This is a genomic window from Mycobacterium sp. IS-1496 (genome assembly GCF_001499995.1).
Taxonomy (GTDB): Bacteria; Actinomycetota; Actinomycetes; order Mycobacteriales; family Mycobacteriaceae; genus Mycobacterium.
Genome location: NZ_LQIU01000035.1, coordinates 1 through 42,433, shown reverse-complemented (window position 1 = coordinate 42,433; position 42,433 = coordinate 1). Strand labels below are relative to the sequence as shown.

Here is a 42,433-nt window from a genome sequence, read left to right as displayed (position 1 = left end):
GCGCAGGCGGCGGCGGAGTCCCGCCCTCCCCGCTGCAGCCCGCCGTCGGCGCGGAGACCGTCGCACCCGGTCCGGCCGGCGCGGGCCGAGGTGCGGCCGCCGCGGCCGGGCCGGCCGGTGCCATGGGAGCGATGGGCGGGATGGGCGGGATGCCGATGGGCGGCCACGGGGTCGGCCGCGGTCAGGGCGGCGGTGAGAGGAAGCGCACACCCGGCCTGGCGCCCGACGAGGACCTCTACGTCGAGGATCGTCCGTTCACCGAATCCGTCATCGGCTACCAGCCCAAGCCGCCGAGGGATCGGAAGGACCCGCAGTGACCGGCGAGATGCACCCGCAGGTGGCGGCGGTCCTGGCCCAGGCGCAGCAGTTGCAGTCGATCATGGACGAGCAGCTGCACAAGATGAAGCATCAGACGTTCACCGCGTCCGACGAGACCGAGACCGTCGAGGTGACGCTCGACGGACATCAGCAGCTGACCAACGTGCACCTCGAGGAAGGGCTGCTGCGCCAGGGGGTGCACATCGTCGAGCACCGGTTGAACGAGGCGCTGCAGAATGCCGCCGAGGCGGCGGCCGCCGCGATCGACGCGGACCGGGAGCGGATCGACGCCCGGGTCGCCGAGCTGACCGAGTCGTGGAAGACCTGAACGCGTCACCCGCCGGGTAGCGCGACCTTCGCGATGGCGTCGCGCCCGGCACGGTCCCCTGCCTCGTAGCGCGCGGCGGCGCTGCGCAGGGTGCGGCCGTACTCCTCCGCCGCGGCGGCCGCCGCCGCCGTGAGCGCGCCGATGTCGGACTGCGCCCGCCGGCAGGCCGACGCGGTCTGCAGCACTGCGACCGCGCTCGCCGCCTCGCCCAGTGGCGCGTCGGCCTGCAGGCCGGCGACCCCGGCCGCGGCCTGCCCGAACGCCGCCGCGGCACCGGTCAGGGCGGAGGGATCCACCTGCAGCACATCACCGCTCACCGGTCCCCCTCTCAGAAGCGCAGGTTGCGCAGCACGTCGTACACGCTGGCGATCCACAGCAGCAGCGGGATGACCGCCGCGATCGCCGCGCCGTCGACCAGCTCGAGGATCCGCTTGGTCACCGGCGACACCCGGCGCACCCCGTCGGTGGCTCCGATGACCACCAGCGCCACCGCGCCCAGCGCGGTGTAGAACGCCAGCACCAGCCACGCGTCGTCGGGGTACCACTGGCACAGCCGCACCGTCACACCCGTCGGGACGATGACGGTGACCGCCAGCAGCGCCCACGCGCACCAGCGTTCCGCGTACAGCCGGGACCGGAAACCGCAGATCGCGGAGACCAGTCCGGCGACGATCAGGCTGTGGACGAAGAAGTGCCCCTGCACCACGACCGCGATCGCGCCGACCGCCAGGATCAGCGCGCCCGCGGTCAGGAAGCCGATCAACAGTTTCTTGGCCAGCACGCTGCGTTCCTGCAGCCGGGCGGCCGATTCGGGCACCGACGCGATGATCGCCTGCCAGGTCGGCGATTCCTCGTCGGCGCCTTCGCGCGACGTGACGGGGTCGAGCAGTTCGTCGTTGGTGACGGTCTCACCGGGGGCGGGGATCGGGGGCAGGGCGATCCGGGCGACCGCAACCGTCAGCTTCGCCGCGTTGGTGAGCACGATCAGGCCGAACGCCACCGCACCCGCGGGCACCCAGTATTGCCAGCCGTAGCCGTACGCCACCGCGGCCGCGGTCAGCGCCGCCGTGGCGACCGCCATGAACGCCGCGAACTCGGCGCGCTTGCGGGGTCCGCCTCTGGTCGCCAGGGTCAGCAGCAGCACCACCGCTCCCGCGCCCGCCAACTGCGGCGCGCCCAACGATCCGACGCCGTGGGGCAGCGGCACCGCCAGCGCCGCGGCACCGGCGAGCGCGGGCAGCGCGGCGATCAGCAGGCTCTCGGCCATGTCCAGGTTGGCGTAGCGGTTCTGCGCCAGCACGCTGCCGCCGAGCAGTCCGAGGCCGAGCACCGCCAGCGCCAGTGCCCACCACAGGCTCTGCCCGGTGCGGTCCCACGAGATCAGCGACAACAGTGTGATCGCCACCGACACAAGGGGAATCGAGACACCGACGAAGCGGTTCAGCGCGTTGCGGTCGAACTCGGGCGACTCGTCGAGCACCGCGATCGCGTCGATCACGTCCTCGACCAGCGGACGGTAGCGTTCCGTCCGGCTCACCGACACCAACGTCAGCAACGACCCGTCGACCACCCCGGCGTCGTCCAGGGATTCGTCGGCCTTCAGCGGCGGCGCGCCCGGGCGCGCGAACGCCCACACCCCCTGCGCGGTGAAGTCGAACCCCGCCAACACGTCTTTCGGGGTGTCCTCGAGGATCTCGGCGAGCACCGCGACGGTCTCGTCGATGTAGGTCTCGACGGGTGCCGCCGCAGGCAGTACGAGGTCCGTCATGCGCCGGCCGGTCAGGATCGTGACCCGGGTGGTCGACGGCCGCCCGGGCGTGACGCTCGAGGTGGCGGATGCCGCGGCGGTGGTGGTCAACGCCGTTCGAGCCTGTCGAAGTCGTCAGACAAGGCGGCCGCCAACTCGGTGATCCGTCGCTGGAAGACCTTGTCGAGCAGCTCCAGCTGGATCTCCGTGCCCGCCGCGATGTGCTTGTCCCACGGCAGCACGATGACACGGCCCGGCGCCACGTGTCGTTCGAATTGCTGAACAAGATCGTCGACATCGATATTGGGTTTGCCCGGCACCACGTGGTTGATGACGACGCAGGACCGGCCCAGCAGGTCCTGGTAGCCGTTCTGGCGCATCCAGTCCATCGTCACGGCGGCCTGCCGCGCACCGTCGATCGATGCGCTGGCGACGATCACCAACCCGGACACCGTCGACAGCACCGCGCGCGCGGCGGGCTGGAAAAGTCCGGCCCCGCAGTCCGCGAGCACCAGGTTGTAGTACCGCGACACCACCTCCGTCGCGCCCTTCCAGTCGTCGTCGTTGAACTCGCGGCGGGCCTGGCTGTACTCCTCCGACGACAGCACCTCGAGGTTGGCGCCGTTCATGCTCGTGTACGCACGGATGTCGTTGTAGCGGGCCAGTTCCTGATCCGAGAGCAGGTCGGCGATCGTTGCCGCGGACTGCCGGCCCGCCCGGTCGGCGAGGTTGCCCGCATCGGGGTCGGCGTCGATGGCCAGGATCCGGTCGCCGCGCACCTTGGCCAGCGTCGAGCCCAGCGCCACGGTGACGGCGGTCTTGCCCACGCCACCCTTGAGGCCGAGGACGCCGATCTGGTACGAGTCACGGGCGTTGCGGCGGATCCGCGCGTGCATGTCCATCTCGTAGAGCTCGTCCGGCGACAGGCCGAGGTTGATTCGGGTGAGCAGGTACAGCACGTGACGCCAACCGCGCTGCGACGGCATCTTGACCGCCGACTTCACGCCGACGTGCGACAGCGCGTCGATGGCGCGGTGGTTGCCCATCGCCGCGGCGGACGTCGGGGCCGGCTGCGCGGGCGGCTGTCCCTGCTGCCACGCCGCCTCGGCCGCAGCGGCGTCGGCGAAGTGCGCCGACGGCGGTGGCGCCGGTGCGGGCCGCGGGGCCGGTGCGGCCGCCTGCCGCGGCGCCTCGAAGCGGGCGCCACCCGGCAGGTTGGTCTGCGGTGTGCGCATCATGCCGTTCGGGGGCCGCTGCGGCGCCGGGCTGTGGGCGGGCGCCTGCGTGGTGGGTGGCATCTGGGTGGTGATCTCGGCGTGCCGCGGTGGCGGTGCGGGGGCGGCTTGGGTGCGCGGTGGGGTGATCGGCAGCGGCGGCGCAGCGCCGTCGGCGTGAGTCGATCCGCCGGCCGGTGCCGGCGCCGCGGCGTTGCCCTGCATCAGGGCGTCGCGGTCGACGTGCACGGTCGCCTCGTCAGGTGTCTGAGCGGCGTCTGGGGAGTGGAAGAGCCGGTCATAGTCGGCCGACATGGGGTGCCTCTCGATGGTGGGATCGCGCCGGGGCGCAGGAGGTGGGCGAGTTCGGCCGGTTCCGTGACGGCCGGCCGGTCCCGCCCACCTTCATGCGGCTGTCTGTCAGGCGAACATTCCGGTGACGCCGGCTTCGGTCTGAGCCATGGTCGAGCCGGCCTCGCTGATGGTCTGGGCGAGGTTCTGCAGGGCCGCGTTCAGCTCCGCCGAGGTGTTGTCCCAGCGGGCCTGGACGGCCTGGTAGGCCTCCGAACCCGAGCCGCCCCACACCGCCGCCAGCGCGCCGAGCGAGGCCTTGCCCTCGTCGAGCAAGCCCTGGGTGGTGCTGACCGCGCCGTTGATCTCGCCGGCGCCGCCCTCGATGCCCGCGAAGTTCCATACCTGTTCCGACATTGATATCTCCTTGAGTTGGTCTGTGGGTGGTCAGAGGTTCATGGACGACGCGAGCGTGCCGGCCTGATCCTCGTCGGTCGAGCCGTACTGGGTGCCCGAGGTGTGGATGTTGGAGGAGATCTCGGTCAGGGTCTGGATCTGCGCCGCAGCGGCCTCCTGGTAGCGCAGCAGCGCCGCCTGCGCCGCCTCGCCGGCCTGTCCGCGCCACTGCGGGATCAGGCTGTTGGCGGTGGCGTCCACCGACCGCATCACGCCCTGCAGCTCGCCCGAGATTCGCTCGAAGTTGCTGGCCTCCTTGGCGAGGACAGCAATATCGGTATTCATTGCCATTGTTGGATACATCCTTCTTTTCCTGTGTCCTCACCACGGGAAATGGCGAGTCTTCCGGTCAGGTGACCGGGAAGTCTGTGGTGTGGGCGACGACTCACCAGTCGTCGCCGTCGTCCTCGTCGAGGTCGTGGGCCAGTGGTGCGGGCGCGGTCAGTCCCGGCTTCGATCCGCCGCTCCTGCCCTGCTGTCCGGCCATCCCCATCGGGCCCATCCCGCCGCCCGCGGCGCCGACCGGCGCCAGCCCGCCCCCGGTCGCCCCGGCCGCTGCGCCGGCACCGACGGGAACCGGGGCGGCGCCCATCTTGTCGCCGACCAGGTTGGCCATCAGCGGAGTGCGCGCCGCGCTCCCTCCCGCACCGGGCAGCGAGGCCGCCCGCACCAGCCCGGCACCCGAACTCGCACCGGAGCCACCCGCCAGCGGATGGTTGGAGAACGGCGCGGCACCGATGAGACCGACCTGTGCCTTCTCGCCGCCGAGTCCGCCGCCCATCTGCCCGAAGATCGACGACACCTGCTGCAGCGGTTGGGTCAGCATCTGCATCGGGGTCTGCACCATCTGCCCGAACTGCTGCGGCACCTGGGCGATCATCGAGCCCGCCTGCCCGGCCATCTGCACCCCCATCTGCACGCCCTGCTGCAGCATCTGGTCCTGCGGCTGCTGCCCGGCCTGCTGGGCCGCGTTCTCCCCCTTCTGCACGGCGCCCTGGGCGCGCTGGGCGGCCATGTTCCCCTGGGCCATCGCCCTTCCGGCGTTGAGGCCGACGGATTCCATCTTGGCGGTGGCGCTGGCCTTGGCGATGAGCCCGTTGCGGGCCACCCCCATCGGTGCGCGTGCGGCCGCCTGGGCCGCCGCGGCGGCGCCGGTGGCCTCCCCGACACCCGGGATGACGATCGGTGTCATCGGCGGGATCGGTTCGAACAGCAGGTTCATCTGCGTCTCGGCCTGGTACACGTCCATCGCCCCTGCGGCCTGGTTCCACATCCGTACGAAGTAGTCGAACTCGTTGACCCCGATCGGCACGGTGTTGACGCCCAGGAAGTTCGTGGCCTCGAGCACTGCGTGCGTGATGTGGTTCTGTTCGATCTCCGGGATCGGCGGAGTAGTTGCCAATGCAAGGGAGTAGGAGTTTGCCTGGTTCGTCGCCTGGAGCGCCCGCTTCATGGCCTGTGCCGAAGTGGTCCGTAGCCACATGACCATCGGCATGGTCGCGGCCACGGCCCGTTCACTCGCGCCGCCCGTCCACACCGACGACAGGTTCGCCAGGCTGGCCGCGAGCTCGTCCGCCTGGGTCTCCAGCAGCAGGGCCAACGCCTCCCACCCGGCCGCGGCCTGGAGCATCGGCGCCGGACCGGCTCCGGCCATCAAGCGACCGGTGTTGACCTCGGGCGGCAGCGCCGTCCAGGTCGGTGGGAGGGGTATGCCCGTCAGTGCCATGGTGTGTGATCGGCTCCGCTAGGAGATCCGCCGCGCCCTGCTCAGAAGGTGCTGGCGTTGGCGGCGTCGACGGCGGCGTAGATACCGGAGATCTCCATGAACGCCGCACCGGCGCGGGAGAGCTCCTCCTGCGCGAAGGTGTTCAGCGCCAGGGTCTCGGCACCCTCGGCGGCGAAGGTGGCGGCGGCCATCGCCGACACCTCGTCGGCACCGGCGGGAACCAGCGCGGTCACCGCCGCGGTCGCCGCCGTACCACCCGCCAGACCCCGTGCACCATTTGCGACGACCTGGCCACCGATGCCCGCCGCGCCCGGATTGTGCTCGAGAGGTTGCATTTGCGCATCTCCTTTACTGATTCCAACTGAGCAGGACAAGCGATGGCGAACGGCTCGGGCACAGGTGCCTCGTCGTCTCCGGACTCATCCCCCGACTTATTTGCTGGCGGTTTACCACCAACGTTGCTGTGAAGCTCTCGGTAGATACTAACCGCCCTGTGGGGGTGGTGCTAACACTTCTTCTTCGGGGGGGTCCACGTAGGCCGCCTGGACCACCTCCTTACCGTCCGGCGACACCAGAAGCGCCTGGCCAGGCGGCCGTTTCCGCAGTTTGATCTCGCTCGACGGGAACTCGGTCTTCTCCCCCGACAGGAACAGCGTCGGGGTCCCCGCCCCGTAGGCCGCCCCCACGAACTTGTCCATCGTTGCGCGATGCGCCTGGCTCATCTGGCAGGTCACGATGATGTGCAGGCCGATATCGGCCGCCGCGGGAAGCAGCGGCGCGAGCGGCGCCATCGGCGGCACCATGCCGGACGCCGCCACGATCATGTGCCAGTCGTCGACGAGCAGCACGACGTCGGGTCCGCTCCACCACGACCGCGACCGCAGCTGGGCGGTGGTCAGGTCCGGCGGTGGCAGCCGTTTCTGCAGGTTGGTCGCCAGCGCCTTGATTGCCGCCTCCAGTGACGCGTGGTTGCGGTTGACCGCGCCGGCGTCGAGCAGGTGGCTCTGCGGCACCGCGTCCAGCAACGCCGACCGGTAATCGGCCAGCATGAACCGCACTTGCTGGGGGCTGTTGCGACGGCAGATCGCCTGGGCCACGGCGTGGGCGATGGTCGTTTTGCCGGACTTGGGTGCACCGAAGATCAACAGGTGCGGCGTCATCTGCATCTCGTTGTAGGCGACGCTGAGATCGGACTCCCGCACGCCGAGGGGGATGCGCCACCGGGTGCGGTAGTCGGACTCGGGTCCCGGCGGGGTGGGGTCGAGCTCGTCCAGATAGACCCGCTCCGGGAGCACCCGCACCTGCGGCGCCCGGACCGTGTGCTGGGCGGCGATCCGGGCGACCGCCGACGTGATCGCCGGGACCAGGTCGGCCGCGCTGTGCTGCCCGTCGAGGCGGGGCACCCCCATCATGAGGTGGTGCTTCTCCATGGAGATCGCCCGGCCCGGCCGGTTGGCCGGGATCTCGCGGGTGATGCGGTCTATCTGCGTCTCGTTCACATCGCCGAGCCGGAACTCGATCTTCGTGCCGAGGTAGTCGCGGACCCGTGACTTCAGCTCCGTCCAGCGCGGCGTCGAGATGATCACGTGCACCCCGAACGCCAGACCCTGGCCGGCGAGATCCTGGACGACCGGTTCGAGGTCGGGGAACTCCGCGACGAACGCCGGCCACCCGTCGATCACCAGGAACACGTCGCCGAACGGATCGGCGGACGCCGGGCTGTTCGGGTCCTCCCGCATCTGCCGGTAACCCGCGATGGACCCGACCCGCAACTCCTTGAAGGTCCGTTCGCGTTGCCGCTGAACGGCTTTGACCTCGGCGACCACGCGGTTGACGCGGTCGGGTTCGGCACGGGTGGCGACCCCGCCGACGTGCGGGAGGTCCTCGAGGTACATCAGCCCGCCGCCGCCGAGGTCGACACAGTAGAACTGCACGTCGCGCGGTGAATGGGTGGCCGCCGCCGACAGGATCAGCGTCTGCAGGAACGTCGACTTGCCGGTCTGCGGGGCGCCGCCGATCGCGATGTTGCCGCCGGCGGCCGACACGTCCACCCCCCAGATGTCCTGGCGGTGCCTGCGGGGTTCGTCCATGATGCCCAGCCCGAACCGCAGCGGCCGGCGTTGATGGTCACGTGAGACGAGTTCGTCGACCGGTGTCGGATCGGTCAGCGGCGGCAGCCACATCCGGTAGGCGCGGATCTCGCCCGTCGTCAGCTGATCGAGCACGACCTCGCGCAGGACCTTCTGTTCTGCGGCCTGCCTCGACGCCGTCACGACGACACCGCCGTATCGAAGATCGGTGTCGCGGTGAACTTGTGGATGCGCACCCGGTTGCGGTGGGGCTGGCGGGGTTTGACCTCCCCGTCCTCCTGCACCGCGGACGCCGGGACGTACGGGGTGCCGGTGTAGACGCTCTGGAACTTCACCGGGTCCTCCATACCGACCCGCAGGAAGCCGACACCGCTCTCCTTGTTGGTGATGTACTGCGCCTCCGGCGTCCCGATCACCGCCTTGGACTCCGCGGAGCTGGTGGTGCGCAACGCGATTCGATACGTCAGGTTCGGCTCGAGTTTGTCGATGCGCACACCGCCGGTGTTGAGCGACTGGGTGGCCAGCAGCAGATGCACCCGCAGTGAGCGGCCCACCCGGCAGATGCGGTCGAAGAGGGCGATGAAGTCGGGGTGGTTCTGCAGCAGTTCGGCGAACTCGTCGACGACGACGAACAGCGTCGGCAGCGCGGGCAGATCGGCGCCGCGTTCGCGGTGCTTCTCGTACTCCGCCACCCCGGACAGCGCGCCCGCCGCGCCGACCTGCATACCGGCCTGCCGCAGGATCGACTGGCGCCGGTCCAGCTCGCCGGTGAGCACCTCACCCATCCGGCTGACGAGTTCGGCCTCCTCCTCCATGTTCGTCACCACCGCCGCGGTGTGCGGCAGTTTCTCCATGCCGAGGAACGTCGAACCGCCCTTGAAGTCGGTCAACAGCAGGTTCACCTGGTCGGGGTGGTGGGTGGCGGCCAGCGAGAGGATCAGTGTGCGAAGGAATTCCGACTTACCCGATCCGGTGGTGCCGATCAGCATGCCGTGCGGGCCTGCGCCGAACTCGGCGCCCTCCTTGATGTCGAGGTACATGATGTCGCCGGTCCGCAACTCGTGGCCGAACGGGATCTTCAACCGGTCGCGGTCGGTGTCGGCGAACATCCGCCAGCGCGCCGGCGTCACCTCCTCGACGGTCTGGGCCCCGACGAGTTGATGCCATTCGGTGGCGACCTTCTTCTGCACCCGCACGTTCTTGTCGATGATCGCGCCGGTGATCGACCAGCCCGCCAGCTTGCGGGCGATGCGGCCGGCCTGACCAGGTGTCAGCCGGTCGCTGGCGTCGGTGACCAGGCGGAAGCTCTGATTCGGCAACCGGTCGTCTGCGGTGCCGTTGGCGGCCACCCGGATCCGGTAGGCCGAGCCGTTGTGATTGCCGAGCGTGAGCACCGTGACACCGGCGCGACCGTCGGCGGGGAACCCGGCGCGCCCGCCGGTGAGGTCGACCACGACGACGTACGGGCCGCTGGGCGACGAGTCGGCGGTGTGCGGTCCGCGGGCGGTCAGATCACTCAACCCGTCCGGACGGGTGAACACCATCCGAGTTGGTCCGGCGGCATCGACGTCGCTCTGGTGCTGCACGTGCGGAAGCCATTTGAGCCAGCTCCAGTTCGGGTCCTCGGGGTTGTCGGTGAGCACCCGCAGCTGCAACAGGTCCGGCGGATGGAACACCGCCAGATGGCAGATCATGGCCGCCAGCAGGGCGGCGGAACCGTCGGTGTCGCCACCGATCGCGATCGTCGGGAACGACCGCAGCTGAAGCAGTTTCGGGCAGTCGTGGATCAGGCCGTGGGTGCGCAGGAATTTGGTGACCCACATGTGGCTGACCGGTTCGAGATGCGGTTGCGGCGCGGCCTGCGGTCCGGCGAGCCCGTTGACGTCTCCGCCGATCGACGGTTTGAGCAGACGGTCGACCGCCGGTTCGGACCCCAGGCCGATCCGGGTGGCGGCGAAGAACTCGCTGTTGGACTGCCGGGACCACTGGCGGTTCGTGCCGATGATCGACAGCAGATCCTCGGGATGCGGGGCGTGGTAGTTGAAGAACGTCACCTGCGCTGCCGCCGACGAGGTGACGCGGGTGCGCAGCCCGGACAGGTACCGCAGGTACTCCTTGCGGTCGGCGTTGATCTCGGGCACCCGCTTGGCGCCCGATCCGCCACCGGCCATGAACCCCACCGTCGCCATCACCATCATCAGCGGCATCATCAGCATGTACGGCGACAACTGCCGGACACCGGTGAAGATCATGATCGAGATCATCCCGAGCATGCAGCCACCCATCACCCAGGGCAGCGCCCGCTGGATACCCGACGGCGGGATCTCGACGCCCAGATCGTCCGGCGGCGTCACGGTGATCTCGCCCGGGGTCAGCCGCGGCCCCCGCTTGATGATCGGGGTGAACTTCTTCGTGGTCATCCGCCGCCTCCGGTGCGTGATGTGGCCGGTTGCGCCGCACCGTCCTCGCCGACCCTGCGCGGGTTGGGGTTCGCGGGCAGCGTGTCGTGTTCGAGTAGCGCGGCCTGTTTGGACAGCACCGGACCGTCGACGAGCAGGCTGACCACCTGCCACGGGGCGGTCAACGGCCCCACCAGACCGATGTTCGCGGCGGTCTCCTCGTCGGGGATGCCGTAACGCACGCCCTGCGGGTCGATGTAGTAGAGGCTCTCGCCGTAGCGTGGGTCCGGGGATTGCAACCGGATGAACTGCCCCCCGTCGATGTACACCGTGGAGTCACCCGTGATCTGCCGGATGCCGGTGTTGAGGGCGGATGCGGCGACCGGCAGTCGCCGGCCGGCGATGACCGTCGTGCGGGGCGCCTGATCGCCCGCGACCCGCTGCCAGGACCAGCACAGCGTCGGATCCTCCTGGCGCAGCAGGATGTCGAGGGCCTTGTCGGGCAGCGGTGAGACGTAGACCTGCTCCGGGATCCGCGCCACCACACTGGCTTCCACCATCGGCGGCTCGATCAGCCCGTAGGAGTTGGTGGCGCGCAGCGCGGCTGCGGTGGGATCGTTGACACGGGCCACCCCGTCGGGGAGCACGACGTAGTGCTGCTGATCGTCGGCTTCGGTCACCGTCTCGAACACCGAGCCGATCACCAGGTTCGCCGGCAGCCCTACGGTGTTGGGCTCACCGGCCCGGGGCACCTGGGGCAGCTGCCACGGCCCGGCGTTCGGCAGGGCGTTGAACAGGCCCTCGGAGATCGGGGTCGCCCTGGCCGTCACCGGGATTCCCACCGCCGACGTCACCGCCCGGTCGGCCAGGTCGATCGAATGCCGGCCCCCTTCGGTGACCAGCCAGTTGGCCCCGCGGAACGAGACCAGCATGCCCTGGTCGGGACGCAGCGGCGCCACCGTCGAGTCGACCACCAGCGGACGCACCAGCACCGAGGTCTCCACTCGCGGCACCACGCTCTCCGGTTTGGTGACGGTGTCGCACAGGGTCCACATCGACTCGGCCGCACCGGAGACCGGCGTCGCATAGGGCGCGCCGGGGATACCGATCGGCTGGCCCTTCGACATCCGGTTCAGCTCTTCGGATTTCACCGCGACCGGGGTGCCGGGGTTGCCGAGCACGAGGCGGGCCGAGGTGAGGTTGTACACCGGCCGCAGTTCCCCGCCGCCCGGCATGACGACGTAGAGCTGGTTGGTGGTGCGATCGACGAGCAGCTGGTCACCGCCGCGCTTGCCGAGCGGCTTGAAATACGCCATCAGCGCCGCGCCCAGGCAGATCAGCACCGCGATGATGATGCCCGCGCTCACCGCGCGGCTGTAGAACTGCAGCGGATCGTCGAACATCCGGGTGTCGCGGCGCACGATCGCGTGCTCGACCCGGCGCAGCAGAAAACGCCATCCGCTGACCTGCACCTTGGTGGTAAGCCGGAAACTCGCCATACCTCACCCGTTGATGTTCAGGCGGGAGTGGACGGCGGCGATCGCCGACGCCATGTCCTCGCCGTTGATCTCGCTCAGCTGCTCGACGCCGAGACTGTCGAAGTCCAGGGAACGGGCCAGGCGCATGTCGCGGCTCTGCTCGCCGGCCTCCACCAACTGCCGGGCATAGCGGCCGTTGCCTGCGATGTCCAGCGCGGGCTTACCGTTCAGGGTGCGCTGCCCGAGCAGCGTCGCCGCCTCGAGCACGAGTTTGGCGGCATCCTCGTTGACCGCCGAATCATTGGCAACGGCAATCACTTTCGCTATCTCGACGATCTCGTCGGGAGAGTACGAATCGAATTCGATGCGGGTGGCGAAGCGCGACCGGAGGCCGTCGTTGCTCTCCAGGAGCCGGTCGATGTCGGCGCTGTACCCGGCGATGATCACCACCAGGCGGTCCCGGTCGTTCTCCATGCGCGCCAGCAGGGTGTCGAGCGCTTCGGTGCCGAACGGGTCCGCGCGGCCGTCGCGTTCCTGGACCAGCGTGTAGGCCTCGTCGATGAACAGCACCCCTCCGACGGCCCGGTCGATCGTGCGGGCCGTCTTGACCGCCGACTGGCCCTCGTACTCGGCGACGAAATCCTTGCGGGAGGTCTCGACGAGTTTGGGCTCGGAGATCACCCCGAGCCCGGCGAGGATGTTCGCCACCACCCGCGCGATCGTGGTCTTACCGGTGCCGGGCGGGCCGGCGAAGATCATGTGCTTCGACGTCTGCGCCACCTTCATCCCGCGGGCCGCCCGGATCTTGGCCATCTGGGTGGCGGCGCGGTAGGCCTCGATCTGCTCCTTGACCCGGCTCAACCCGATCTGCCGGTCGAGTTCGGCCTGCGCCTCGGCGAGCAGCCTCTCCCGCCCCGAGGTGTCGGCGACCGCGCTGGCCGGATCCCACGGATCGGTGCGGGCGGCGATCTTCTCCGCGGTGGTCGTCACCAGGCGGTACGACGGATCACGAAGCGCCGCAGTCACCTTCGGTTCCGGATGGGTGGCCTGCAGCCATTCCAGCAGTGCCCGGGCGCCGTCCTCGTTGCCCTGGCTGCGGTACGTCATCGCCAGATACCAGGCGATGGTGGGCGCGCAGGCCTGTCCCGCTGGTGAGGTGTTCATCTCCGTGAGCCGCCGTTCGGCCTCGGTGAACAGTCCGAGATTCGCGGCGGCCACACCGTGGGCGACCCCGGCGGCGGCGGCGAGGAACGTGTCCGGCCAGGCGCTGGCGCCGCGCACCTGGTCGATCACGTCGGTCCACCGTTCGGCCGCACCGTAGATCACGGTCTTCACCCAGGCGATCAGGTGGTCGGCGCCGCCGGGCGGCACGCTCTCCAGCGCCTCCATCGCGTCGGTGAAGTTGCCTTCCTTCGCCTCGTGCACGGCGAAGCCCATCGTGATCGCCAGCGGCGAGGTGATCGGGTAGGTGATCTCCCCGAACAGGCCGCCGATCGGGATGCGGGCGGCGAGGCTGTTCATCGAGATCTCGGCGGCGCCCGCGAGCTGCCCGAAGTTGCCGCGCGAGTACCACGCCCGGAACAGCGTCACCCGGTCCATGTCCCCGCAGCGGATACGTCCCACCCATGCGTCACAGGCGGTTTCGTCGTAGTTGGTGATGTCGGTGAACATCTCGTACGAGCGAGCGGGGGCGTTCGGCAGCATGCCGACCGCGCTGCCGAACAGGCTGGCCAGATGATCACTCATGGCTGCCCGCATACCTGGTGGCGAAGATTTCGGCGCGGCGTGCCCGCGCCTCCTCGGGTGACGGCAGTTCGAGGTCGCGCTGCAGGAAGTCGCGGGTCGCGGGGTCGTCGTGCCCCTGTTCCCGCATCCCGTCGAGCATGTACTCGTACTGCGCCGACTTGGCGTCCTGTGCGGCCAGTCCCGCGATCACCACGATCTCCTCCGCGAGTTCGGTTTCCGACATGTGCGCCACCCGCGGTGACAGGTCGATCCGCTGGACGCGACCGTCGAGGTGGCTGGTGACGGTGACGGTGCCGGGTGGGTTCGTCACCGAGAACAGCGGCTCCGGTTCGGGTTCCGGATCTGTCAGGGGCACCGGTGTGTACGGTTCGTCGCCGCCCTCCCCCGACGGGACATACGCGACGAAGGCGTCGAGCGCGGCGAGGTCGGACTCGTCGTCGGCGACGACGGGTCGATAGAAGCCGAGCGCCGAGAGGTTGTCGGCGTCGTCGTCGGGGTCGCGCGGCGAAATGTCACCCACCATGGAGGGTCCCGCTCACTCCCCGTGGAACGCGTCGGCGTCGCTGTGGTCGAACCACGTCCTCGACGGGAGGAAGTCCACCAGCCCATCGAGCGCCCGCTGCAGGTTCTCCTGCGTCCCGGGCAGGAAGCTGCCGTACAGCTCACCACTGACCCGGCGGGGAATCGAGACGATGCGGCCGTGTGGGGAGTCGAGCACCCCGGCGGCGACGTCCGCGGTGGTCTGGGTGCCGCCCGGGTGGCGTTCGGTCGCGGTGAGCTCCACCCAGCTCGACGGCTCGCTGATGATGTCGGCATAGGCGCGTGCCGACGGCAGCGGTATCCCGTAGGCCTGCAGTTCGTTCGGGGTGCGGCACTCGGCGAGCTTGCGGGCGACACCGGTCAGCGGTTCGACGTCGGCGGGCGCGGCACTGCCGAGCACCGTGGTGACCATGTTGGCCAGACCGATCTGCGGCGCGACGCGCTGCAGGACCAGCATCTCGTCGTCCCGGGCGGCGACGACGTGGCGGTCACCCTTGCGGCAGACGACGAAGCGGACCATCTTGCCGCCGACGTCGCGGCGCCACCAGCGCCCTTCGAGGATCCGATCGGGCCGGCTCAGGGTGTCCACCATCGCCGCGACCTCGGGGTGCGGATCACCGTAGAGGTTCAGCACGCCCTGCTCGGTGAGATCGCGGGCCACCTGCTCCCACACGATCTTGCGAAGATCGGGCTGCGGGATGTTCAGCCGGATACCCAGCGAGGGCGGGAAGTCCGTGGTGTTCATGCGGTCGGCGATGACGAGCATCCCGTCGATCGTGACCTCCACGGCGACCACGTCGTCGTAGTGGGTGCCGCTGGACGCGGCCGGTGCGCCGGCCATCATCGGACTCCCGCGACCCGCAGCTCACCCATCGGACCCCCAACTCTCATCGCGCGGTGTGCACGGTGGCTTCTGCCCTGGATTGTTCGGACCTTTGCCGCATCCCGCAACAGCGTCGGCGAAACACCACGTTCGGCGTCCCTTCGCCGCAAGTGAGCGTACCAGCGCACCACGCACCTCCAGCGCACGATTTTCCGCCCGGGGCCACCGTCCCGCCCAGCACATCCACCGACTGGTCAGCAATATACATTCGTGCATGCTTCTGCCGATCAACTCCGTGGAAAGCGTTCCTCAGCGAACGCGCAAGGCGCTCGCGCCGTCACCGATGCCGCGACGCGACCGTTCGGTGCGCAAAATCCGGCGGCACATGTGCGGTGCGCCGGGCCACCCGCACATCCGGGATGGCCACACCGCGGGGGTTCGGAGGCCGTAACTTTGCTGATGGCGCGTACCGGCCGGGGCCGCGCGAATCGTGGGGAACGTGGTCGATACTGGGCGACGTCCGTCTCGCCTGACCGCCGGAGGAGACCGTAGTGACCGACCGCGATGACGCCCTCCGTAGAGAGCTCGGCTGGACCGGCCCGGAGGACGAGAACTTCGAACCGGACACCGGCCCCTCGGGACGGCACGGTCCGCCCCCCGCGGTCCCCAACGTGCCGCCCCCGGCCGACGTGCCCACCGTGATCAGCGATCCGGAGCGGCGCGTCAGCTTCCGTGACACCCAGCAGATGCGGCCGGGGCCGCCACCCGCACCACACGATCCGCAATCCACCGGCTGGGGTCAGCCACCGGGCTGGCAGCCCGCCCGTGGGCCTCGGCCGCCTGCCGGACCGCCGGCGCCCCAGGGTCCGGCACCGATGGGGCAGGGCTGGCCGCAGGAGCAGTACGGGCCGGCCGGCCCGATGGGCGCTCCCCCGCCACACCCGGGTTCCTACACCGAGGGGATCCGCGTCGACCGGCTGGTGCCGCCGCGCCGCACGCCGCCGGGGCGCGGCTGGCGCCGGTGGGTCTACCGCCTGAGCTTCGGGCGGATCGATCCCGGTCAGTCACCCGACGAGCTACGTCGGCTCGAGCTGGAGAACAAGATCCGCGGTGTCTTGAGAGGGCACTACAAGGTCGGTGTGATGGGCAAGGGCGGCGTCGGCAAGACGACCGTCTCGGCCAGCATCGGCTCGGTCTTCGCCGAGCTCCGGCAGGACGACCGCGTGGTGGCGATCGACGCCGACACGGCGTTCGGCAAACTGGGCAGCCGGGTCGACCCCAACGCGCAGGGGTCCTACTGGGAACTCGCCTCCGATCAACACCTGGACTCGTTCGCCGATGTGCGAAGCCGGGTCGGCAACAACGCCGCCGGGTTGTTCGTCCTCGCCGGGGAGGGGTCGCCGGCACGTCGACGAGTGCTCGACCCGGCCATCTACCGCGAGGCCGCCTCACGGCTCGACAGGTACTTCTCCATCTCGATCGTCGACTGCAGTTCCACCATGGACTCCCCTGTGACCCAGGAGGTGCTGCGCGATCTCGACGCGTTGATCGTGGTCTCCTCACCCTGGGTGGACGGAGCGGCCGCGGCCGGGCAGACGCTGGACTGGCTGGCGGCCCGGGGCATGACCGGCCTCCTGCAGCGAACCGTGGTGGTGCTCAACGACTCCGACGGCCATGCCGACAAGCGCACCCGGTCCATCCTGGCGCAGCAGTTCGCGGGCCACGGTCAGCGGGTGATCGAGATCCCGTTCGACGGGCACCTGCGTCCCGGCGGAGTCATCGACGGGACGCGGGAGATGTCCCCCGCGGCGCGGCGGAAGTTCCTCGAACTCGCGGCGGCGCTGGCCGATCACTTCCCGGTCACCGACGACCGTTCCCGGGAACGCGGCTGAGGCCTGCGACCTGCCGCCCGGGGGTGCCCAGCAACGTCATCATTTGCTAGGTTCGCTTGCGGGACCGCCTCCATGAACGGGGGAGTCGGCCGTAGGACGACTCAGGGAGTGAAGCGCGTTGAAGATCACCACAGTATTGGCAGCAACCGTCGCGACCGCCGGTGCGGTCATGGCCGCACCGATCGCCGGGGCGGAGTCGGGTGCGCCGGCGGGCCCCGCCGTCCACGAGATCGGCCAGCAGGCCGATCTGGTCAACGGATCGGTGGTGCAGGGCTGGACCGTCACCGGTCTGAAGGCCAGCACCGACACGATCCCCTACGCCGTACGCGGAACACTGTGGGAGGCCACCGCCACCGACCAGGCGATCCAGGGCGCGGCGACGCCGATCGTGTCGAACTTCAACGCCCGGGCTAAGGACGGTCAGACCTACCGCGCGCTGTGGCAGGTCGCCACGGCGCAGGGCGTCAACCCCGCGACCCTCGGCCAGGGCCAGGAGACCACCGGAAAGCTGTACTTCGACGTCACCGGCGCCCAGCCCGACAGCGTCGTCTACAACGACGGCGGCCAGGATCTGCTGCTGTGGGTGCAGCCGGCTCCGTCGAGCACGCCGTCCTCCACCCCGCGGTCGGCCTCCTCGCCGTCCGGAAGCGCCACGTCGTCGGCGCCGCAGGCCGCGCAGTCGACTCCGCCGGCCGACGCCGAGGCCGTCGAACCGGCCACCCCCGGCGAACCCGCTCCCGCCGGCGCCGAACTGGTCCCGGCCCCCGCAGGCAGCTCGGGCACCCCGCTCCCCGCGGGCAGCTCCGGCACGCCGCTTCCGGCCACCAGCTCGGGCACCCCACTGCCCGCCACCAGCTCGGGCACCCCGTTGCCCGCGGGCAGTTCCGGCACCCCACTGCCGGCCGGCGCGCAGGGCACCCCGCTGCCCGCGGGTAGCCAGGGCAGCCCGGCTCCGGCCCCGGCCGCACCTGCGCCCGCTCCGGCGGCTCCGGCCCCCGCGGCTCCGGCCCCGGCGGCTCCGGCCCAGCCCGCGCCTCAGCCGGCGGGCAGCGGTCCTGCGCCGATCCCGGTGAGCACCGGCGATCAGGCACCCGTGCCGCACGGCCAGGGCGCACCGCTCCCGACGCCCACCCCCGTGCCGGTGCCCTGACGCACCGTCTCCGCGCGAACACCTCGGCGGGGCTGCTGCGGCACGAGCCGCGGTCAGCCCCGCCGGTGCGTTTCGGCCACGATCAGGAGTGCGACGTCCACCAGGTGTAGAGCTGGTCGAGACCCGGGCCCTGCGGGCCGGACTTGACGACCGCGACGAGCGACTCCTCGGTGTTGGTCCACGCCAACACCGGGCTGTTGGACTGCAGCCCACAGAACAACACGCCGCTGACCTTCTCCGGTGTGGCGTTGCGCCGCCACGGCCCCGGCGACTGGATGTTGCCCGGGCAGGTGACGATCGAGGACGCCTCGATGACGTCGTTGAACGTGGCGTCCAGCGCGGTGTCGTCGGCCGTGATCGTGTAGGTCGCCGACGGCGGGCCCCCGGGGTCGGTGTTCGCACCGCAGGACGCCTCGGCGAGCGCACCGGTGGGCGGGGTCTGCATCCCGCACGCGTCGGCGGCGTAGCCACGCGGGAGCGCCGCGCGCAGATCGGCCTCGGCTCGTGGGTCGGCGGTGCGGGTCGGCGAGGGGGTCGTCGACGCGGCGGGCGCGTCACCGCCGTCGCCGGAGGGCAGGAGCAACCACACCACCACGCCGACGACGATCACGGCCAGCACCGCGGCGGCGATCAGCCACACCGGCTTCTTCTGCTGCGGCGGCGCGACATGCGCCCGCGGAACCACCGGCGGCGGAGCGCTGTGACCGGGGGCAGACCAGGCCCCGTCGGGACGGGGCTGGTGGGGCGGTGGGGCGGGTGCGGTGGCGTGCGGCTGGTCGATCGGCTGTGCCACGGGTTGATCGATCGGCTGCTCGACGGGCTGCTCGACGGGTTTGGAGAACTCGTCGGGATCGGAACCCGCGACCGGGTCGGCGAGCGGCTCCCACAACGGCTCCGGGGCCGGCTCGGAAGCCGGCTCCGCCGAGGGGTCCGCGTCGTCGCGGCCCGGGACGGGACCGCTGGCCCAGGGGTCCGAGGACGGGGGCGGAGGCGGCCACGTCATGTCGGGACCTCCACGTACCTCGTCGTCACTTCGATACCCCCGCTCGGGTGAACTCGGCAAACGTACCCATGGAAGCGTAGTAGGCGGCGGCGGCGCCGAACCGCGGCGACCTCACTCCAGCGCGCCGATCAGCGTCTCGACGGCCGCCGATGCCGCCTCCGAGATCGGCCGTTCCGATTCCGCGTCGGCGATGTCGTCGTCGGAGACGCCCGCCGCCTGCGCGGTCTCGCTGATCGTCAGATTGGCTCGTCTGCGGACCGCGTACAGCCGCTGCCCCAAGGTGGCGTTCGGCGCGGTGGCCGCGAGCATCGTCAGCTCGTCGATCCGCCCGCGCACCGCGCTGAGCGCCTTGATCAGGGGCGGGGTGACCTTCCCGATACGAGCCGCTCGAGCCGCCACCGCCTCGAGCTGCCGCAGGTCGGACAGAATCGTGGTGACCCGGGGCGTGAAGTCCGGATCGTCGACGGGGGGCAGGACGTCCGCGGTGGCGCCGAGCGTGTGAACCGCGGCCTCGACGGCCTGGGCGATGAGCGGCGCCTCGGCACCGGCCGGCGCCGTGGGGGCCGCAACCGGGGCCGGGGCGGTCGTGGCGTCGCGGACGCCGACCGGCTCACCCCGGCGCAGCTTGGCGATGGTTCCCGGAGACCAGCGCAACACCTCTTCCAGCTTTGCCCGGGTACGCTCGCGCGGCCAGCTCCGACCCTTCTCGAAGGCGATCAGCGCGCCGGCGTTGATGATGCCGTCGGCGGCCAGGCTGCGCTGGCTGATGTCGAGTTCACGGCGCCGCGCGGCGGCCGCGGCACCCGCGCGCGCGACCCCGGCGTCGAGGATCCCGGTCGCCTCGTCGATCGACTCCGCGTTGGTCATGGACGGCGCTCATCCTCGCTGGCTCGACGACGGCTCGGTGCAGCAATACTAACCGCGGGAACCGGTACTGCTATGACTCCGGTTCACGTGAGCCGGAGAATCCGTATCGAAGCTACATCTTCTGCCTCACCTTGATACGGGAACGCTTCGGTTTACTCTTCCAGAACTGTAGCGTCATCGCGCCTCATTCGCCAGTTTCTCCGCACGTCAACGCCCTTTCGGCAGATTCGTGCGCCACCCCACGTCCACCCGCTGACCGATCCAAGCCTAGAAACCGTTGCATCGCTACGGTTGTTGCTATAGATTCCTCTGCGACGCGAGGCGTTGGCCCGCACGGCTTGTCAGAAGGAGCAACCCATGAGCAACGTGACATTCCTGGAGGTCCCGGTCGGCGCCTGCACCCGCGATCCGGAGCGTTGGACCACTACGGCGGACGAAGAGGCCAAGGCCATCTGCCGGGGCTGCCCGCGCCGCTGGATGTGTGCCCGCGACGCGGTCGAACTGCCGCGCGCCGAGGGCCTGTGGGCCGGCATCGTCATCCCGGAAGCCGGCCGCGGCCGGACCTTTGCGCTCAAGCAACTTCGTTCGCTGGCCGAGCGCAACGGCTATCCCGTCCGCGCGATCCGCCGGGTGTTTCCCGAGTCCGCGTGACCCCGTCCGGTCCACCGCCGAATCGTCCGAGGGGTGGGCGGCGGGCCGGCCGGAATACCTCTGCGGGGTGGGCGGTTACACCCTGCGACGGTGCCGGGCATGCCCCGGGCCCCACCACAGAACAGTCGCTTCGAGCGACCACACGCCGAGAGGCGCCATGGCGGCACCGTCCTCAACTTCTCACTGACCGTCGAGCGCGGCGATCGCCGCAGCCACCCTCGACATGTACTGGTCGACCTCGCCGTCGTGGTATCCGCGCCGGCCGATCGGCGGCTTCGGGAACCTGATCAGCCGGACGTCGTCGGCGCAGAGGTGGCCGCGGCCCTCGAGGCGGCGGGCCGTCAACGCCAAGAAGTCCCGTACCGATTTGGGGTCGTAGCCCCGCTTGTTCCACGCGGGTTTCGAGAAGGTGGCGTTGCGGACGGCATCAGCGGTCAGCCCGCCGGAGGGCTCGCTCATCGAGTGGATCGTAGACGGCGCCGATCTTGTCGTGCGGCGCATCGGTCATCCCCAGAGCGCCGTCCGTCCACAACCCCGGTGGACGGGACCGCGATCTGTCGGGTCCGGCGCTTAGCGTGCGGGCATGACGAACTGGATCAACACCGTGAGCCGCGACCACGTCGAACGGGCTGTCCGCGGCCGATTCCTGCAAGCGAACCACGGCAGGCCCCACGCGCTGCGCCGCATGTCCCGGGGCGACTGGGTGATCTTCTACTCGCCGCGCGTCACCCATCCCGACGGCGAACCACTGCAGGCGTTCACTGCGCTCGGCCGGGTGGTCGACGACGGGCCGTACCAGGCGTCCACAGAAGGGGAGGTGTGGCGGCGGAACGTCGACTTCCTCGACTGTGTGGAGACCCCGATCCGCCCGCTGATCGACGCCCTCGACTTCGTCGAGAACAAACAGCGCTGGGGGTACAAGTTCCGCTTCGGTGTGTTCCACATCGAAGACCACGACTTCGAGACCATCCGGGCGGCCATGACGCATTCGTCCGATTTGGTCGGGGTAACGACGGTCAACGACGGCGCGGGCGGGGTACCCGCACCGACAGCAGTACCGCCCAGTGACACCGACTGATCAGGAGAGCCCGTGACCACCGACAAGACCGGCGCGTCCACCACCGTCACCGCCGAAGCCGATCGATTCACCATCGGCGTGGAGGGCCAGACGGTCGGTTTCGCCGAGTTCACCGACCGCGAGGGTCAACGGGTGTTCACCCACACCGAGGTCGACGGCCGGTTCGAGGGCCGCGGACTGGCCACCATCCTCGTCGCGGAGGCGTTGGAGCAGACGCGGTCGGCGGGCAAGCGGATCGTGCCGGAGTGCAAACTCGTCGCCAACTACATCCAGAAGCACGACGAGTACGCCGACATCGTCGACCCCGTCCACGGCTGACCGAAGCCGCCGCATCCGGAGGGGGCCCACACCGTTAGGGTCGGCGCGGTGACCACGCCCCGACCATCCGCGCCGGCATTCTTCGTCCCCGACGGGGACGCGTTCATCCCGACCACCATCGCGCGGGGTCCCTGGGGCGAGACGGTGAGCGGGACGTACGTCGGCGGGCTACTCGGGCACGTCGTCGAACGCGACGTCGCACGCGACCCCGACGCCGATCCGGAGATCCACCCGGCTCGGCTCACGGTCGATCTGATGCGGCCGGTCACGATGGCGCCGGTGCGCACCCGGTCGACGGTGCTGCGCCGCGGCCGGCGGCTCTGGCTCGTCGACGCGGAACTCCTGCAGGCCGATACGGTCGTCGCCCGTGCCCGCGCCCTGCTTCTGCGCCGCGCCCCCGAACCGGTCGACGACGCCTGGACGAGCCCGGTCAGCATGCCGCCGCTACCGCCGGACCCGGCCGACATCGGCAACCGCACCACGGTGCTGTGGGTGTTCGGCGGTGCCGATGCCTCCACCCCCACCGCCGACCTGAGCGGGTGGCAGCAGGACGGCCCGAAATCGGTGTGGATACGGGAAGTCACGCCGCTGATCGACGGTGTCGAGTTGACGCCGACAGTCCGCGCGGCGATCGCCGGTGACTACGCGAGCTCGCTGACCAACTTCGGGTCGACCGGCCTACCGTTCATCAACGCCGACTACACGGTGTCGCTGAGCCGGCTGCCCGACGGCCCGCACCTCGGGCTCGCGGCCCTGACCCATTACGCCTGCGACGGCGTGTCCACCGGGGTGGCGGCCCTGTTCGACCGTCTGGGTCCCCTCGGCAACGTCACGGTCACCGCGCTCGCCAACCCCGGCTTCACACCCGGTCTCAGCGGGGCTGCAGGAGGATGACGGGGATCTCGCGGTCCGTCCAGCTCTGGTACGTCTCGAAATCGGCGTAGACGTCGACCAGCTTCGGCCACAGCCGCGCCCGCTGCTCGGCGTCGGCGACCACGGCCCGCACGGCGCGACGTTCCGAGCCGATCTCGACGAACACGTCCGGGCCGGCCACCAGGTTGCGGTACCACTGCGGGTGCTCCCGGCGTCCCCCCTGCGACGCGACGATCACCACGTCGGCTCCGGCGTGCATGTACAGCAGCGGCGTGACGAACACCTTCCCGGACTTCCGGCCGCGGTGCTCGAGCAGCATCGTGGGCACCGGCTTGCGGAAGCCCGCGCCGATGCGCCACTTACCGCCGATCCGGCCACCGGTGCGCCGGTACACCCACACATGCGCCCTGCCGGCGTACTTGAAGATCTTCGGCAGCACCGGAGAGTCGAGCTGCTTGGGGCGTTCCTGCGCCGACATCAGGACTCACCCAGGTACTGCGCGGTGCTGCCGGACAGCGGCATCTCCGGCATCCCGAGCTTGCGGTGGTCCCAGCTGCGCATCCGCTCGGGCACCACGCGTACGGCGATCCGGTTGTTCATCATCTGGTCGACGAACGGCTTCATCTCGTCGCTGTAGGGGCCGGTATAGCGCTCCCAGACGCTGATCCCCACGCGCAGAAGCAGATCGGGGTCCGAGTCGACGATCTCCGCGCGGCCGTCGATGGAGACCCCCCGCAGCGTGTTGTACGTCAGACCGTCCTCGATCATCACCGTCACCGTCGGGTCGCGGCGCAGGTTGACCGCCTTCTGCGATTTGGCCTTGGTCTCGAACCAGATCTCCCCGTCGAGCACCGCGTACCACATCGCCACCAGGTGCGGCCGGCCGCCCGGCAGCACCGTGGCCATCGTCGCGGTTCGGCTGTGGTCGATGAATTCGGCGATCTCGGCGTCGGACATCACGATCTTCGCCCGTTCGTTCTTGCCCACGGTGTATGCCTATCAGGCCCGCTCGGCGGCCGGCACACGAGTCCTCGTGTTCAGCGCGTCTCAGCGGTCGGCGAGCCGGCGCACCAAGGCCTCGAGCGCGGCGGCGGCGGTGGCGTCGGCACGGCCGGCCTCCGCATCGGTGACGGCCTCGACGCTGACCCCGGCCGCGTCCGCGGTCTCCTCGACGGTCAACTCGGCGCAGTGCCGCGCGGCGTAGAGCCGTCGGCTCAGCGGCGCACCCGGTGCCTGCGCCGCCCGCACCATCAGGTTGTTGTACGTGCGGCGGATGTCCCTGAGCACGACGGCGACGTCCGGACGCCCGGTCGTCCTGCCCGCGTTGCGGGCCATCTTCTCCAGCCCGCGCAGATCGAACAGCAGCGCCCCGACATACTCGTCATAGGCCCCATCGTCCTGGGGTGGCGCCTTGTCGATCCGGGCCTTCACGTTGCCGAGCCCGATGTAGGCGGCGTCGACCATCACCGCCATCTGGACTGTGTCGGAGAGGATCTCGGTGCTCTCGTCCTCGGGCGCGGGGCCACCGGCCCGCACCGCGGCGATGGCGCCCGACGGCCATTTGAGGTGCTCCTCGAGCCGGGCCCGCGCATCGTCGGACGGCCACCGCCTGCCGGCCTCGAAGTCGGCCAGCGTCTGCTGGTCGATCACCCCGTCGGTATCCAGTCGGCGCCTGGTGAAGCCGAGTTCCTCGCGACGGTCCGCGACAGCCACACCGGCACGGGCGACGTCCACGTCGATGTCCACCGCGGTCCCGTCGTGAACGGCCGCGCCGTCGACCGTCAGGGTCACCGCGATGCCCTCGGCATGCCCCAGCCGGGCGGTCACGGTGCCCCGGATCTCCACCGAATCCACCCGCTTCCCGTCGACGAACACCCCGTTGGTGCTGCCGGCGTCGCTCATCACCCAATGGCCGCCGTCGACGGCGACCCGGACATGCACCCGCGAGATCCGTGGATCGTCGACCCGGATCTGCGCCGGCAGTTCGCGGCCGATCAGGATCGGCGCGTCGCCGGGCACCAGGGTGTACGGGATCTCCTCGCACCGGATCCGCAGGGCCGGAACGGGTTCGCCAGCGCCCTGCACCATCGACCTCCCCCGCGATCACTTCGCTCTGCGATGCTAACCAATCGGGGGGTCCTTGCGGCCGGATGCGGTTCGCCCGGTGCCGTGCCGTAATCGACGGATGCGTCAGAGGACGCCGTAGGGTGCGGTCACCCACCGCACCGGGTCGACGGTGCGGAACGGCGCGATGCCCCGCGAATGCAGTCGGTTTCCGCTCGGGGGTGCGCCGAGAGCGGAGACGGCGAAGTACCGGTGCGGCAGCCTCATGCCGGTCGACGGGTTCTCCACTGCCGCGACGATCGCCCCGCCGTGCAACCGGGTGAGCAGGCTGCGCACCTCCTCGTGCAACAACTGTCCGTCCGACTCGTCGTAGTGCGGGGTGTCCGACGGATCCCGCAGATAGGCCGCCCCGGCGTTGGACATGATCAGGCTCCACTCCGAGCCCTCGACGTCGCGCAACACCCGCAGCGCGTCGAACTTCGACACGATCACGGCGAGTTTGGGCTGAGTGGCGCCGACGGCGTGCAACACGTTGTTCAGCACCGCGCGCGGATCGCCGCCGCTGAACGCCTGGGCCGGGAGCAGGTCATGGAGTTGGTCGCGAATCCCCTTGATCCGCAACGGGTCGAACATGAAGAACACCGCGTCGGCATTGGCGAAGAACCGGAACGGCGGGGTGTGCAGATCGCCGGACTCCAGATCCTCCCCCGCGACGTCACGCAACACCAGGTAGCGCCGGACGCCGTGCCACACCCCGATGCCGTAGATGAGCGGCTCACGTTGATGGGACGCCTGCGTCTGCACGGTGGGGGTCGGCGGCACCAGACCGCGCTGCACGTACAGCGGCGTCTCGTAGTTCGTCGTGTAGGCCACCGCGGTCGCGCGGGTGACCGGCTGCATGGACACCCCCAGGTGTTCGCACAGCAACTCGAGTTGTTTGACCAGCACGCCGATGTAGAGGCTCTTGCCCGTGGCGCGGGCGCCGGCCATCGCGATGCAGACGGCGTGACCGTTTCTCCAGTCGTCGGGAAGCATGAAGTGGCAGACCGGGCAGATCTCCACCGCCGGACCCTGCAGCGCCTGACTGGCTTCCGACAGCGGTGGCGGCGGTCCGGTGTAGCCGGGCGGGCGGGCCCAGGTGTAGAGCGCACCCGAATCGGCGGGCGCCCCGAGGTAGGACGACGCGAGGTCGTCGCGGTAGCGGGTGCCGCCGGCCTGCGGGGGAAGTGTCCACAGGTATTGGTTCGGGTCCAGTACCGCAAAGCACCGCGGGCATTTCGTCACGTCAACGGCTCCAGCGGGTTCGGGCGATCGGCGCGGTCTGCGCGTCCGGTCGGCGGGCCAGCAGTCTCAGCACCGTCCTGCGATGCCGGCGGACGGCACCGTCGGTCGGCTCGCCGGTGAGTCCGGCCATGGTGGCGGCGATCATGTCGACGTCGATGGACTCGGGCCGGCGGGTGGCCATGACATGCCGCGCGCCCTGCCAGATCAGCCCTTCGATTCCGTCCGTCACCGCCACCGGGTCGTCACCGTTGTGCGCGAAGCGCAGTGCGGCCACCGCGAGCACCGACACGGCGTTGAGGACGTAGCCGTCGAGGAGCGCGGCGAGATGTCTGAAGGCGCCGGCGCTCACCTGCGGGTCGCCGGCCAGGATCGCGCTCGACGGTGGATAGGGCGCTCCGGACGCGAGCCCGATCGCCGCGAACGTCACCAGTCGCACGGCGAAGTCATGATGGGCGGTCGCCGTCCCGACCGTCTCCAGTCCCTTCTCCCACAGCGGCGCGTACGCCGCCTGGTGGCTGGCGGCGAATCCCTGTTCGATCCAGGCTCTCGGGTCGACGACGCGCACCGCCGCACACGCCACCGCCACGTCGTCGTTGTTGGCCCGAAGCACCGTCTGGGCCAACCGGTCCAGCGCGGCCGACGCCGGCGCACCGACCAGCGTGCGGACCGCTGCCGCGCCGGGCAGGGCGGAATCCCCCACGGCGGCAAGCAGTTCGTCCGGGTGCCATACCGAGTCACCCGCGACCTGTTCGAAGCGGTCCGAGCCGCTGACCCGCAACCACCACAGGCTCGCCCAGCGGTCGGCCTGGTCACCGGCGCCGCGCGCGACGGTCCGCATCCCGCGCAGCGCCGCCCTGGTCCACACCGGATCCCACGGCTCGGCTTCCCGCAGGTCGTGTGGCGCCGGGGCCCGGATGCCGTCGGCCAACCAGTCCAGGACGTCGCCACCCACCGCGGGGGTGTCGCCGGGACCCTGCAGCAGCGCCGCCGCCAGCGCCAGCCGGGTCGGCGCACCGACGCGCTCCCGCAACTCACCCAGCAGAGCCGGGGCCGCCTCGGGATTCATCAGGTCCGGGACCACCTCGGCACGCAGTGCGGCGGTCACCCGGTCGTCGTCGATTCCCGACCCCAGCAGCAGATCCGCCAACCGCGCCACCCGGTACGCGCCGCCGCTGCGCGCGGCGGCCAGGGCGGGTCCGATGGCCTCGCGCAGTTCCCGCGGCGGCGGGTGCCGGTCGGGTCCCCGTTCGCGGGACGGGATCCGGCCCGGCCGGCTCAACCATTCCTCGTCGGCCACGGCGCGGCACAGATACGTCAGCTCGGCCAGATCTGCCGCGGGCCCGTTCTCGTTGTCCTGCAGGGCTTTCCACGCGTCGGCGGTGCCGGCACCCAACGCGGCGCGCATCACGGCGGCCAGGGTGCGGGCCACCACCGAATCACTCGCGGCGCGCGGGGAATGCGCGGCGATCACGGTGTGCGCCTCGGTGAGCGCGTCGGCGAACTCGTCGCGGTGCGCCACCGACATCGCCAGTGGCCAGGCCGGATGCAGGCCCGCGTCGGCGACCTGCGCGGCGTGGTGGTCGATGTCGTCGAGGACGGACCGCGCGGATTCGGCGTCGAGCAGCACCACTTGCGCCATCGCCGACCACGGTGTGACGGTGATGGCCCGCCCGTCGGCGGTGCGGTGCGGTTCGTGGTCGAGTTCGCCCAGCGACAGCGTCGTGTGCTCACTGATCGCGACGACGTCGTCGGGGACGAATTCGAGGTCTTCGACGGGCACCGCGGTCAGGTGCTGCCTGCTCTGCCGGGCCAGGTTCAGTTGGTCGGCCCGGTCGAAAGTCGAGAAGTGCAGACGCGCAGCGGTTCCCGACGACATCAGGAAACTGACCAGCCCGATCCACTGGGCGGCCGAATCCGCCGAGTCCACACCGAGCACCACGGGCGGCCCACCGTCGAGCGCGGCGGCGACCGCGTCGAGCAGTCCGAACAGCGTCGCCAGCCGCCAGGCGCCGGGGTCGAGCACGAACTGCACGACGCTGTCCTTGGTGACCACGCGCCCCGGTGGGGGTGGCTCTTCCGGCAGTGCGGCGGCGCTCACCGCGTGTGGACCGTACGGACACAGCCAGCCGTCGGACCGCCACCACTGGATGGGGCGGTCGGACCGTTCGCCCGCCGCACGGTCGAGAAGCGCGTGGGCGAACACGTTTCCGGGCCTGCCGGTGCTGTCGGACCCGGCGGGCACGGTGTGCCAGTATCCGGCGCGCCCACGGTCGAGCGTGCCGTAGGCGAGCCGGCGCGGGCCGAGGTCGAGTTGCTCCGGTGTCGGATACGCGGGCAGCGGTTGCGCGGGCCGGAACACGGTGCGCACCCCGGAGGTCAGGGCGTGCACCTCGTCTGGGGACAGGTCGGCGGAGGTCTCTTTGACCTGCCAGCCGCCCATGTGCGCGGCGGTGTCGAACGAGGTGTAGCTGAGCTGTCCGTAGCGACCCGTCATGTCGCCGCCGGGATCAGCCGCAGGTGCTCCACCGGTGGGTCGAGCAGCGCGATCAACCGCAGGCTGGCGGGTGACGGCGTGCTGACGAACAAGCGGATCCAGCCCTGCCGGTTCCGGACGTTGGCGGCCCACAATTCGCTGCCCCCGGTCGTGGTGAGCTGGGACCACCGCAGTTCCTTGGCCGGCGGGGCGGCGAGTCGGCCCTGATCGTCGAGCGGGGCGACGTCGACCAGTTCACCGTCGTGCACGCTCAAGGGGATACGGTGCGGGTTGTTGACCAACACGAACGCCGGTGAGCCGGGCAGGTCGTATTCGGAGCGCACCGCGATGGTCGCGGTGAACGGCCGGCCCTCGGCGTCGCGGCCGACGCGCACCGCGTACTGCAGCCTCAGCAGTCCCTGGTAGTCGACGCTGGCGATCGCGCCCATGACACGGCGCCCGCCGGTGAACGCGATCGGCGCCAGGTGCAGCGAGCAGCCGTGTACCGGCAGTCGACCCGAAAGCTGTAGCCCGCCGTACTTCTCGTACTCCTCGAGCGTGATCTCGTAGGTCTGCCCGGTGAGCCCGTTGCGGGGATCGTGGCCCCGCGGGGCCAGGTAGACGACGACCGAAGCGGCGCCGTCGGGCCAGTCGAAGGTGAGCACCTGCTTGGTGCAGTACTCCGTGAGTTCGATGTCGCGGATCACCCCGGTCCGCACGGTGGAGAAGGTCTTGCCCAGCATGGCGCGGCCACCGATGAGGGTCACCGGGGTGAAGTAGGCGCGGCTCCACTGGTCCGGCCACGCCACGCCGGGCATCGCGGTGCGGACTCGCCCGTCCTCGTCCCGCTCTTCGGTGACCGGTTGCGCCAGGCGCAGTTCCGGTGGCAGACCGACCTGATCGAGTGCGTCCTCGGGCAGCTCGTCGGCCTCGGCGCCCGCGCTCGGACCGGTGGGTGTGCGGTAGACGACCACGCGTCCGCCCGGCGGTGTGGTCCACGCGAGGTCGAGCACCGTGGCGTCCGCGGTGCTGCCGGTGATCGCGAGATCGGTGACCGGCGCCAGCACCGCCGATACGTCCACACCGGCTTCCGCGGCCTCCGAGAGTCGCAGCACCCCGCCGACGGGCGCCGCGCAGCGCACCCGGTAGACGTAGCGGTATCCGCGTTCGACGTCGATGTCGACGAACCCGGCGAGGTTGTCCTGCCCGGCGAGGATGCGGTACTGCGGCCCGTCGTGGTGCGCCTCGCCGACGGGCATCCGGTACACGTAGACCGCGCCGACCCCGGGCGGCACGGTGTACCGGCCGACCACCCGGCCCGAGTCCTCCTGCAGGGCGAGGTCGGTGATCCGGCCGATCAACACGCCGCCGGCATGCAGAACGGGTTGCGCCGCCCGTGCTTCCGGCCCGGTGGCGCCGACGTTCGCCCACACCTGGAAGTGGCGCACCGCGGCCACCGGCGGCCGGTCGTCGGTCGCCGACGTCGCAGTGGTCACCGCGAGCGGGTCGGCGGTGTCGGGCGACCGGGGTGCGGCGTCCTCCCCGCTGACCACGCGGTAGACGACGACCTGGTCGGTGGCGTCGATCGCGGGCCAGCGCAGTTCCAGGGCTCCGGTGTCGCGGCGGCGGTGCAGCGTGACGCCGTGCGCCGGGGCGGCCGGGGCGTCTCCCGCGTACGGCGCGAAATCGTCGATCCCCGAGCGGGATCCGGACAGCGGATCGAACCACGGCGGCGCTGCGGCGGCCTCGGCGGCGGGGTCGTCCCCGCGGTGGCGGCCCGTCGGGTCGTCCTCGGCGGCGGTCGCCTCGGCGCCGGTGGGGCCGGGCAGTTCCGCCAGGACGCGCGCCATGTCCTCGGCGTGTTCGGACACCGATCCCGGGAGCATGGCCCGGATCTGCTCGACGTCGGTGCGCCCCGACCGCAGCACCAGGCGCAGGTGGGCCTCCTTGAAGCTGCGGGCCGACACCGCGCCGGTGTCGATGAGCCGTTGACGCCATTCGAGCAGCGCGCCGAGTCGCGGATCGTCGTCCGCCTGCGGGTGTTCGGTCACCTCCGCGACACCGCCCGGGTGCCCGCGCACACCAACGGACCTCTTGCCACGACGCCACCCCCGCTTGTGTGCATTGCGTCCGATTCCACCACCAAGGACAGCAAATTATCCACCGATACGGTCGAAGACGACGCGGTGGACTCCGCCGATCGGCCCATGGTTCCGCATGTACGGATGCAGAACCCGACACTAACCGCATGTGCGGCCCGTAGGATGCGCACATGCCGACCATCCGGGTACGCCAGGCCGCCGACCTGCTGGGCGTCAGCGACGACACCGTCCGGCGGTGGATCGACGACGGCAGCCTGGCCTCCTCGGTCGACGCATCCGGACGCAAGGTCGTCGACGGCGCCGAACTCGCCGCGTTCGCCCGCACCAACGCCGCCGTGGCCCCGAAGGATCCGCTCGGGACGCCCAGCTCGGCCCGCAACCGGTTCGCGGGTCTGGTCACCGACGTGGTCAGCGACACCGTCATGTCGCAGGTGGAGATGCAGTGCGGACCCTTCACGGTGGTGTCGCTGATGAGCACCGACGCGGTGCGTGAGCTGGGGCTCGAACCCGGCAGCGTCGCGGTGGCCGTCGTCAAGGCCACCACGGTCATCGTCGAGTCACCGGTGCAGCCGTGACGCGTCCCGTGCTGGCCGTCCTGCTGGCCGTCATGCTCACCGGGTGTGGGGCACAACAGGATTCGTCGACACTTACGGTCTTCGCCGCGGCGTCGCTACGGGCGTCGTTCACCGAGATCGCGCAACGGTTCCAGCGGGACCATCCGGGGATGAGCGTCGAGTTCTCCTTCGCCGGGTCGTCGGATCTGGTCACCCAGCTCACCCAGGGCGCCTACGCCGACGTCTTCGCCTCGGCCGACACCCGCACCATGGACCGGGCGGCCGAGGCGGGGCTCCTCGACGGCGCGCCGGTCGCGTTCGCGGCCAACTCCCTGACCATCGCCGTCGCACCGGGCAATCCGAAGGGCTTCCGCTCGCTGCGTGACCTCACCGCACCCGGTGTCAGCGCCGTGCTGTGCGCCCCGCAGGTGCCGTGCGGGGCCGCCGCCACCGCCGTCGAGCGGGCGGCCGGTGTGGACGTGCAGCCGGTCAGTGAGGAGTCGTCGGTGACCGACGTCCTCAACAAGGTGACCAGCGGTCAGGCCGATGCCGGGCTGGTGTACGTGACCGATGCCCGCGGTGCTGGGGACCGGGTGACCGCCGTCGACTTTCCCGAGGCCGCACAGGCGGTGAACACCTACCCGATCGCGGTGCTGAAGGAGTCGCGCAACTCCGAGGGCGCCCGGCGATTCCTGGAGGCCGTCACCGGGCCGACCGGGCGGGAAGTATTGCGGGGCAACGGTTTCACGACGCCCTGACCTAACCCATCGCGGTCCTGGCTGCCTCGACCATCAACCGCACCGCCTCGCTGCGGGTGAGCGAACCCATCATCTGGGTGGCGGCGCGCAGATCTTCGCCGACGATCCAGGTCGGCCCGTTGGTGAGGTTGTCGAACGCTTCGGCCACCACGTCTGCGACCGGGATGGCGCCGTCCGGCGTCTCCTCCGTCGAGGCGATCCGTCCGCGGCTGTGTTCCAGCGCCCGCAGTGCGGGCGTGTCGGTCTTGCCCAGGATCAGGCCGAGGACGTCGACGCCCTTGTCGTGCAGTTCCGCCCACAGGGCTTCGGCGAACACCATGTCGAAGGCCTTGGTGGCGGCGTAGGCCACCATGTTCGGTCCGCCGGCCAGCCCCGCACCCGACCCGAAGACGACGATGCCGCCGCGTCCACGGCCGGCCATCGCGGGCGCGAAGTGGTGGCACAGCCGCATCGGTGCCACACAGTTGCGTTGCACCATCGCCTCGGCGGCCTCGACGGGCTGGTCGAGGAACGGTTCGAAGACCGGGTCGGCGCCCGCGCAGTAGACCAGGAAGCCGACCTCGAGATCGGCGGTGGCCTCGGCGACGGCGGCGGTGGCCCCAGGGCCGCTGAGGTCGATCGCCAGCGTGCGGGTCTCGACGCCCGTGCGGTCGCGGATGCCCGCTGCCACCTCGTCGAGTACGGCCTGCCTGCGGGCCAGCAGCACCACGTTGACGCCGTTCTGCGCGATCCGCTCGGCGAAGGCGGCGCCCACACCGTCGGACGCGCCGGCCACCACCGCCCATGGACCGTATTCCTCCGAGAACGTCACGACTGGCCTCCCACGGTGCTCACGCGGACGGTGGTGAACGTACGCCGCGCGATCCGCCACCCGGCCGGGGTGCGCACCAGGTCGTCGTCGTAGAAGCCGACGGCGTTGACGCCGGACGCGTTGTCCGCCGCGAAGATCAGCGCGTCGACGTAGGTGCGGGCGTGCGCGCCGTCTCCGTCGACGTCGACGGCGACATTGGTCAGGCGGTGCAGGGTGTGGCCGGCCATGGCGTGGGCCTGGTCCATGAACTCGGTGATCGCGTCCACCCCGTCGAAGGTGCCGATGTCGCCGTAGTCGAGTGCGCAGTCGTCGGTGAACACGGTCCGGAACAGCGGCCAGTCGCGGCGGTCGATGCCGCTGGCGTAGCGGACCAGGACATCGGTGATGTCAGCGCGGTCTTCATAGGCGCTCATGCGTTGTCTCCGTTCGGATGCACGACGATCCGGGGCGGTCCGTCGGATCTGCGGGCCGAGTCCAGCGCGTCCGGCACCCCCTCCAGGGTGATCACCCGACCGACGCTGGGCAAGGGGTCCAGCCGTCCGGACGCGATCGCGTCGAGCGTGCCGTACCAGTCCTGCGGCATGGGCCCGCCCCCGAACTGGATGGTGACGCCCTGTCGGGTGGCGGTGGTGATGTCGAGGGTGTCGCCGGTGTACCAGCCGCCGGCGCAGTAGATCCGGGTGCCCATGTCCGCCGATTCGACGAGCCGTTGGATCAGACCGGATGCGCCCACGCATTCGACGACCACCGCCGGGCCCCACAGGTTGCGTTCGGCGCGCACCTCCCGCCACACGTCGAACGGGGACCGTTCCGCCGGGTCGACGAGGATGTGTGCGCCGAAGGCGTCGCGGGCCAGTGCCCGCCGGTCGGCGCGGTAGTCCGAGACGATGACCGGTGACACGCCGCGGACGGTGAGCGCCGCCACCGCCGACAGGCCGATCGCGCCGGCGCCGATCACGATCGGGATCTCGCCGGGTTCGATCCGGGCGGCGCGGACGTAGAACTCGCCGACCGCGAAGGCGTCGGTCAGGGCGACGGCATCGTCGGACACCTCACCCGGCACCGCCCTGGCGATCGCCTCGGCCACCACCACTCGTTCGGCGAAGCTGCCCTGGGCGTCGGGGTGCTGGCCGATGATGCGGGCGCCGTCCGCGCCGCCGTTGACCAGCCGGATGGGTATGGAGGTGACGCGCGTGCCGAGCGGGAAGGCGTCCGAGCACCCCGGGCCGTGTCCGATGACCTCGCCGACGAATTCGTGGCCGAGCACGATGTCACGGTTCTCGTCGTAGAGCGACCGTCCGGTGGGGTCGTGACGGCCGAGGTCGGGATGGTCCATGAAGTGCACGTCGGACGCGCAGATCGCGGTGCTGAGCGTCTTGAGGAGGAGTTCCGCCGGACCGGGGACCGGATCGGCCGTCTCCCGCACGGTCAGTTCACCGTTCCTCAACACCACGGCCCTCATGCCGGCTCGTATCGCAGCATCGTGACGTCGTGTTCGGGATAGTCGCAGAACACCGGGCGCACCCGCATCCCGACCCGGATGTCCTCGGGGGCGACGTTGACCAGCTCGGTCGAGAATCGCGGTCCCTCATCCCATTCCACGATCGCGGTCAGCAACGGCACGGCATCGGTGAAGTGCGGCCCCACCGGTCTGCGGGCGACGGTGTACGAGTACAGCGTGCCCAGACCGGAGATCTCCCGCCACTCGAGGTCGTCGGCCAGCGTCCGGGGCGCCCGCACCCGCGGATAGAACACGTACGCCTCCGACGACGGCGAGTACTGGATGCGGATCGTGTGTTCGGCCAACGCATCCCAGAAGGGCGCCGTCGTCGGCGTCTTGACCGGCATCGGCCGTTCGAAGGTGGTCATCGGGTCAGTCCCCTTCCAGGATCAGGGTGGTCTGCTCGGACAGGATGCCGCCGTTGCCCGAGACGAACGCCCGGTTGCAGTCGTTGATCTGCGCGGCACCGGCCCGGCCCATGATCTGCCGGGTGGCGTCGCAGACGTGGTGCATACCGCCGGCGAGGCCGGCCTGGCCGAATCCGAGTTGCCCGCCTGCGGTGTTGAGCGGGAAGTCGCCGCGGAAGGTGAGGTCGTGATCGCTGACGAACGCCATTCCCTTGCCCTTCTCGCAGAACCCGGCGTCTTCGAGGCTCAGCAACACGGTGATGGTGTAGCAGTCGTAGATCGACACCATGTCCATGTCGGCGCGGTTCAGGCCCGTCATCGCGAAGGCGGTGTCGGCCGCCTTCGTGATCGGTGTCTGCAGGAGGTCTTTGGCGTAGGTGGGTGTCTTGAACGGCACATGTTCGCCGAAGCCCTTGATCCACACCGGGCGGCGCCGGGCGCGCCTGGCCATGTCGGCGCCGGCCACCACGACCGCGGCGCCGCCGACGCACGGCATCACGATCTCCAGCATGTGCAGCGGGTCGGCGATGACCGGGCTGGCGAGGACGTCTTCGATGCTGAGCGGCTTGTCCTTCCACACCGCGCCTTCGGTGTGGTTGGCGTTGACCCGCTGGTCGACGACGATCTTGGCCATCGCCCGCTCGTCGTAGCCGTAGACCGCGGCGTAACGCTGGGCGACCTGACCGTAAGGACCGTTCTGCCCGAGGTTGCCGTAGGGGATCTCGAATTCGGCCTGCGGAGAACCGAACCGGTTGCTCGACGAGCCGAAGAACATCGCGTCAACCAGCGGTGCCGGCTTCTTCTCCGACGTCGGGGTCAGATACCGGGCGGGCAGCGCGCACAGCACCACGTCGCACAACCCCAGCTCGATGGCCGCGGCCGCCCGCCAGACCATCCCGGCGGCGCTGGCGCCGCCGAGGTCGAGGATCTCGGCGAAGTTCGCGTCCACTCCGAGGTACTCGGCCACCGTGGACGGGACGAAGATCTCGGACTCGCCGATGTGTGAGGTGACGATGCCGTTCACCGATTCGGCGGGCAGCCCCGCGTCCTCGAGTGCCGCCGCGCCGAGTTCGGCCCACTGCTCGAGGAGGAACGGTGCGGGGCCGGCCTTGTTCAGCCGTTCCGGGGGCAGCTCGACGTAACCGACGATGGCCGCGTCACCACGTAAACCCATGTGTCATCTCCTTGTTGGCGTCAAGCGCGCGGCAGGCCCATCACCATCTGCGCGATGATGTTGAGCTGGATCTCCCGGGTGCCGCCGCCGACGAGTTCGGCGGGCAGGTGCAGGTACGGCTGCACCACCGGGGGTTCGGTGTCCTCCAGGAGCGCGGTCTCACCGGTCAGCTGGAGGGTGGCTTCGAAGGTGCGGCGCAACATCGCCGCGGTGGCCACCTTCGCGATGCTCGACGCCGGACCGGCGTGCTGACCGTCGAGCAGCCGCAGCGTTTCGCGCACACCGAGTGCCTTGATGGATCCGGCGTACGCGTCGATCGAGCCGAGGGCGCGCAGCGCCGCATCCTGGTCCGGTCCGGGTGCGCGGGCCATCGCGCGCAGCGCCACGGCGCGATCGTTGTGGACGTAGTTGCCGATGGCCACCCGCTCCTGGGCCATCGTGGCGATCGCCAGGCTCCACCCCCCGGTGGGCTCACCGAGCAACATCTCGTCGGGTACGAAGACGTCGGCGAGGAACACCTCGTTGAAGTGCGCATCGCCCGTGGCCTGCCGGATCGGCTGCACCTCCACGCCTTCGGCACTCATGTCGACGATGAAGTAGCCGATGCCGCGGTGCTTTCGGGCGTCGGGGTCGGTGCGCGCGAGCAGTGCGCCGAAGTGCGCATGGTGCGCCGACGACGTCCAGATCTTGTGGCCGTTGATCTTCCAGCCGCCGTCGACCTTGACCGCGCGGGTGGTCAGCGACGCGAGGTCGGATCCGGCCGACGGCTCACTGAACAGCTGGCACCAGGCCAGCTCGCCGCGCAGGGTCGGCGGGACAAGGCGTTCGCGGACTTCCGCATTCGCGGCGCTGATCAACGACGGGACGATCCATTCGGCGATGCCGAGCGACGGCCGCACGAGTTCCGGCCGGGCCGCGAACTCCTCGTCGATGATCAGCTGCTGCAGCGGTGTGGCGTCGAGTCCCCACGGCGCCGGGTAATGCGGGGCCACCAGCCCGGCCTCCGCGATGGCGGTGCGCTGCGGGCCCGACGCGAACTGGTCGTACTCCCCCTGTGGGCGCGGTCCGTCGTTGGGCAGGGTCTTCGCGCGGTCGAGGGCGTCGCGGACGCGCGCCCGGAACTCGGGGTCGGCGTCGCCCAGGCGCACGGTGACGTCCCTGGCGGTGGTGCGGGTGAGCTCGCCGAGCCGGCGGCTCCACCGCGTGGCCGGGCCGAGGGAGGCGGCCAGCGCCGTCGCCCGCCGCCAGTAGAGGTGCAGGTCGTGCTCCCAGGTGAAGCCGATGGCCCCGAACATCGTCAGGGTGTCGAGGACGAGTTCGGGTGCGGGCGAGGCGGCCATCAGCACCGCGGTCGCGGCGGCGATCGCCTGCTGTTCGGCGGATTCGCCCGCCGACCTCACCGCGTCCCATGCGGCGGCGGTGGCCAGTTCACTGCTGATCAGCAGGTCCGCGGCGCGGTGCTGCAGCGCCTGGAAGGCGCCGATCGGTTTCCCGAACTGTTCGCGGGTGCGCAGATGTTCGGTGACGGCGTCGACGCACCACCGGATGGCGCCCGCCGCCGCGCAGGCCGTCAGCGCCGCGACGACGCACCGGGCCCGCTCGGCGTCGATCCCGGTGAGCCGATCGCCGGCCGCCACGTGATACCCGTCGAACCGGACGCGTGCCGCGTCGGTGGTGAGGTCGGTCCCCCGCTCGTGTTCGGTCGCCACGTCCTCGGTGGCGGCGACGAACCACAGCAGATCTCCGTCCCCGGTGTGCGCGGCGGTTAGGATCAGCCGCGCTGCGCCCAGCCCGAGAACCACCGGCGAGACGCCGGTGACCCGCCACCCGTCCGGTGTCGCGACGGCCTGCAGGGCTTCGGTGTCGGACAGGACGACGGCGGCGGTCGCTCCGCCCGCGATATCACGCAACAGCGACTCGGATGCCGCGGACTCCTCGGCGAGCAGACCGACGGCGCCGGCGGTGACCGTCGAGAGCAGCGGGCCGGGCAGCAGGGCCTGTGTCGCCGCGTCGATCACACAGGCGGTGTCGACGAGGGCGCCGCCCTGGCCTCCGAGGCGCCCCGGCAGGTGCACCGCGTGAAATCCGTTCGCCACCAGGTCATCCCACCAGTTCGGGATGGCGCCGGCGGCCAGGTCGTCGAAAGCCTGCCGCGTCTTCTCGACCGGTGCGTGGCGCGCCGCGAACTCGCGGACGGCGTCGGACAGCGCCCGCTGTTCGGGGGTCAGGGCGATCGGCATCAGCGGCGGTCCTCGGCGGGTTGGCGACGGATGCCGACGAAGAACTCCGCGGCCTCGGCCAGTGCCTCCGACGTGGGCGCCGGATGCCAGCCGAGTTCGCGTTCGGCCTTCGAGTGATCCATCGGCGACATGATGTGCATGAGTCGGATGGTCAGCGGCGTCAGCCGGGTGTCGCGGCGACGCAGGCGGGCGAGCCACGCGCTGGGCACGGCCGCCGCGGCCAGCGCCCGGATCGGAACCCCGCGGCCAGGCGGCGTCACTCCGACTGCGGCGCAGGCGGTCTGGTATATCTCGCGGGCGGTCATGAAGCTCTCGGAGACGATGTAGCGCTCCCCCGGCCGTCCGCATTCGCCCGCGAGGATCAGCGCCTCCGCGGCATCGCGCACACCGACCACCTCGGCCTGCGCGCCGTCGATGTAGAACGGCAGCCTCCCGCGCACCGCTGCGGCGACCAACCCGCCGTGGGGCGTCGGCAGCCAGTCGCCGGCGCCGTAGGTGTTGGACACGCACATCGCCACGGCGGGCAGCGCCCGTTCGCGGTGGTACCGCAGCACGAGGTTCTCGGCGGCAACGCGGGTCCGGACGTATGCGCCCGCGCGGTCGAGCCAGTTGTGTGGGATCTCCTCGGTCGCGAGGCCGGTGTCCGTGCGGCCGATCGTGGCGATGGAACTGGTGAACACGAACCGATAGAGGTCGGCGTCGGCGACGACGTCCAGCACCCGTTGCAGCCCTTCGACATTGGTGCGCCACAGGGGGGCCGGATCGGACAGCCAGGCACGGGCGTCGACCACGCAGTAGTAGACGACGTCACAGCCCGCAACTGCGGCGCGCACCGCGTCGTCGTCGAAGATGTCGCCGTAGTGCCGTTCGACGGGAAGCCCGTCGATTCCGCGGGTGGCGCTGGTGTGGCGGAGCAGCACGCGCACGTCGTCGCCACGCTCCACCAAACGGCGCGTGACGTGAGAGCCCAGGAAGCCGCTGGCGCCGATGACGAGCTTCTTTCCCACGGGTCTCCCACCCTTCGAGACGAGACGGTTCGTCTCGTCTGTGGCAGACTACGGGGCGATGTCCCCGCCCGCAACGCCCGACCGGCTGACCGCTGCGCCGCGGCGGCGCAGCGAGAAGTCCCGCGTCGCGATCATCGCCGCGACGCGCGAACTGCTGCTGGAGCGGGGTTTCGACGGGCTCAGCATCGAGGCCGTGGCAGCGCGGGCCGGGGTGGGCAAGCAGACGATCTACCGCTGGTGGCCGAGTCGGCCCGCCCTGGTCGCCGACGTGCTGCTCGAGGATGCCCACGAGATCCTGCTGCCGGTACGGCACAGCGGTGACCTGGTGGCCGACGTGGTCACGTGGATCGGGAAGCTGGCTGCGACGCTGACCAGCCCGCGTGGCAACGCGATGTTGCGGATCCTCACCGTCGCGTCGATGGAGCACGAGGACACGGCGGCACGGCTCCGCGCGGGTTTCGGCGACCCGCTGCACGCCTCGGTACGCGACCGGTTGCTGGCGGCCGGGGTGGAGGGGCCCACCGCGGAGTCCGCGGCCGAGGCAATCGTGGGCGGGGTGGTGTATGCGATTCAGCGGGAGGGCTGTTCGTATACGCGGGCCCGCGCGCAGCGGACCGCTCGATTGATCGTCGAGAACCTGGTGAGCTGACAAGGGGCCGGGTCGTCGCCCGACCCGGCCCCTTCTTGGTTGTCAGCTACGAGTTATCCGATGCAGCCCACACCGGGGATGCAGCCTTCGACTCCACCGGGGCCGGCCGAACCGCTGGGGCCACCGGGGATCGCCGCGGTCACGCCACCGGGGCCTGCGGTCCCGCTGGGTCCGCCGGGAATGGAGCCGCTGGCGCCATCAGGACCGGCCTCACCCGCAGGTCCACCCGGGATCGCGCCCGCAGCACCGTCAGGACCGGCCTCACCCGCCGGTCCACCGGGGATCGCGCCCGCAGCACCCTCGGGGCTCGCGACACCGCCAGGGCCACCCGGGATCGCGGCGCATGCCGTGCCGTCGGCGGCCACACACGGCGGCGGCTCCGCGACGAAGTTCCCGGTGCTCCCGAATGCGCCGGGGGCCAGCGCGATGGCACTCGCGGCAACGCCTGCGAACAACGCCGGGGCGGCGACCTTACTCACTGTGTTTCGCTTGTTGTTTCGCATGTCTAAGCCATTGCCGTGGTTTTTGATCTTCAAACCATCCCCGTTCGTGACGGATTCGTCCGCGAGCCACCGTTTAGTCCTCGCCCGCTGCGGTTACGTGCCCCGATAGGTGGAGGCGGCGTGGAACTGATGGGGTGCACGAGATTGACGGACTGGCCGACGCAACCGATCCCCGCGATCGGACGCCCCGCCGACTTCGCGACCACGCAGGTGCCCGGCACTTCGGTCGTCGGGCGCTACCGGCTCCTCGTGTGTCACGGCATGTCCGGCATGCTCGAGTTCTGGCGGGCCGTCGATCAGGCCGCCGGTCGTGCGGTGGCCTTGACGCTGGTGGACCCCCGTTCGACGCTGCCCGTCGAGTGGGTCAACGAGATCCTGTCGCTCACCGTTCGACTGCGCGGTGTCGACACCCCCGGGATCGCCACGATCCTCGACGTCTTCCACACCGGGCAGTTCGGTGTGGTCGTGGCCGACTGGGTGGCAGGCGGCAGTCTGCGGGAAGTGGCGGACACCGACCCGGCGCCGGTTGCCGCCGCGGCGGTCCTCGAGCCGCTCGCCATGGCCGCCGAAGCAGCCCACCGCGCCGGGATGCACCTCAGCCTCGACCATCCGGCGCGGATCCGCATCAGTTCCGAGGGCCACGCCGTGCTGGCGTTTCCCGCGACCCTCACCGACGGCACCCCGCAGAGCGACCTGCGCGGTATCGGGGGCTGCCTCTACGCGCTGCTCGCGAAGTGCTGGCCCGGCGATGATGGTCCCACTGAATTCGCTGCGCTGCAGCATGATTCGACGGGCCAGCCGGTGGAGCTGGCGCAGCTGCGGCCGGGTACGCCGTTCCTGGTGTCGACGACGGCCGCCGGTCTAGTTCGCCCCGAACCCGGTATCGCCAGCGCCGCGACGCTGTCGACGTTGCTGCGACAGGCGGCGCGTGACGGCCGCGACGACGACGCCGACATCCGCGTCCTGCCGCCGCTAGAACCACCGCCGCCCGGCGTCTATGCGCCGTTCCGCAACTTCGGCCCCGACGAACAGAAGCAGCAGGCGCGCAAGGGCGTTCTGCGTGCAACCATCGGGGCTGCCGGCGCCGTCGTCACGGTGGGGGTGGTGATGCTGGGCTCGAACGTCAACGAGATGCTGCAGGCACCCGAAGAGACCGCCGCCATGGACGCCGAACAGCTGGGGCTACAGGACAATCCGACGTCGGCCGCACCAGAGAGACCCGAAGAGACGACGAAGGCCGCCGCCGCCGATGCGCCGGTCAAGCCGGTCAAGGCCGAGGTGTTCTCGACCGACGGCAGGCCGGACAATCCCGACGATGCGGGACGGGTGATCGACGGTGACGCGGGGACGGCCTGGTCGACCGACCGCTACTACGACGCTGACCCGTTCCCGAAGTTCAAGGAGGGGCTGGGGTTGATGCTGGAGTTGCCGGCGCCGACGACGCTCGGATCGGTCACCGTCGACCTGGGTAGCACCGGTACGGTCGTCCAGGTTCGGTCGGCGGCCAGCCAGACGCCGTCCGGGCTCGGCGACACCCGGGAGATCAGCGCACCCACGCCAACGCAGCCCGGGCGCAACACGATTGCGGTGCGCGACCGTGAACCTGTCAAGCATGTGCTCGTCTGGGTGAGCACCCTGGGTCAGACCGACGGAAGCAGTCAGGGCGCCATCTCGGAGATCACGCTGCTACCGCCGGCCCCACCGGCGTAGACATCCGCCGTGTCAACGACACGCCTGCATGGTCGATGCGCCAGCCAGTTTGAGCGCAGATCAGGCCCTCGCGTGACCGGTGCCACCGGGCCGATCTAGTTATTGGTTGTTGGTGGTGGGGGTTGGTATGGCGGGTACCACCACCAGTCGGCGCGCTCACCGCTGGGTCCCTGGTAGGGGGCGACCGTGGGCGGGGGCTGATTCGGCG

Annotated in this window: 42 protein-coding genes and 1 pseudogene; 12 read left to right on the top strand and 31 right to left on the bottom strand. The window is 70.5% G+C overall.

Annotation, left to right across the window (positions count from 1 at the left end; genetic code table 11):
* Both AU195_RS18330 and AU195_RS18325 read left to right on the top strand, forming a co-directional pair.
* A pseudogene (locus AU195_RS18330) lies at positions 1-317 on the top strand (PPE domain-containing protein); the annotation flags it as partial.
* Between the two features lie 8 nt (positions 318-325).
* Complete coding sequence (locus tag AU195_RS18325; RefSeq protein WP_059160487.1) at positions 326-646, top strand: YbaB/EbfC family nucleoid-associated protein; 321 nt, start codon at positions 326-328, stop codon at positions 644-646.
* A gap of 5 nt (positions 647-651) precedes the next feature.
* On the opposite strand, the gene AU195_RS18320 is transcribed toward AU195_RS18325, so the two are convergent.
* The 13 genes from AU195_RS18320 to AU195_RS18260 all read right to left on the bottom strand — a co-directional run bounded on the left by AU195_RS18320 (position 652) and on the right by AU195_RS18260 (position 15,177).
* A complete protein-coding gene (locus AU195_RS18320; protein ID WP_059160483.1) occupies positions 652-963 on the bottom strand; it encodes a type VII secretion target in 312 nt (103 codons plus the stop codon).
* A gap of 11 nt (positions 964-974) precedes the next feature.
* Positions 975-2,504, bottom strand: coding sequence for a type VII secretion integral membrane protein EccD (gene eccD / locus AU195_RS18315; protein WP_059160482.1), 1,530 nt, complete (start codon positions 2,502-2,504; stop codon positions 975-977).
* Entirely contained in the window at positions 2,501-3,922 is a 1,422-nt protein-coding gene (locus AU195_RS18310; RefSeq protein ID WP_059160481.1) for a MinD/ParA family ATP-binding protein, read from the bottom strand. Before AU195_RS18310 ends, eccD begins: the two co-directional genes overlap by 4 nt.
* A gap of 105 nt (positions 3,923-4,027) precedes the next feature.
* On the bottom strand, positions 4,028-4,315 hold the full coding sequence (locus AU195_RS18305) for a WXG100 family type VII secretion target (RefSeq protein ID WP_011557499.1): 288 nt from the start codon (positions 4,313-4,315) through the stop codon (positions 4,028-4,030).
* A gap of 30 nt (positions 4,316-4,345) precedes the next feature.
* Complete coding sequence (locus AU195_RS18300) at positions 4,346-4,645, bottom strand: WXG100 family type VII secretion target (RefSeq protein ID WP_059160480.1); 300 nt, start codon at positions 4,643-4,645, stop codon at positions 4,346-4,348.
* A gap of 94 nt (positions 4,646-4,739) precedes the next feature.
* Positions 4,740-6,080 (bottom strand): PPE family protein, encoded by a 1,341-nt coding sequence (locus AU195_RS18295; protein WP_059160479.1) that lies wholly within the window; start codon positions 6,078-6,080, stop codon positions 4,740-4,742.
* 41 nt (positions 6,081-6,121) lie between these two features.
* Positions 6,122-6,415: a PE domain-containing protein gene (locus tag AU195_RS18290; RefSeq protein ID WP_059160478.1), complete on the bottom strand. Its 294-nt coding sequence runs from the start codon at positions 6,413-6,415 to the stop codon at positions 6,122-6,124.
* 147 nt (positions 6,416-6,562) lie between these two features.
* Positions 6,563-8,353: a type VII secretion protein EccCb gene (eccCb, locus tag AU195_RS18285; protein ID WP_059160477.1), complete on the bottom strand. Its 1,791-nt coding sequence runs from the start codon at positions 8,351-8,353 to the stop codon at positions 6,563-6,565.
* Complete coding sequence (eccCa, locus tag AU195_RS18280) at positions 8,350-10,590, bottom strand: type VII secretion protein EccCa (protein ID WP_059160476.1); 2,241 nt, start codon at positions 10,588-10,590, stop codon at positions 8,350-8,352. The genes eccCb and eccCa overlap by 4 nt, the downstream gene beginning before the upstream one ends.
* Positions 10,587-12,068 carry a type VII secretion protein EccB gene (gene eccB / locus AU195_RS18275; protein WP_059160475.1) on the bottom strand — a complete coding sequence of 494 codons (1,482 nt, stop codon included), beginning with the start codon at positions 12,066-12,068 and terminating at the stop codon, positions 10,587-10,589. The genes eccCa and eccB overlap by 4 nt, the downstream gene beginning before the upstream one ends.
* Positions 12,069-12,071: 3 nt before the next feature.
* Positions 12,072-13,793, bottom strand: a complete 1,722-nt coding sequence (eccA, locus tag AU195_RS18270) for a type VII secretion AAA-ATPase EccA (RefSeq protein ID WP_059160474.1) — start codon at positions 13,791-13,793, stop codon at positions 12,072-12,074.
* Positions 13,786-14,316, bottom strand: coding sequence for a hypothetical protein (locus AU195_RS18265; protein ID WP_059160473.1), 531 nt, complete (start codon positions 14,314-14,316; stop codon positions 13,786-13,788). Before AU195_RS18265 ends, eccA begins: the two co-directional genes overlap by 8 nt.
* Before the next feature lie 12 nt (positions 14,317-14,328).
* The gene (locus tag AU195_RS18260; protein ID WP_059160472.1) at positions 14,329-15,177 is read right to left on the bottom strand and encodes an ESX secretion-associated protein EspG; all 849 of its coding nucleotides are present in this window, start codon (positions 15,175-15,177) and stop codon (positions 14,329-14,331) included.
* Positions 15,178-15,707: 530 nt separating this feature from the next.
* On the opposite strand from AU195_RS18260, the gene AU195_RS18255 reads away from it, so the two are divergent.
* The gene (locus tag AU195_RS18255) at positions 15,708-17,048 is read left to right on the top strand and encodes a MinD/ParA family ATP-binding protein (protein ID WP_059160471.1); all 1,341 of its coding nucleotides are present in this window, start codon (positions 15,708-15,710) and stop codon (positions 17,046-17,048) included.
* A gap of 169 nt (positions 17,049-17,217) precedes the next feature.
* Entirely contained in the window at positions 17,218-18,198 is a 981-nt protein-coding gene (locus AU195_RS18250; protein WP_502687358.1) for an MPT63 family protein, read from the top strand.
* 82 nt (positions 18,199-18,280) lie between these two features.
* On the opposite strand, the gene AU195_RS18245 is transcribed toward AU195_RS18250, so the two are convergent.
* Positions 18,281-19,201: a hypothetical protein gene (locus AU195_RS18245; RefSeq protein ID WP_059160469.1), complete on the bottom strand. Its 921-nt coding sequence runs from the start codon at positions 19,199-19,201 to the stop codon at positions 18,281-18,283.
* 111 nt (positions 19,202-19,312) lie between these two features.
* The gene (locus AU195_RS18240; protein ID WP_059160468.1) at positions 19,313-20,068 is read right to left on the bottom strand and encodes a hypothetical protein; all 756 of its coding nucleotides are present in this window, start codon (positions 20,066-20,068) and stop codon (positions 19,313-19,315) included.
* Between the two features lie 357 nt (positions 20,069-20,425).
* On the opposite strand from AU195_RS18240, the gene AU195_RS18235 reads away from it, so the two are divergent.
* Entirely contained in the window at positions 20,426-20,719 is a 294-nt protein-coding gene (locus AU195_RS18235; RefSeq protein ID WP_011557485.1) for a WhiB family transcriptional regulator, read from the top strand.
* A 180-nt stretch (positions 20,720-20,899) separates the two neighbouring features.
* Here AU195_RS18235 and AU195_RS18230 read toward each other — a convergent pair whose 3' ends face one another.
* Positions 20,900-21,178 carry a DivIVA domain-containing protein gene (locus tag AU195_RS18230; RefSeq protein ID WP_059160467.1) on the bottom strand — a complete coding sequence of 93 codons (279 nt, stop codon included), beginning with the start codon at positions 21,176-21,178 and terminating at the stop codon, positions 20,900-20,902.
* Positions 21,179-21,302: 124 nt separating this feature from the next.
* Here AU195_RS18230 and AU195_RS18225 point away from each other — a divergent pair, with 124 nt between their 5' ends.
* From AU195_RS18225 to AU195_RS18215, 3 genes are read left to right on the top strand one after another with little or no spacing between them, the layout of a single operon-like run.
* Positions 21,303-21,797 carry an EVE domain-containing protein gene (locus AU195_RS18225; RefSeq protein WP_059160466.1) on the top strand — a complete coding sequence of 165 codons (495 nt, stop codon included), beginning with the start codon at positions 21,303-21,305 and terminating at the stop codon, positions 21,795-21,797.
* Between the two features lie 12 nt (positions 21,798-21,809).
* Positions 21,810-22,115, top strand: a complete 306-nt coding sequence (locus AU195_RS18220) for a GNAT family N-acetyltransferase (protein WP_059160465.1) — start codon at positions 21,810-21,812, stop codon at positions 22,113-22,115.
* 48 nt (positions 22,116-22,163) lie between these two features.
* Positions 22,164-23,009, top strand: coding sequence for an acyl-CoA thioesterase domain-containing protein (locus AU195_RS18215; protein WP_059160464.1), 846 nt, complete (start codon positions 22,164-22,166; stop codon positions 23,007-23,009).
* On the opposite strand, the gene AU195_RS18210 is transcribed toward AU195_RS18215, so the two are convergent.
* From AU195_RS18210 to AU195_RS18185, 6 genes are all read right to left on the bottom strand, one after another.
* Positions 22,987-23,466 carry a nitroreductase family deazaflavin-dependent oxidoreductase gene (locus AU195_RS18210; protein WP_059160463.1) on the bottom strand — a complete coding sequence of 160 codons (480 nt, stop codon included), beginning with the start codon at positions 23,464-23,466 and terminating at the stop codon, positions 22,987-22,989. The two genes, AU195_RS18215 and AU195_RS18210, sit on opposite strands and share 23 nt — an antisense overlap.
* Positions 23,466-23,975 carry a pyridoxamine 5'-phosphate oxidase family protein gene (locus tag AU195_RS18205; RefSeq protein WP_059160462.1) on the bottom strand — a complete coding sequence of 170 codons (510 nt, stop codon included), beginning with the start codon at positions 23,973-23,975 and terminating at the stop codon, positions 23,466-23,468. Before AU195_RS18205 ends, AU195_RS18210 begins: the two co-directional genes overlap by 1 nt.
* A gap of 60 nt (positions 23,976-24,035) precedes the next feature.
* Entirely contained in the window at positions 24,036-25,076 is a 1,041-nt protein-coding gene (locus AU195_RS18200) for an FHA domain-containing protein (RefSeq protein WP_059160461.1), read from the bottom strand.
* 102 nt (positions 25,077-25,178) lie between these two features.
* Positions 25,179-26,336, bottom strand: coding sequence for a hypothetical protein (locus tag AU195_RS18195; protein ID WP_059160460.1), 1,158 nt, complete (start codon positions 26,334-26,336; stop codon positions 25,179-25,181).
* A gap of 1 nt (position 26,337) precedes the next feature.
* Positions 26,338-28,830 carry a GAP1-N2 domain-containing protein gene (locus AU195_RS18190; protein WP_059160459.1) on the bottom strand — a complete coding sequence of 831 codons (2,493 nt, stop codon included), beginning with the start codon at positions 28,828-28,830 and terminating at the stop codon, positions 26,338-26,340.
* Positions 28,827-30,860, bottom strand: a complete 2,034-nt coding sequence (locus AU195_RS18185; RefSeq protein WP_059160486.1) for a SaeA-related protein — start codon at positions 30,858-30,860, stop codon at positions 28,827-28,829. Before AU195_RS18185 ends, AU195_RS18190 begins: the two co-directional genes overlap by 4 nt.
* Positions 30,861-31,081: 221 nt before the next feature.
* Here AU195_RS18185 and AU195_RS18180 point away from each other — a divergent pair, with 221 nt between their 5' ends.
* On the top strand, positions 31,082-31,486 hold the full coding sequence (locus AU195_RS18180) for a TOBE domain-containing protein (RefSeq protein WP_059160458.1): 405 nt from the start codon (positions 31,082-31,084) through the stop codon (positions 31,484-31,486).
* Positions 31,487-31,518: 32 nt separating this feature from the next.
* The gene (gene modA / locus AU195_RS18175; protein ID WP_059160485.1) at positions 31,519-32,223 is read left to right on the top strand and encodes a molybdate ABC transporter substrate-binding protein; all 705 of its coding nucleotides are present in this window, start codon (positions 31,519-31,521) and stop codon (positions 32,221-32,223) included.
* A 1-nt stretch (position 32,224) separates the two neighbouring features.
* Here modA and AU195_RS18170 read toward each other — a convergent pair whose 3' ends face one another.
* The 7 genes from AU195_RS18170 to AU195_RS18140 are packed head-to-tail and all read right to left on the bottom strand — an operon-like array spanning position 32,225 to position 39,363.
* Positions 32,225-33,034 carry an SDR family NAD(P)-dependent oxidoreductase gene (locus AU195_RS18170; protein WP_059160457.1) on the bottom strand — a complete coding sequence of 270 codons (810 nt, stop codon included), beginning with the start codon at positions 33,032-33,034 and terminating at the stop codon, positions 32,225-32,227.
* Positions 33,031-33,447 (bottom strand): nuclear transport factor 2 family protein, encoded by a 417-nt coding sequence (locus AU195_RS18165; RefSeq protein WP_059160456.1) that lies wholly within the window; start codon positions 33,445-33,447, stop codon positions 33,031-33,033. The genes AU195_RS18170 and AU195_RS18165 overlap by 4 nt, the downstream gene beginning before the upstream one ends.
* Positions 33,444-34,496, bottom strand: a complete 1,053-nt coding sequence (locus AU195_RS18160) for a zinc-binding dehydrogenase (protein ID WP_216636396.1) — start codon at positions 34,494-34,496, stop codon at positions 33,444-33,446. The genes AU195_RS18165 and AU195_RS18160 overlap by 4 nt, the downstream gene beginning before the upstream one ends.
* Complete coding sequence (locus AU195_RS18155) at positions 34,493-34,903, bottom strand: Zn-ribbon domain-containing OB-fold protein (protein ID WP_059160454.1); 411 nt, start codon at positions 34,901-34,903, stop codon at positions 34,493-34,495. Before AU195_RS18155 ends, AU195_RS18160 begins: the two co-directional genes overlap by 4 nt.
* A gap of 4 nt (positions 34,904-34,907) precedes the next feature.
* Positions 34,908-36,116, bottom strand: coding sequence for a thiolase family protein (locus AU195_RS18150; RefSeq protein WP_059160453.1), 1,209 nt, complete (start codon positions 36,114-36,116; stop codon positions 34,908-34,910).
* A 20-nt stretch (positions 36,117-36,136) separates the two neighbouring features.
* Positions 36,137-38,356: an acyl-CoA dehydrogenase family protein gene (locus tag AU195_RS18145; RefSeq protein ID WP_059160452.1), complete on the bottom strand. Its 2,220-nt coding sequence runs from the start codon at positions 38,354-38,356 to the stop codon at positions 36,137-36,139.
* Entirely contained in the window at positions 38,356-39,363 is a 1,008-nt protein-coding gene (locus AU195_RS18140) for an NAD-dependent epimerase/dehydratase family protein (RefSeq protein ID WP_059160451.1), read from the bottom strand. The genes AU195_RS18145 and AU195_RS18140 overlap by 1 nt, the downstream gene beginning before the upstream one ends.
* A 58-nt stretch (positions 39,364-39,421) precedes the next feature.
* Between AU195_RS18140 and AU195_RS18135 the strand changes: the two genes are divergently transcribed.
* On the top strand, positions 39,422-40,012 hold the full coding sequence (locus tag AU195_RS18135; protein ID WP_059160484.1) for a TetR/AcrR family transcriptional regulator: 591 nt from the start codon (positions 39,422-39,424) through the stop codon (positions 40,010-40,012).
* A gap of 53 nt (positions 40,013-40,065) precedes the next feature.
* Here AU195_RS18135 and AU195_RS25295 read toward each other — a convergent pair whose 3' ends face one another.
* A complete protein-coding gene (locus tag AU195_RS25295) occupies positions 40,066-40,515 on the bottom strand; it encodes a hypothetical protein (RefSeq protein ID WP_172800628.1) in 450 nt (149 codons plus the stop codon).
* 120 nt (positions 40,516-40,635) lie between these two features.
* On the opposite strand from AU195_RS25295, the gene AU195_RS18130 reads away from it, so the two are divergent.
* Positions 40,636-42,225 carry a protein kinase family protein gene (locus tag AU195_RS18130; protein WP_216636395.1) on the top strand — a complete coding sequence of 530 codons (1,590 nt, stop codon included), beginning with the start codon at positions 40,636-40,638 and terminating at the stop codon, positions 42,223-42,225.
* Positions 42,226-42,320: 95 nt separating this feature from the next.
* Here AU195_RS18130 and AU195_RS26495 read toward each other — a convergent pair.
* Positions 42,321-42,433, bottom strand: a 113-nt coding sequence (locus AU195_RS26495) for a hypothetical protein (protein WP_502687359.1), incomplete at its 5' end; no start/stop codon positions are given.

What these genes read in the sequence shown, in the direction of transcription:
- AU195_RS18325 (WP_059160487.1), top strand. Translation starts at nt 326, where the DNA reads ATGCACCCGCAGGTGGCGGCGGTCCTGGCCCAGGCGCAGCAGTTGCAG.
- AU195_RS18310 (WP_059160481.1), bottom strand. Translation starts at nt 3,922, where the DNA reads ATGTCGGCCGACTATGACCGGCTCTTCCACTCCCCAGACGCCGCTCAG.
- AU195_RS18305 (WP_011557499.1), bottom strand. Translation starts at nt 4,315, where the DNA reads ATGTCGGAACAGGTATGGAACTTCGCGGGCATCGAGGGCGGCGCCGGC.
- AU195_RS18300 (WP_059160480.1), bottom strand. Translation starts at nt 4,645, where the DNA reads ATGGCAATGAATACCGATATTGCTGTCCTCGCCAAGGAGGCCAGCAAC.
- AU195_RS18295 (WP_059160479.1), bottom strand. Translation starts at nt 6,080, where the DNA reads ATGGCACTGACGGGCATACCCCTCCCACCGACCTGGACGGCGCTGCCG.
- AU195_RS18290 (WP_059160478.1), bottom strand. Translation starts at nt 6,415, where the DNA reads ATGCAACCTCTCGAGCACAATCCGGGCGCGGCGGGCATCGGTGGCCAG.
- eccCa (WP_059160476.1), bottom strand. Translation starts at nt 10,590, where the DNA reads ATGACCACGAAGAAGTTCACCCCGATCATCAAGCGGGGGCCGCGGCTG.
- eccB (WP_059160475.1), bottom strand. Translation starts at nt 12,068, where the DNA reads ATGGCGAGTTTCCGGCTTACCACCAAGGTGCAGGTCAGCGGATGGCGT.
- eccA (WP_059160474.1), bottom strand. Translation starts at nt 13,793, where the DNA reads ATGAGTGATCATCTGGCCAGCCTGTTCGGCAGCGCGGTCGGCATGCTG.
- AU195_RS18265 (WP_059160473.1), bottom strand. Translation starts at nt 14,316, where the DNA reads ATGGTGGGTGACATTTCGCCGCGCGACCCCGACGACGACGCCGACAAC.
- AU195_RS18260 (WP_059160472.1), bottom strand. Translation starts at nt 15,177, where the DNA reads ATGATGGCCGGCGCACCGGCCGCGTCCAGCGGCACCCACTACGACGAC.
- AU195_RS18250 (WP_502687358.1), top strand. Translation starts at nt 17,218, where the DNA reads ATGGCCGCACCGATCGCCGGGGCGGAGTCGGGTGCGCCGGCGGGCCCC.
- AU195_RS18245 (WP_059160469.1), bottom strand. Translation starts at nt 19,201, where the DNA reads ATGACGTGGCCGCCTCCGCCCCCGTCCTCGGACCCCTGGGCCAGCGGT.
- AU195_RS18240 (WP_059160468.1), bottom strand. Translation starts at nt 20,068, where the DNA reads ATGACCAACGCGGAGTCGATCGACGAGGCGACCGGGATCCTCGACGCC.
- AU195_RS18235 (WP_011557485.1), top strand. Translation starts at nt 20,426, where the DNA reads ATGAGCAACGTGACATTCCTGGAGGTCCCGGTCGGCGCCTGCACCCGC.
- AU195_RS18230 (WP_059160467.1), bottom strand. Translation starts at nt 21,178, where the DNA reads ATGAGCGAGCCCTCCGGCGGGCTGACCGCTGATGCCGTCCGCAACGCC.
- AU195_RS18225 (WP_059160466.1), top strand. Translation starts at nt 21,303, where the DNA reads ATGACGAACTGGATCAACACCGTGAGCCGCGACCACGTCGAACGGGCT.
- AU195_RS18210 (WP_059160463.1), bottom strand. Translation starts at nt 23,466, where the DNA reads ATGTCGGCGCAGGAACGCCCCAAGCAGCTCGACTCTCCGGTGCTGCCG.
- AU195_RS18200 (WP_059160461.1), bottom strand. Translation starts at nt 25,076, where the DNA reads ATGGTGCAGGGCGCTGGCGAACCCGTTCCGGCCCTGCGGATCCGGTGC.
- AU195_RS18190 (WP_059160459.1), bottom strand. Translation starts at nt 28,830, where the DNA reads ATGACGGGTCGCTACGGACAGCTCAGCTACACCTCGTTCGACACCGCC.
- AU195_RS18180 (WP_059160458.1), top strand. Translation starts at nt 31,082, where the DNA reads ATGCCGACCATCCGGGTACGCCAGGCCGCCGACCTGCTGGGCGTCAGC.
- modA (WP_059160485.1), top strand. Translation starts at nt 31,519, where the DNA reads ATGCTCACCGGGTGTGGGGCACAACAGGATTCGTCGACACTTACGGTC.
- AU195_RS18165 (WP_059160456.1), bottom strand. Translation starts at nt 33,447, where the DNA reads ATGAGCGCCTATGAAGACCGCGCTGACATCACCGATGTCCTGGTCCGC.
- AU195_RS18160 (WP_216636396.1), bottom strand. Translation starts at nt 34,496, where the DNA reads ATGAGGGCCGTGGTGTTGAGGAACGGTGAACTGACCGTGCGGGAGACG.
- AU195_RS18155 (WP_059160454.1), bottom strand. Translation starts at nt 34,903, where the DNA reads ATGACCACCTTCGAACGGCCGATGCCGGTCAAGACGCCGACGACGGCG.
- AU195_RS18150 (WP_059160453.1), bottom strand. Translation starts at nt 36,116, where the DNA reads ATGGGTTTACGTGGTGACGCGGCCATCGTCGGTTACGTCGAGCTGCCC.
- AU195_RS18145 (WP_059160452.1), bottom strand. Translation starts at nt 38,356, where the DNA reads ATGCCGATCGCCCTGACCCCCGAACAGCGGGCGCTGTCCGACGCCGTC.
- AU195_RS18135 (WP_059160484.1), top strand. Translation starts at nt 39,422, where the DNA reads ATGTCCCCGCCCGCAACGCCCGACCGGCTGACCGCTGCGCCGCGGCGG.
- AU195_RS25295 (WP_172800628.1), bottom strand. Translation starts at nt 40,515, where the DNA reads ATGCGAAACAACAAGCGAAACACAGTGAGTAAGGTCGCCGCCCCGGCG.